Origin of the sequence: Sinomonas sp. ASV322 (assembly GCF_030908245.1) — a bacterium.
GTDB lineage: Bacteria > Actinomycetota > Actinomycetes > Actinomycetales > Micrococcaceae > Sinomonas.
Map to the genome: position 1 here is coordinate 1 of NZ_JAVFJJ010000006.1, position 56729 is coordinate 56729.

Genomic DNA, 56729 nt, shown 5'->3' on the forward strand with positions numbered 1-56729 from the left:
GCTCTGACGGATTGTAGGCGCACGGTTTCAGGTACTCTTTCACTCCCCTCCCGGGGTACTTTTCACCTTTCCCTCACGGTACTGGTCCGCTATCGGTCATCGGGTAGTATTCAGGCTTATCAGGTGGTCCTGACAGATTCACACGGGATTCCTCGGGACCCGTGCTACTCGGGGACACCCGCAAGGGCACGCAGATGGGCGTTGCGGCTACGGGACTCACACCCCCTCCGGCCGGCCGTTCAAGGCCGTTCGCCTACACCCACACGCACCCCGGCACGCCGGCAGGCGCACCAAGCAGGACCCCACAACCCCATGCGCGCAACCCCTGCCGGGTATCGCACGCGCACAGTTTGGCCCTCGTCCGCGTTCGCTCGCCACTACTGACGGAATCACTGTTGTTTTCTCTTCCTGCGGGTACTGAGATGTTTCACTTCCCCGCGTTCCCCCCACGCCGCCTATGCGTTCAGCGGCGGGTCACCGCACATGACATGCGGCAGGGTTTCCCCATTCGGACACCCTGGGATCACAGTCCGGTTATCGACTCCCCCAGGCTTATCGCAGATTCCCACGTCCTTCATCGGCTCCCGATGCCAAGGCATCCACCGTACGCCCTTGAAAACCTCACACCCACAACACGGGCGATGCGATCAAATCAAGGAAAAACCCCTCACCGCCCCACAAAGGGCGGCAAGAGACCATAGAAAAAATTGCACGGGACAGCACCACACCCCACAGCCCCGAAACGGGGCCGAAGGCGGGCACCATCCCTAGATGCTCGCGTCCACTGTACAGTTCTCAAACAACAACCCCCACACCCCCCCACAGCACCCCAAGACAGGGGCGCCCGGCAAGGGCGGCGGGAAACCAGGGACATTGTTGCCCCAGGACCCAACAGCGCACCAACCCCACACCCAGCACACACGCACCCACAAAAGGGCACGCGCCACCAGGCGCAGGGGACCCAGCCACCAGCCCCGCCACACCGTTTCCACCACCCCCACACCACCCCCCGGAAAACCCGGGAAGGCAGAAAAAGGGGCGCGTACTCCAAGCGCACAGGGCCAAAGGCCAGGCCATCCGATCGACGTTCCACCCACGAGCACCCGCCGCACGACGAACGCGCACGAAACGGGCTCCCAAATCCCCCACAGGACGCGGGCCGCCCACAGGGACCGAAACCGGCCCCCGGCAGCCCACCCCGCGGGGAGGGGCTCCTTAGAAAGGAGGTGATCCAGCCGCACCTTCCGGTACGGCTACCTTGTTACGACTTAGTCCCAATCGCCAGTCCCACCTTCGACGGCTCCCCCCACAAGGGTTGGGCCACCGGCTTCGGGTGTTACCGACTTTCGTGACTTGACGGGCGGTGTGTACAAGGCCCGGGAACGTATTCACCGCAGCGTTGCTGATCTGCGATTACTAGCGACTCCGACTTCATGGGGTCGAGTTGCAGACCCCAATCCGAACTGAGACCGGCTTTCTGGGATTGGCTCAGCCTCACAGCATCGCAACCCTTTGTACCGGCCATTGTAGCATGCGTGAAGCCCAAGGCATAAGGGGCATGATGATTTGACGTCGTCCCCACCTTCCTCCGAGTTGACCCCGGCAGTCTCCCATGAGTCCCCACCATCACGTGCTGGCAACATGGAACGAGGGTTGCGCTCGTTGCGGGACTTAACCCAACATCTCACGACACGAGCTGACGACAACCATGCACCACCTGTGAACCGGCCCCGAAGGGAGGACGCATCTCTGCGCCTGTCCGGCCCATGTCAAGCCTTGGTAAGGTTCTTCGCGTTGCATCGAATTAATCCGCATGCTCCGCCGCTTGTGCGGGCCCCCGTCAATTCCTTTGAGTTTTAGCCTTGCGGCCGTACTCCCCAGGCGGGGCACTTAATGCGTTAGCTGCGGCGCGGAGGACGTGGAATGCCCCCCACACCTAGTGCCCAACGTTTACGGCGTGGACTACCAGGGTATCTAATCCTGTTCGCTCCCCACGCTTTCGCTCCTCAGCGTCAGTTACAGCCCAGAGACCTGCCTTCGCCATCGGTGTTCCTCCTGATATCTGCGCATTTCACCGCTACACCAGGAATTCCAGTCTCCCCTACTGCACTCCAGCCTGCCCGTACCCACTGCAGACCCGGGGTTGAGCCCCGGGCTTTCACAGCAGACGCGACAAGCCGCCTACGAGCTCTTTACGCCCAATAATTCCGGATAACGCTCGCGCCCTACGTATTACCGCGGCTGCTGGCACGTAGTTAGCCGGCGCTTCTTCCGCAGGTACCCTCACCGCCGAAACGGCTTGTCCCCTGCCGAAAGGGGTTTACAACCCGAAGGCCGTCATCCCCCACGCGGCGTCGCTGCATCAGGCTTCCGCCCATTGTGCAATATTCCCCACTGCTGCCTCCCGTAGGAGTCTGGGCCGTGTCTCAGTCCCAGTGTGGCCGGTCACCCTCTCAGGCCGGCTACCCGTCGTCGCCTTGGTAGGCCATCACCCCACCAACAAGCTGATAGGCCGCGAGCCCATCCAAGACCGCACAAGGCTTTCCACCCCCCACCATGCGGCAGGAGGCACATATCCGGTATTAGACCCAGCTTCCCAGGCTTATCCCAGAGTCAAGGGCAGGTTGCTCACGTGTTACTCACCCGTTCGCCACTAATCCGCACCCGAAGGCACATCATCGTCCGACTTGCATGTGTTAAGCACGCCGCCAGCGTTCATCCTGAGCCAGGATCAAACTCTCCGTCAAAAACATGTGAAACAGAAGAAAACCAGGACCACCGCGGAAAAACGGGGCCCGGCAATCCGATCCCAGCCGAAAAAACCATCCCAACACACGGGGGTGCATCAGGACAGCAACAATCGGCCATCAAAAAAAATGGCATCGATCGAACATGGCACACTATTGAGTTCTCAAACAACAAGCCCCAACGGAATAACCAGAGTGAATTTCTCTTCTGGCATCGCCCCGCGGAACGAGGTTCTAATTTACCTTCCCAAACGCATCGGCGCAAATCCTCGGTTTGAACCGAGAAGGCCGAATTGGCTAATAGGGAGGATTTCCGTCCCCGCCCTTCGGCGGCGACTCGAAATACAGTACACGCCCAGGGGACAGACAGCAAATCCGCCCAGACTCCCGGGCGTGTCGCTCGGGAGCCTGGGCGGATGAGGTGCTAAGCCCGCCGGGTCAGCCCATGAGGACGGCAGTCGCGAGGCTCTTCTTGCCGCGGCGGACGAGGAAGTATCGGCCATGCAGCGCGAGCTCCGAATCCACCACGGCCTCGGGATCGGTGACCTTGATGTTGTTCACGTACGCGCCGCCCTCCCCCACGGTGCGCCGGGCCGCGGACTTGCTCTCGGACAAGCCCGTGGCGACCAGAAGGTCGACGATGCCGAGCTGATCGGGAGTGACCGCCGCCGTCGTCAATTCGGCGGTCGCCGCCTCAAGCGTGCCCTCGTCGAGGACGCCCAAGTCGCCATTGCCGAACAGGGCGGCCGACGCCGCGATGACCTTTTCTGTCGCATTGACCCCGTGGACCACCGACGTCACCTCGAACGCGAGCCTACGCTGCGCCTCGCGAGCGAAGGGCCGCTCCCTGACCGCGGTCTCGAGCTCCTCGATCTCGGCCCGCGTGAGGAACGTGAAGACTTTGAGCCGGTCGATCACGTCTGCGTCCGCGGTGTTGAGCCAGAACTGGTAGAACGCGTACGGCGAGCACATGGCCGGGTCAAGCCAGATGGCGTTGCCTTCGCTCTTGCCGAACTTCGTCCCGTCCGCATTCGTGATGAGCGGCGTTCCGAGGGCATGCACCACCTTGCCCTCGACCTTGCGGATGAGCTCCGTTCCGCTCGTGAGGTTGCCCCACTGGTCCGAGCCTCCCGTCTGGAGGACACAGCCATAGTCACGGTACAGCTCGAGGTAGTCCATGCCCTGGAGGATCTGGTAGCTGAACTCGGTGTACGAGATGCCCTCGTCCGACGCGAGCCGGGACGCGACCGCATCCTTGCGCAGCATCGTCCCGACGCGGAAGTGCTTGCCGACGTCGCGGAGGAAGTCAATCGCCGAAAGCGGCGCGGTCCAGTCGAGGTTGTTGACCATGCGCGCGGCGTTGTCCCCCTCGAAGCTCAGGAAGCGCTGCACCTGGGCCTTGAGGTAGCCGACCCACTCGGCAACGGTGTCCTTCGTGTTGAGGGTGCGCTCCGCCGTCGGCCGCGGGTCGCCGATGAGGCCCGTCGAACCGCCCACGAGCCCGAGCGGCTTGTGGCCCGCGAGCTGGAGACGGCGCAGGAGCAGGAGCTGGACGAGGTTGCCGAGGTGGAGGCTGGGCGCCGTGGGGTCGAAGCCGCAGTAATACGTGATCGGATCCCCGGCGAGGAGGGCCTCGAGCTCGGCCTCGTCGGTCGAGACGTGCACGAGGCCACGCCACACAAGCTCCTGCCAGATATTCGGGAAGCTCGGATCGTTCTTCTGCGTATCGAGTAGTGTCTGCGGCACGACTTCTACGGTATCAGTCACGCCACGGCCAATTCGGCCTCGATGCCGGCCGGGAGCGGCTCCGACGAAATGAGCCGGAGCCGCTGCGTCGGGCGGGTCATCGCAACGTACAGATCGCCGACACGGCCATGGTGCGAGTCCACGAGCCGGGAGGGCTCGAGGACCACGACGACGTCGAACTCGAGCCCCTTCGCCTCGCGCGGGTCGATCACGACGATGTCCTGGTCGAAGCTGCCCGCGCCTGCCCCGACACGCGCGCCGTACACGCCGCGGAGGGCCGTCCGCGCGGACTCGACGAGCCCGTCGGGCGCGATCACGGCGACGAGGCCGCCGTCGGCCGCTTCGAGCTCTCCCGGCATCGCGGCAACCAAGCGCTCGACGACCCCGCCCGGGGGGACCGTGTCCACGAGGGGCGGCCACTGCCCCTCGCGCACCGCCTTCGGCGCGGAGACCGTGAGGCCCGCCGCGGCGGCCATGCGGGCCGCCGCCTCCGCGATCTGGCTCGGCGTGCGGTAGTTGACCGTGAGCTCCTCGAGCTGCCAGCGATCGCCGAAGAACGGCGTGAGCGCGGCGCCCCACGACGACGCCCCCGCCGAGGCGCTCGTCTGTGCGATGTCGCCGACGATCGTGAACGACTTGAGCGGGCAGCGGCGCACGAGCAGCCGCCACTGCATGTACGAGAGCTCCTGGGCCTCGTCCACGATGATGTGCCCGTACGCCCACGTCCGGTCGCCGACCGCCCGCTCGGCTGCCGTGAGGCGCGCCTCGGGGGCCTGCTGGAAGTCGGCGAGGTCCTCGGCACTCACGACGCCGTCGATCCCCTGCTCACGCAAGGTGCTGTTGAGGTTCGCGAGCGTGCGCTCGGCGTTCTCGAGGTCGCGCCTGCGCTCGGCCTCGCGGCGCGCGGCCTCGGTTCCCCCGCTCGCGTCCGCCTCCCCGAGCAGTTCCGCCGCCTCGTCGAGCAGCGGGACATCGGCCTCGGTCCACGGGGCATCGACCGACCGCACGAGGAGTTCGCGCTCCTCGTCCGTGAGATTCGCCGCGACGGCATCCAGGATCGCCCGCTTCGAGAAGAGCTCCGAGACGAGCTTCTCCGACGTCATCGGCATCCAGCAGAGGTTGAGCGCAACCCTCACGTCCCGCGACTGCCGGACGTCCTCGGCGAGATACGCGCGATCCGCGTTGTTCCCGACGCTCGCGGCCTCGATCTTCGACTGGAGCTGCTCCGTGAGCTCGCGCAAGAGGATCTTGACAAACGTGTTCCGGGCCTCGTTGTACGGCTTGCCGGTCGCGCGCGCCTTGTCGCGCGCACGGCGCACCTGCCGCGGAGTGAGGAGCAGCTTCTGGCCGTCGACGTCGAGGATCCGGTCGCCCGCGGGAATGCGCTGCCGGTTGGCGACCGCGGCCGCGATGACCTCGACCATGCGCTTGCTCCCCTTGAGCTTCGCGATGCGGGCATCGTCTTCGGGCACCGCGCTGATGCCCGGCATGAGCCGGCCGAGGCTCGACATGACAACGCCGGTCTCGCCGAGGGAGGGCAGCACGCGCTCGATGTACTTCATGAAGGACGGCGAAGGGCCCACGAGGAGGACGCCCGCCGACTTGAGGCGGTCCCGATGGCTGTACAGGAGGTAGGCGGCGCGGTGGAGCGCGACGGCGGTCTTGCCCGTGCCGGGCCCGCCCTGCACGACGAGCGCTCCGGGCATGGGGGCCCGGATGATGCGGTCCTGCTCGGCCTGGATCGTGCTCACGATGTCCGCCATGCGACCCGTGCGCTTGGTGTTGAGGGCCGCAAGGAGCGCGCCCTCGCCCTGGTGGTGATGCGCGGCGTCCAGCATGTCGGAGTCGAGGATGTCGTCCTCGATGGCCTTGACATCGCGCCCCTGCAGGATGAGGTGTCGACGGCGTCGCACGCCCTGCCGGTCGAACGCCGTCGCCTGGTAGAAATGGCTCGCCTCGGGGGCCCGCCAATCGACCATGAGGCGCCGGAGGTCGTCCGTGCTGAGGCCAATGCGCCCGATGTACTGTGCTTCGCCGTCGTCCAGATCGAGCCGGCCGAACACGAGCCGGTCCTCGACCGCATCGAGCTGGGCGAGCCGGTCTTCATACATCGCCGCGAAGGCGTCCCGCTCCGAGATGTTCTGCACGGAGCCGATCGCGCCAGCCTTGCGCACCGCCGCGAGCTGACCGCGCTTCTCGTCCCGCAGCTCATCGAGCCGGCGGTAGAGACCCTTCACGTAGTCGCGTTCGTGAGCCAGATCGGCGTCGAGCATCGGCGCATTCCCCTTACTGCAATGACGGACCGTCCATTCTACAGCGATTTGGGTGAACGCGCCGGAAACCGGATTCCGCGGCCTCCTCTAGGTCTCGATGCGCTGGAGCGAGCGGACCCGGTGGCCCCCGAGCGCGGCCCGCCCGTGGAGGCCTGTGAGCTCCAGGACGACGCCGATGCCTGCCACGTGCGCGCCCGTTCGCTCCATGAGGCGCGTCGCCGCGGAGAGCGTGCCTCCGGTGGCTAGGACATCGTCAAGGAGGAGGACACGCGTTCCCCGGGGGATGTCCTCCTCGTGCACCTCGAGCGTCGCCGTCCCGTATTCGAGTGCGTAGTCCTCGGAGATCGTGCGTCGCGGGAGCTTCCCCTTCTTCCGCACTGTGATGACCCCGGTCCCCGTCGCGAACGCGGCGGCGGCCGCGAGGAGGAAGCCGCGGGCCTCGACGCCCGCGACGAGGTCGAACTGACCCGCGAACGGCTCCGTGAGGGCGCGCACGATCGTGTTGAAGCCCTCCGGGTCGGCGAACACCGGCGTGAGGTCCTTGAAGGTGATCCCGGGCTTCGGATAGTCCTCCACAGTGGCGCACAGCCGGTCGAGGATTTCGTCGACTGCAGCCGCTCGAGAGGCGGATTTCCGCGGATCCGAGGGGGTCGATGTGGGACGGGAAGGGGTACTCTCACGGGTCACCATTCCACGTTACCGAATGTTCATGTCCACATGGCCCCGAATCCCATTCCACGCGGGTCAGGCAGGTGCTTCAATATTCCGCATGCATCATACGGTTGCGCTCGCCGGGCACGGCGTCCGCCTGCTGCCGCTTGCACCTCTGCAGGCCGAGCAGCTCTTTCCGCTCATCGACGCCGAGCTCTGGTCAGGCATGGCCGCGCGGCGCCCCGAATGCGTCGAGGAGCTCGCCGGGCTCTTCGTCGCGCGGCTCGACGACCCGGCGGCACTCCCCTTCGCCGTCGCCGACGCGTACACGGGCTCGCTCGCAGGCACGACCGGTCTCTACGAGCTCAGCCCCCAGCATGGGCGAGCCGAGATCGGCGGGACCTTCTTCGGGCGGGCCTATTGGGGTGCGGGCATGAATCCCGCCTCGAAGCTCCTCCTGATGGGCCACGCCTTCGAGGACATCGGCGTGAGCCGCGTGGCCTTCCGCGTGGACACGCGCAACGGCCGCAGCGCGAAGGCGCTCCTCAACCTCGGCGCCGTCTACGAGGGGACACTTCGCGAATACCGCCCGGGCCACGATGGCGTGCGCGTCGACACCGCGATGTTCTCCGTCCTGGGCCACGAGTGGTCCGAGGTGAAGGCACGCTTGCTCGAGCGGCTCGCACCCCGCACCGAGGCTCCGCTCGACGCGGCGTAGACGGCGTCAGAACACAGGTCAGAGCGCAAGATTCGCAAGCACGAGGCACACCGCGGTTCCCGCGGCGATGCTCAGGACGGCGTTGCGCCGCCACACATGGAACGCGATGGTCACCATGACCCCCGCCCCTTCCGGGACTCCGTGCTGGCCGCCCGCGAAATCGATGGTCGCGAGGCCGTAGACGGCGAGGATCGTGACCGCCCCGAGCGGCATCCATCGGCCGAGGTCGTGGAGGAGGGCCGATTCCCTCACGAGCGCCTTCATGCCGAACGGGATCGCCCGCAGGGCAACCGTGATGGCGACGCCGATCGCGAGGGCGGCGGCAATGTAGCCGGCGTCAGGCATTGTGGGCCGCCCGGTTGGTGCCGCGGCAGTGACGGCTGCGGCGGTTCAGGCTGTGGCGGGCGACGAATGCGAGCGAGAGGGCGCTCAGCGCGACGAGAAGCATTGATCCTGGCGTGAGAGCGAGCGCGAGGAGCCCCGCGCCGCCCGCGAGCGCAGCGGTGAGCTTGTCCGGATTCTCACGGAAGGCGTCGATCGTCAGGACGACGAAGAGCGCGGTGAGCAGGAAGCCCATGCCTTTGAGGCCGCCCAGGAGAGTCGCGCCGACGAGGCCGCCCGCGAGTGCCCCGCTCGCCCATGAGGCATGCAGCCCGAGCTGGGTCCAGAGGATCCGCCCGCTCGTGAGGGTGTCGGGGTTCTTGCTGGCGATGAGGGCGAAGGCCTCGTCGCACAGGGCGAACACGCTGTAAGCCTTGCGGAGGCGCCCGCGGACGCGATGCAGCGGGAAGGACAGGCCGTAGAACAGGTGGCGGGCGTTGACGAGGAAGGTCGTCAGGGCGACGGCGGCGAGGGGCGCGCCGGCGGCGAGCATTCCCACGAGGATGAACTCGACCGACCCGGCGAACATCACCGCGGAGATGACGGGGGCGAGCCACCACGGGAACCCGTGGCTCGTGACCAGGACGCCGAATCCGATCCCGAGTGCGAACAGGCCAAGCCAGATGACTCCCGTTTCGCGAGCGGCCACGACCAGGTCCGAGCGCGCTTCGCCAGCTGAATCGTTCATGGAGCAATAATAGGAAAATCATTGAGCAATGGGATTGCTATTTGTTGCTCTTCCTATCCATCTTGAGCAATGATTTACCTATGGATTCGCTTGACCTCGCAATCATCGATCAGCTTCAGCAAGACGGTCGTCTCACCAACCAGGAGCTGGCGGCGAGGGTCGGTCTCACGCCCGCGCCGTGCCTTCGCCGCGTGCGGCGGCTCGAGGCCGAGGGAATCATCACGGGATACACGGCAACGGTCGACCCCGGGGCCCTCGGCCGAGGGTTCGAGGTGATCATCCATGCCGACCTCGTAGCGAAAGACCTCGCCACGGTCGAGGCTTTCGAAGGGCGGGTGGCCGCGATGAGCGAGGTGGCCGAGCTCAGGAGGATGTTCGGGATTCCCGACTACCTCCTCCGGGTCCAAGTGGCCGACGCCGAGGCCTACGAGCGCTGGCTCACGACCCAGATCCTCGGCGACCCCGCGATCGCGAGAGTCGACTCGCGCATCACGATGAAGCTCCTCAAGCTGCGTAGGTGACGGCGCAACCGAGGCGGCGGTCAGCGGACGACGGCGTCTCCCGCAGCCCGCGCCCGAGTCCTCGGCTTCGCGGCGCGGTAGGCGGAAACGCTGGGCTCGCCGGGAAGCCAGAAGCGCCACGGATACTCGGCCGAGCCGCCGGCACCGGCTACGCCCACGCGCGGCCCGTTCAGCACCGACGCGGCGCGCCGGGGCGGGGGCTCGAGCCGGAATTCTCCGCCGTCGAGCGCCGACCCGTTGTGCGCGCGCCCGATCGCGAGCGACTGCGCCAGGCGCGCGGGTCCCCGCGCGAGCTCGGCATCCCTCCGCGCAGAAGGCCGGCGCGAGCGTGCGAGCTCGAGGCCGTCCACGATTTCCCCCGCCCGCAGGAGACACCCGGACGAGCGGCCGGCCGGGCCGCACACCACGTTCGCGCAGAAGTGCATCCCGTAGGTGAAATAGACGTACAGATGACCGGGCGGCCCCCACATGACCTCGTTGCGCGCCGTGCGTCCGTTGTACGAATGCGAACCCGGATCGGCGTGCTCGGAATCTCGGTGGCCGCGGTAGGCCTCGACCTCGGTGAGCCGGACGCTCACGCTGCCCTCCGTCGTCGTATGCGTGAGCACCGCGCCGAGGAGCTCGGGCGCGACGGCGACGGGGTCGCGGAGGAGCCAGTGGACCAGATCAGTCTCATTCATGCGCCGGCGGCACCCGTCACGTGAACGCGAACGCGGACGGCCACGGCCCGATCTCAGGAAGCGCGATCGCCGCCCCCTCCCGTTCCGCGCGCACCGCACCGTGGCCCACGCGCCGTCCCGCGAGCCACGCCGCGACGTCCTCGAGCCGCCCTTCGAAGAGGACGACGTCGTTGCCGTCGCCGAGGCGGACCTCCCCGGCGTGGGTCTCGAACACGAACGTGCTCGACTCGGGCACCCGCGGCTCGAGGAAGTTCAGGAGATGGCGACAGAAATCGGCGCCCCATTCCTGCTGGGTGCAGCCCGTTCCCAAGTCGCTGTGGTGGATCACGAGTTCGCGCCACACGGCGAGGGCGACGTCGCGCACAGCTCCGTTGCGGAAGCGAACGGGCAGCTCCCACTGCTCGGGTTCGAGCGAGTCGAAATCGGCGAGGACCCGATTGAGGGCCGAGCCGACACGCTCACGGTGCTCGTCGGCCGAGGCGTCCGCTCGATCCTCGATCGCCCGGTCGCGGGCTGGCTGGCCGCCGTCATACAGGTCGACCTCCTCGCCCCGCCGCGCGGACTCGACCTGCCGCGCGAGCGCGTCAGCGATGCCCTCGAGATGGGCGAAGATGTGGCCGCGCGACCAGCCCGGAAGTTCGGACGGCTGGCGCACGGACTCATCGGTGAGGCGCTCGAGCTCCGCTCGGACGCCCACCGCTGCGGCGTGGATCTCGCCGAGGAGACGCTCATCGCTGAGGGCGGCTTCAGTTCCCATGCCATCAGGGTAGCCAGTCGCCGCCCTCAGCGATGAGGCGTCAGCCCGCGAAGCTTCGTGCGTCCGCGAGCTGGGCCTTGAGTGCCTCGAGCTGGCGCGCGACGGCCGACGGCGCGGTCCCGCCTTGGGCGCTCCGGCTCGCGAGCGATCCCTCCGTGCTGAGCACCGTGCGCACCTCGGGCGTGAGCGCGGGGCTGATGGCCGCATACTCCTCGTCCGTGAGATCCCAGAGCTCGACGCCTCGCCTTTCGGCCTGGCGCACGGCGGCACCTGAGAGCTCGTGCGCCTCGCGGAACGGCACGCCCTGACGGACGAGCCATTCGGCGATGTCGGTCGCGAGGGCAAAGCCCTGCGGCGCGAGCGACGCCATCCGCTCGGTGTTGAACGTGAGCGTCGCGATCATGCCGGACACGGCCGGGAGCAGGAGCTCGAGCGTGTCCGCCGCGTCGAAGACCGGCTCCTTGTCCTCCTGCAGGTCGCGGTTGTACGCGAGCGGGAGGCCCTTGAGGGTCGCGAGCAGCCCCGCAAGGTCGCCGATGAGGCGGCCCGCCTTGCCGCGCGCGAGCTCGGCCACGTCCGGGTTCTTCTTCTGCGGCATGATCGACGAGCCGGTCGAGAACGCGTCGTCGAGCGTGACGAAGGAGAACTCCTTCGTGGCCCACAGGATGACCTCCTCGCTGATCCGCGAGAGGTCCACGCCGATCATGGCGGAGACGAACGCGAACTCGGCGAAGACGTCACGCGAGGCGGTGCCGTCGATCGAATTGTGCACGGCCGAGGCGAAGCCGAGGTCCGCCGCGACGGCCTCGGGGTCGAGGCCGAGCGACGAGCCCGCGAGCGCGCCCGAGCCGTACGGCGAGACCGCCGCGCGCTTGTCCCAGTCGGCCAGGCGCTGGACGTCGCGCAGGAGGGCCCACGCGTGGGCGAGCAGGTGGTGGCTCAGCAGGACGGGCTGGGCGTGCTGGAGGTGCGTCCGGCCCGGCATGGCAGCGTCCGGGTGGGCCTCGGCCTGGGCCACGAGGGCGTCCACGGTGTCGAGGACGCCGCGCGCCACGAGCCGAGCGTGATCGCGCAGGAACATGCGGCCGAGAGTGGCCACCTGGTCGTTGCGCGAGCGGCCCGCCCGGAGCTTGCCGCCAAGGTGGGCGCCCGCACGCTCGATGAGCCCGCGCTCGAGCGAGCCGTGCACGTCCTCGTCCGTCTCGGCCGGCACATAGGCGCCGGACGCGACGTCCGCGTCGAGCCGGTCGAGGGCGTCGATCATGCCGGCGAGCTCGGCGTCGTCGAGCAGCCCCGCGCGGTGCAGGACCCGCGCGTGGGCGCGGGAGCCCGCGATGTCGTAGCGCGCGAGCCGCCAGTCGAAGTGCGTGGACTTGCTGAGCGCGGCGAGCGCGTCTGCCGGTCCCCCGGCGAAGCGCCCGCCCCACAGCGCGCCTACATTCGTACCTTGGGTCACCGAACCCTACTCCCCCGCGACCCGCTGGTCGCGGCCCGACGCGACCTTCGACGCCATGCCCCAGATGTCGATGAAGCCCTTCGCGCTCGACTGGTCGAACGTATCGCCCGTGTCGTACGTCGCGAGGCTGAAGTCGTAGAGCGACGTGTCCGAGCGGCGGCCGTTGACAATGGCCTGGCCGCCGTGGAGGGTCATGCGGATGTCGCCCGAGACATACTGCTGGCTGTCCTCGATGAAGCCGTCGAGCGCGCGCTTGAGCGGCGAGAACCACTGGCCGTCGTACACGAGCTCGGACCAGCGCTGGCCCACGGTCGCCTTGAAGCGCGCGTGCTCGCGCTCGATCGTGACGTCCTCGAGGTGCTTGTGCGCCGTGATGAGGGCCATCGCGCCGGGAGCCTCGTAGATCTCGCGGCTCTTGATGCCCACGAGCCGGTCCTCGACGACGTCGATGCGGCCCACGCCCTGCGCGCCCGCGCGGCGGTTGAGCTCCTGGATGACCTGGAGCGGGCTCAGCGCCACGCCGTCGAGCGCCGTCGGCACGCCCTGGACGAACGTGATCGTGACCTCATCCGGCGCCGGCGGGAACTCGGGGCTCGCCGTGTAGTCGTAGATGTCCTTCGTCGGCGCGTTCCAGATGTCCTCGAGGTAGCCCGTCTCGACGGCGCGGCCCCACACGTTCTGATCGATCGAGTAGGGGTTCTTCTTCGTCGTGACGATCGGGAGGTGCTTCTCCTCGGCGTACGCGATGGCCTTGTCGCGCGTAAGCGCGAGATCACGGACGGGAGCGATGCACTTGAGGTCCGGGCCGAGCGTCTGGATGCCGACCTCGAAGCGGACCTGGTCGTTGCCCTTGCCCGTGCAGCCGTGCGCCACGGTCGTCGCGCCGAACTCGCGCGCGGCCTTGACGAGGTGCTTGACGATGACGGGGCGAGAGATCGCCGAGACGAGCGGGTAGTGGCCCTGGTACAGGCCGTTTGCCTTGAGGGTCGGCACGCAGTACTCGTTCGCGAACTCGTCGCGCGCGTCCGCGACGTAGGCCTCGACGGCGCCGCAGCCGAGGGCGCGCTGGCGCACGGTCTCGAGGCTCTCCCCGCCCTGCCCGACGTCGACGGCGACGGCGATGACCTCGGCTCCGGTGGCGTCGGCGATCCAGCCGATCGCGACGGAGGTGTCGAGGCCGCCCGAGTAGGCGAGGACGATGCGATCCTTCACGGTGTTCTCCTTGCAGATGTCGTGGGAGGTGACGAATTGTTATTCAGAAGTCTACATAACTATGCAGCAGGTTTAGATCGCGGCTTCGCACGCGGTTCTCGCGACGCCAAGCTCGACGTCCCACCCCTCGCTGTTGCCGTCGAACGCCGCCCGGCGCTCCGCGTCGCTCCCGGGCAGCGACGCGAAGCCTGTCTCGACGACGCGGAGGGTCGTGCCGCCGTCGCGCGGATCGACGAAGAACTCCACCAGGGTCGTTCCCGCGCCCTCGCCGACCCACCTGAAGGCCGCGTGGCGCGGCGCGTCCAGCTCCACGGCCCGGAACCCGAAGTCGCCGTGGACCGGGTCCCGCACGAGGCTCACGTCGCCGTCGTGCGTGATCTCGTGGGAGCGGTAGGCGCCGTCGTTGATGAACCACCCGGGTTCCGAGACGAACTCCCAGACGCGGTCGGCGGGAGCGGCGATGTCGATGGACTTGTCGATGCGGTCAAAGGCAGACATGTCGGTAACAGCCATGTCCCCATCGTGCCGGTCGCTCATGCGCCTTGGGAAGCGAGCTCGAGGAAGCGCGCCGCGACCGCCTCGCCTCCGAAGGGGTCCCGCGTCACGATCATGACCGTGTCGTCGCCCGCGATCGTGCCGAGGATCGCCGGGATGACGGAGTGGTCGATCGCGAGCGCAAGGAAGTTCGCGGCGCCCGGCGGGGTGCGGAGGACGACGATGTTCGCGCTCGACTCGGCGGTCACGAGCAGTTCGGCGCACAGCTTCGCGAGCCGTGCGTCGAGCACCTCGGGGGCGAGCCCCGAACGGGGGCTCCGGTCGCCGCCCTCGCCGCGCACCGCGTACACGAGCCCGCCGTCCGTGCCGCGGACGCGGACCGCGCCGATCTCGACGAGGTCGCGGGAGAGCGTCGCCTGGGTGACCTGCACGCCGTCGTCCGCGAGCAGCGCCGCGAGCTCCGCCTGCGAGCGCACAGACTGCCCCGCGAGCAGCGCACGGACGCGCGCCTGGCGGGCGGCCTTCGTCTGCGGGGCGGGACCGGAAGCGACGCTCACGGCACTCAGCCCAGCCCGTCCACCACTGCCTGGCCCGACCGGTGCAGGAGCCACGCGAGGAGCGCCTTCTGGGCGTGCAGCCGGTTCTCGGCCTCGTCCCACACGATCGACTGCGGGCCGTCGATGACGTCGGCCGAGACCTCGTAGCCCCGATAGGCGGGGAGGCAATGGAGGAACACGGCGTCCGGCGCGGCCTTCGCCATCGCAGCCGCATCGACGCTGTAGTCGCGGAAGAGCGTGAGCCGTGCCGCCTTCTCGGACTCCTGGCCCATCGAGACCCACGTGTCCGTCGCGACGACGTCGGCGCCGGCGAGGGCGGCGGACGCGTCGGTCGTGACGAGCACGGATCCCCCGGTCTCCGCGGCGACCTTCTCGGCCTCCGCCACGATCTCCGCCGCAGGGAGGTAGCCATCCGGACCCGCGACGCGCACGTGCATGCCGGCGGTGACCCCCGCAAGGAGGTACGAGTTGGCCATGTTGTTCGCGGCGTCGCCGACGTACGCGAGCGAGAGCCCCGCCAGCTCGCCCTTGTGCTCGCGGACGGTGAGCAAGTCCGCGAGGAGCTGGCACGGGTGATAGTCGTCGCACAGCGCGTTGACGACGGGAACGCGCGAGTTCGCCGCCATGTCGACGAGCCCCTGATGGGCCCCCGTGCGCCACACGATCGCCGCGACCATGCGCTCGAGCACCTTGGCCGTGTCCTCGACGGACTCCTTGTGACCGATCTGAGCCTCGCCCGGGTTGATGATGAGCGGAGCGCCGCCCAAGTCCGAGATGCCGGTCGCGAACGAGACCCGCGTACGCGTCGACGTCTTGTCGAAGATGACGGCGACGGTCTTGCGCGCGGAGCCTTCTCCCGCGAGCGGCTGCGCCGAGTAGGGAGCCGCCTTGAGCCTGACCGCGAGGTCGAGGACCTCGGCCTGCTCGGCCGGGGTGAGATCGGTGTCCTTGAGGAAGTGCCGGACAGTCATGAATCCTCCTGGTGGGAGAGCTGCTGGGTGAGCGCGGCGGCGGCCCGGGAGACTAGCTCGGGAAGCGCGGCAAGGAAGGTGTCCGCCTGATCGGGAGTGAGGATGAGCGGCGGCGCGAGGCGGATCGTACGCGGGCCGGGCGCGTTGACGATGAAGCCGGCCGCGAGGCCAGCCTCGACGACGGCGGCCGCGAGATTCGCATCCCCGGGCACCCCGCCTGGGAGCGCCAGGTCGAAGCCGATGAGGAGACCGCGGCCGCGCACCTCCGCGACCTCGGGGAGCTTCGCGAGGGCCGAGCGCACATGGTCCCCCACAGCCCGCACGTTGGCGAGCACGCCCTGGCTCTCGATCACGTGCAGCGTCGCGAGGGCCGCCGCGGTCGCGACCGGGTTGCCTCCGAACGTCGTGCCGTGCTGACCGGCGGAGAGGAGCGCGCTGTTCTCGGGACCGAACGTGATGAGCGCGCCGATCGGGAATCCGCCGCCGAGGCCCTTCGCGAGGGACATCGCGTCCGGGACCACACCCGAATCCCCGATGGCAAACCACTCGCCCGTGCGCCCGACGCCCGTCTGGACCTCATCGACGATGAGGAGGGCGCCGACGTCGCGCGTGATGCGTCGCGCCTCGGCGAGGTAGCCCTCGGGAAGGGGCACGACGCCGGCCTCGCCCTGGATCGGTTCCAGGAAGAGGGCCTGCGTCGTCTCGTCGACTTCGGCGCGGAGGGCGTCGAGGTCGCCGAACGGGACATGGACGACGCCGGCAGGCAGCGGGGCGAACGGCTCGCGGTACGCCTTCTTGGCCGTGAGCGCGAGCGCCCCCATCGTGCGCCCGTGGAATGCGCCCTCCAGGGCGACGATCTTCGTGCGCCGCGCGCCGCCGTCGCCCGCGTTCCTGGTGTTCATCCGGGCCAGCTTGAACGCGGCCTCGTTCGCCTCGGTGCCCGAGTTCGCGAAGAACACCTTCGAGCCCGCAGGGGCGTTGGCGAGCTCGAGGAGCTTCTCCGCGAGCGCGACCTGGGTCGGGCTCGTGAAGAAGTTCGAGACGTGGCCGAGGGTCGCGAGCTGCGACGAGATGACACTCGTAACGAAAGGATGCGCGTGGCCGAGCGCGTTGACCGCGATTCCGCCGAGCAGGTCGAGGTACTGCTTGCCGTCCGCGTCCCACACGTAGCAGCCCTGCCCGCGCACGAGGACGCGCTGCGGGGTGCCGAACACGCCCATGAGCGAGTTCGAGTAGCGGGCGAGCCAGGACTCTCCCGTCGACGTGCCGACGAGGTCAGAGATCGGACGGACCGGACGGGTTTCGGGGGTGTTGGGGGTGCTCATAGTACTCCTTCTGCGTCGGGCACGACCTGCGTTCCGACGCCCGCATCGGTGAAGATCTCGAGGAGCATCGTGTGAGGGCTGCGCCCGTCGACGATCGCCGCGCGGTCCACGCCTTCCGAGACCGCCTTGAGGCAGGCCGCCATCTTGGGGATCATTCCCGATTCGAGGCTCGGAAGCATGTCCCGCAGCTCGGAGGCGGCGATCTGCGAGACGAGCGAATCCTTGTCCGGCCAGTTCCGGTAGAGCCCCTCGACGTCGGTGAGCACGACGAGGCGCGACGCGTTGAGGGCGACCGCGACGGCGGCCGCGGCCGTGTCCGCGTTGACGTTGAGGACCTGGCCCGTGGGCACATAGTGCTCGACGCCGTCGTCGCCCGCTGCCAGGGCGACCTCCGGCGCAACCGTCGAGATGACCGGGATGCGACCCGCCTCGAGGATGTCGTGCACCGCGCCCGGGTCGACGCCGACAACCTCGCCGACGAGCCCGATGTCCACCGGCTCGCCGTCAACGACGGCGCCGGTCCTGACCGCGCGCAGGAGCCCGGCGTCCTCGCCCGAGAGGCCGACAGCGTACGGGCCGTGCGAATTGATGAGCCCGACGAGCTCGCGCCCGACTTGGCCCGTGAGGACCATGCGGACGACGTCCATCGTCTCGGGCGTCGTCACGCGCAGGCCGCCCTTGAACTCGCTCTCGATCCCGACGCGCTTGAGCATCGCGTTGATCTGGGGGCCACCGCCGTGGACGACCACGGGGTGGATGCCCGCGTGGTGGAGGAACACGATGTCCTGGGCGAACGCGCGCCGGAGCTCGTCGTTGACCATCGCGTTGCCGCCGTACTTGACGACCATCGTGCTGCCCGCGAACTTCTGGATCCACGGGAGCGCCTCGATGAGCGTGGCCGCCTTGTCCATCGCGAGGCGGATGTTGTGGGGAGCCGTCTCAGCCTGGGTCATGGGGGCCTCAGCTCGAATACGCGCTGTTCTCATGCACGTAGTCGTGCGTGAGATCGTTCGTGAGGATCGTCGCCTCCGCGTCGCCGGCCTGGAGGTCGATCTCGACGAGCACATCGCGCGGCCCGAGGTCCACGAGCGAGCGGTCCTCGCCGATGCCGCCCTTCCGGCAGACCTCGACGCCGTTGATCGTGACGCTCAGCTCATCCGGCTCGAACACGGCGTCCGTCGTGCCCACGGCCGAGAGCACGCGGCCCCAGTTGGGGTCCTTGCCGAAGATCGCCGTCTTGAAGAGGTTGGAGCGGGCGACGGCACGCGCGACGACTTCGGCGTCGCTCTCGGACGCCGCGTTGAAGGCGCGGATCGCGATGTCGTGGCTCGCGCCCTCGGCGTCGGCGATGAGCTTGCGAGCGAGCTCGGCGCAGACCTGCGTGAGGCCCTCCGTGAAGTCGACGGCGTCCGGGACGGCGCCGGAGGCGCCCGACGACAGCAGCACGACGGTGTCGTTCGTGGACATGCAGCCGTCCGAATCCGCGCGGTTGAACGTCACGCGCACGGCGTCGCGCAGCGCGGCGTCGAGCATCTCCGAGTTCGTCACGGCGTCGGTCGTGAGGACGACGAGCATCGTCGCGAGGCCCGGCGCGAGCATGCCGGCGCCCTTCGCGATCCCTCCGATCGTGAACTCCGCGCCCTCCGAGTCCGTGCCCGTGAAGACCGCCTCCTTCGGCACCGTATCGGTCGTCATGATGGCGACGGCGGCGTCGTGCCCGCCGTCGGCCGCGAGCCCGGCGGATGCCGCGTCGACGCCCGCGAGGATCTTGTCCATGGGGAGCTGCTCGCCGATGAGGCCCGTCGAGCAGACGACGACGTCGCCCGCCGAGATCCCGAGCCGTTCCGCGGTCTTCTCCGCCGTCGTGTGCGCATTCTGGAAGCCCTGCGGGCCGGTGCATGCGTTCGCCCCGCCCGAGTTGAGGATGACGGCGTCCGCGCGGCCGTCGGAGATCGCCTGGCGGGACCAGTGGACGGGCGCGGCCGCGACGCGGTTCGAGGTGAACACCGCGGCGGCGTTCTTGTCTGGCCCGTCGTTGACGACGAGCGCGACGTCGGGCTTGCCCGAGGCCTTGATCCCGGCGGTGACGCCGGCGGCCCGGAAGCCCTTGGGTGCGGTGACGGTCACGGTGCAACTCCCAGCTGTGCGAGGCCGGCGCCCTCGGGAAGGCCCAGCGCGATGTTCATGGACTGCACCGCGCCGCCCGCGGTGCCCTTGGTCAGATTGTCGATGACGGAGCTCACGATGACGCGCCCCGCGTGCTCGTCGAACGCAAGCTGCATGGCGGCGTTGTTCGAACCGAGCACCATCTGGGTCGCGGGCCACTGGCCTTCGGGAAGAACGTGGACGAAGGCCTCGTCGCGGTAGGCCGTCTCCCAGGCCGCCCGCAGTGCGGCCTCGTTGACGCCCGGCTTGACCCGCGCCGTCGCCGTCGTCAGGATCCCGCGGCTCATGGGGGCCAGCGTCGGCGTGAACGAAATCCGCACCGACTCGCCGGCGGCGTTCGAGAGGCCCTGTTCGATCTCGGGCGTGTGGCGGTGGCCGCCGCCCACGCCGTACGGGCTCATGGAGCCCATGACCTCGGAGCCGAGAAGATGCGGCTTGACCGACTTGCCCGCGCCGGACGTGCCCGAAGCCGAGACAATCACCACGTCCTCGGGCTCGAGCAGCCCGGCGGCGAAGCCGGGAACGAGCGCGAGGAGTGCCGACGTCGGGTAGCAGCCGGGCACCGCGATGCGGCGGGCGCCGCGCAGCTTCTCGCGCTGCTTGTCTATCTCACCCGCCCCGCCACCCGAACCCACCCCACCACCCGAACCCGCCCCGCCACCCGAACCCGCCCCGCCACCCAAAAGAAGCTCAGGCAGGCCATACGGCCACGTCCCGGCGTGCTCCGAGCGGTAGAACTTGAACCACGCCTCGGGATCCTCGAGGCGGTGATCCGCGCCCGCGTCGATCACGAGCGTGTCCGCGGGGAGCTGGGCCGCGACCTCGGCGGACGCGCCGTGCGGAAGGGCCAGGAACACGACGTCGTGCCCTGCGAGGTTCTCGGCCGTCGTATCGACGATGACGCGGTCCGCGAGCGGCAGGAGGTGAGGCTGGAGCTCGCCGAGGCGGGCGCCCGCGCTGCTGTGCGCGGTGATCGCGCCGATCTCGATCTCGGGATGGTTGGCGAGCAGGCGGAGGACCTCTCCCCCGGCGTAGCCGCTGGCCCCGGACACTGCTGCGGTAATAGTCACCTGGCCACTATAGGCAAAGTTATGCAGAAGTATCAATATTTATGCATGAAAGAATCGGGGGTGCTGCCTCCTAGGATGGGGCACGGACGAGAACGCAAGAAAACTCAAGGAAGCATCGCTAGCAATAGGAGCGAACCCATGATCAACGCCATCGTCGCCACCGCGCCGGGAGGTCCCGAAGTCCTTGTGCCGACGGTCGTCGAAAAGCCCGAGGCGGGCCCGGGCCAGCTCCTCGTCAAGGTCGCCGCGACGGGCGTCAACTTCATCGAGACGTATCAGCGTCAGGGCATCTACAGCGTCCCGTTCCCGTTCATTCCCGGCGAGGAAGCTGCCGGAACGGTCGAGGAGGTCGGTGAGGGGATCGAGGGCTTCGCGGTCGGCGATCGCGTCGCGACAGCCGAGGGTTCCCGCGCCTATGCCGACTACCTGCTCGTGGAAGCAGACAAGGCCCTCCCCGTCCCCGAGGGACTCGACCTCGCGGCGGCCGCAGCCCTCCCCCTCCAGGGCATGACGGCCCACTACCTCATCAACTCGAGCTTCCGCGTCCAGCCGGGCCAGACGGCCCTCGTCCACGCGGGCGCGGGCGGCGTCGGGCTGCTCCTCATCCAGCTGCTCAAGGCCAAGGGCGCCCGGGTCATCACGACCGTATCGAGCGACGAGAAGGCCGAGCTCGCCGTCGGGGCTGGGGCAGACCACGCGATCCGCTACTCGAGCTTTGACCGGCAGGTCCTGGAGCTCACCTCGGGCGAGGGCGTCGACGTCGTGTACGACGGCGTGGGACGCGATACGTTCGATGGCTCCCTTGCGTCGCTGCGCGTCCGAGGCACGCTCGTGCTGTTCGGCGGGGCCTCGGGGCCGGTTCCTCCCGTCGATCCGCAGCGCCTCAACGCAGGAGGCTCGCTCTTCCTGACCCGCCCCACCCTCAAGCACCACCTCCTCAACCCGCAGGAACGCCTGTGGCGCTCGTCCGAAATCTTCGCGGCGGCCCTCGACGGCACCCTCTCTGTGCGCGTTGGCGCGACCTATCCGCTCGCAGCGGCCGCGGAGGCACATCGTGCCCTCGAGGGACGCGCCACGACGGGCAAGGTGCTCCTCGTCCCGTGAGCGATTCTCTGCCCCTTCCCGCCGACGCGGCAGCGCGGCCTCATCGGCCGCAGCTCCCAGCCTCTGAGCGGACCCCGCCGGCGAGGACGCTCGTCGACATCCTCGTCGCGACCGCGGAGGCGTTCCCCGAATCGCCCGCGCTCGACGACGGCACGCGGGCGCTGAGCTACGCCGAGTTGCTCGACGAGGTGCGTGCGACCGGCCGGAAGCTTCACGCGGCAGGCCTCGGTGCCGGCGACCGCATCGGCGTGCGCATCCCCTCGGGAACGAACGAGCTGTACATCGCCATCCTTGCGATCCTGCTCGTGGGCGCCGCCTACGTGCCCGTCGACGCCGACGACCCCGACGAACGCGCGAAGCTCGTCTTCAGCGAAGCCCACGTCGCCGGCATCATGCGCGGCGAAGGCTCGCTCGTCGTTGGCAAGGAGCGACCCGCTCCGCACCCGAGCCCGAGGACTCCCCAGCCCGAGGACGACTGCTGGATCATCTTCACGTCAGGCTCGACCGGGACGCCCAAGGGCGTCGCCGTCCAGCACCGCTCCGCGGCCGCGTTCGTCGACGCCGAGGCACGCCTGTTCCTGCAGCCCGAGCCGATCGGCCCCGAGGACCGGGTCCTCGCCGGCCTCTCGGTCGCGTTCGACGCCTCGTGCGAGGAGATGTGGCTCGCGTGGCGGCACGGCGCGTGCCTCGTCCCCGCGCCGCGCGCCCTCGTCCGGACGGGCATGGACCTCGGCCCGTGGCTCGTCCAACGCGGCATCACGGTCGTCTCGACCGTCCCGACCCTCGCGGCGCTCTGGCCGGGCGAGGCCCTCGAGAACGTCCGCCTGCTCATCTTCGGCGGCGAGGCGTGCCCGCCTGAGCTCGCCCAGCGTCTCGCGGTCGAAGGCCGCGAAGTCTGGAACACGTACGGGCCCACGGAGGCAACCGTCGTCGCGTGCGCGGCACAGCTCGGCGACGGAGGGCCCGTGCGGATCGGCCTCCCGCTCGACGGCTGGGACCTCGCGATCGTCGACCCCGAAGGCGTCCCGGTGTCCGAGGGCGGCGTCGGGGAGCTCATCATCGGCGGCGTCGGGCTCGCGAGATACCTCGACCCCGCGAAGGACTCCGAGAAGTACGCCCCCATGCCCTCCATCGGCTGGGATCGCGCGTACCGCTCGGGCGACCTCGTGACGTTCGAGCCGACCGGCCTCATCTTCCAGGGGCGCGCCGACGAGCAGGTCAAGCTCGGCGGGCGCCGGATCGAGCTCGGCGAGATCGACGCGGCCCTCCAAGCGCTTCCGGGCATCGCGGGCGCCGCCGCGGCCGTGCGGACGACGGCGGCCGGGAACCAGGTGCTCGTCGGGTACCTCGCGCCGTCGGACGGCGCCGAGCCGGATCTCGCAGCGTGTCGTGAGCGGCTCGCGCACGCGCTCCCGGCCGCGCTCGTGCCGCTCCTCGCCGTCGTCGACACGCTCCCGACCAAGACGAGCGGCAAGGTGGACCGCGGCGCGCTCCCGTGGCCGCTCCCGGGGGCCGACTCGACCTCGGCCGAAGCGCTCGAGCTTCCCGAGGATGCTGCGTGGGTCGTCGAGCAGTGGTCCGCCGTGCTCGGAACACAGGCGTCGAGCCTCGATGCCGACTTCTTCGCCCACGGCGGCGGCTCCCTCGCGGCCGCGCAGCTCGTCTCGGCGCTGCGCCGCCGCTACCCGACCGTCACGGTCGCGGACGTCTACGCCCATCCGCGCGTCGGCGCCCTCGTCGAAGCGATCACGGGGAGCGCGCGCTCCACGGCTGCTCCCGCCGTCGAACGCTCGGTCGAGCCCGCCTCGGCGCGGACCCAGCTCGCCCAGACCCTCCTCGGGGTGCCCCTGTTCATCCTCGTCGGGATGCGCTGGCTCACGTATCTCATGGCCGCGAACAACGTCCTCGCGGCCATCGCGGGCTTCTCGGCGGCGCCCACCGTCTCGTGGTGGTGGGTCGCGGCGTCGTGGCTTGTGTTCGTGAGCCCGCTCGGGCGCATGGCGATCTCGGTCGTCTCGGCCCGATTGCTCCTGCGGGGCCTGACGCCCGGCGTATACCCGCGTTCGGGCAGCGTGCATCTGCGGCTGTGGCTCGCCGAACAGATCGCGGATCTCGCGCAGGCCGTGAGCCTCGCGAGCGCGCCGTGGGTCCCGTACTACGCCCGGGCCCTCGGCGCGAAGATCGGCCGCGACGCCGTGCTGCACTCCGTTCCGCCCGTCACCGGCATGCTCGAGCTCGGGAAGGGCGCCTCCGTCGAGCCCGAGGTGGACCTCGCGGGGTGGTGGATCGACGGCGACTCGGTCTTCGTGGGGCCCGTGCGGATCGGCCCCGGAGCGACGATCGGCTCGCGCAGCACCCTGCTTCCGGGCGCGCAGATCGGCGCGAACGCCGTCGTCGAGCCTGGTTCGGCGGTCTCGGGGCGCGTCAAGGCCGGCCTGTTGGTCTCCGGCTCCCCCGCCGAACGGATCGGCAAGGCCAAGCACGACTGGCCCGAGGCCACACAACAGCGTTCGCGGCTCGCCGAGGCACTCTGGATCGCGGCCTTCGCGGCGGGTTCGTCCCTGCTCGCACTCATCCCGTACGCTGCGGGGGCCGCGGCCGCAGGAGTCCTCGTGTGGGCTGCCGCGGGGCACACGAGCCTGCACGATGCGCTCCCGTCCATCCTCGCCGCGTCACCGCTCGCAGCGGCCGCGTGGTTCGCCGCGAACCTGCTTCTCGTCGCGGGCTGCACGCGAGTGCTCGGCCTCGGGCTCCGCGAGGGCACCTACCCAATCCGCAGCCGCATGGGCTGGCAGGTGTGGGCGACCGAGCGCGTCCTCGATATGGCCCGGGATCTCCTGTTTCCCCTCTATGCGAGCCTGTTCACCCCCACGTGGCTCCGTCTGCTCGGCGCGACCGTGGGGAAGGACGTCGAGGCGTCGACAGTCCTGCTCGTGCCCAAGATGACGACGGTGGGCGACGGCGCATTCCTCGCCGACGACACGATGGTCGCCTCATACGAGCTCGGCGGCGGCTGGCTGCGGATCGCTCCGGCCAAGGTCGGCAAGCGCGCGTTCCTCGGGAACTCGGGCATGACGGCGCCGGGCCGATCGGTCCCGAAGAACGGGCTCGTCGCGGTCCTCTCGGCGACGCCCAAGAAGGCCAAGTCGGGATCGTCATGGCTCGGGAGCCCGCCCGTGCGGCTCCGCCGCACGTCGCTCGAGTCCGACACCGCGCGGACCTTCAGCCCGCCGTCGCGCCTCAAGGTGGCGCGAGCACTCTGGGAACTGTGCCGCGCGGTTCCTGTAGTGCTAACGGTGGCGATCGCCGCCGTCGTGCTCGTGGTGCTCGACTGGCTTGCCGCGCAGTGGGGCTACCTGCCCGCGGCGCTCGTGTGCGGCGCCGTGATGCTTGCGGCGGGCGCGCTTGCCGCGGGTTCCGCCGTCGTCGCGAAGTGGCTCCTCGTGGGCCGCATCCGCGCTGGAGAGCATCCGCTGTGGAGCTCGTTCGTGTGGCGCAACGAGGTCGTGGACGCGTTCGTCGAGATGGTCGCGGCGCCCTGGTTCGCACGAGCCGCGGCCGGCACGCCGGCCCTCGTGTGGTGGCTGCGCGCGCTCGGGGCGCGAATCGGCCGGGGCGCCTGGTGCGAGAGCTACTGGCTTCCTGAAGCGGACCTCGTGGAACTCGGCCCGAGCTCGACCGTGAATCGGGGCTGCGTGGTCCAGACCCACCTGTTCCACGACCGGATCATGAGCATCGGGACCGTCGCGATCGGCGAGGGAGCGACGATGGGGCCGCACGGCGTCGTCCTTCCGGGCGCGGCCATCGGCTCGGGCGCAACGGTCGGGCCGGCGTCGCTCGTCATGCGCGGCGAGGCCATCCCGGCTGGGACATATTGGCGGGGCAATCCCGTGGTTCCGTGGTCGAGGCCGAAGGGACCGACCCGGTGAGCCCCAAGAGCGGCGCCCGCCTTCCAGACCCCTACACGCCAGGGCACGGAACGGCCGCTTACCGCGTGCGGCGCTACGACCTCGACCTCGACGTGAGGCTCGCGAGCAACCGCCTGAGCGGGCAGGCACGGATCCGCGCGGAAGCCCGCGAGAAGCTCGACACCGTGTCACTGAGCCTCGCGGGACTCCGGGTGACGAAGGTCTTCGTCGACGGGGCGAAGCCGGCCAAGTCGGCGCAGCGCGGCGACCAGCTCGTCGTCACCCCGCGGAACCGCATTCCCAAGGGGCGTGCCTTCGACCTCGAGATCCGCTACGAAGGCAGCCCGCGCCCCATCGACGGCCGCTGGGGCGAAGTCGGGTGGGAGGAGCTCGACGACGGCGTGCTCGTCGCGGGGCAGCCCGTGGGCGCCCCGACGTGGTTCCCGTGCAACGACCACCCGAGCCAGAAGGCCGCCTTCCGCATCGCCGTGACGGCCGACGCGGGCTACCGCGTGGTCTCGAACGGGGTCCTCACGTCGCGCCGCACGCGGTCGAGCCGCGAGACCTGGGTCTACGACCAGCCCGAGCCGATGTCCCCGTACCTTGCGACAGTGCTCATCGGGCGCTATCGCGACCTCGAGCTCGGCCGCCTTCCCGACCGGGGTTCCGGCCGCGTCCGCGTCCTCGCGGCAGTGCCGCCCGAGCTGCGCGCCGAGGCGGCCACGGGCCTCAAGGACCAGGTCCGGATGGTCAAGCTCTTCTCGGAGCTCTTCGGGCCGTACCCCTTCCGCGACTACACGGTCGTGGTCACGGAAGACGAGCTCGAGATCCCGCTCGAGGCCCAGTCCCTCTCGATCGTGGGGCGCAACCACATCAAGCGCACGTGGGAGGCCCAGCGGCTCCTCGCCCACGAACTCGCGCACCAATGGTTCGGCAATTCGGTGACCGTGCGCTGCTGGGCGGACATCTGGCTGCACGAGGGCTTCGCGTGCTACGCCGAATGGCTCTGGAGCGAGGAGGCCGGGATCGCGCCGGTCAAGGAGCGGGCGGCCGCCGCCTGGAAGCTCCTCGCGACGAAGCCGCAGGATCTCCTGATTGGCGTGCCGGGCCCCGATCACATGTTCGACGACCGGGTCTACAAGCGCGGGGCCCTCGCCCTGCACGCCGTGCGCCGCGCCGTCGGCGACGACCGCTTCTTCCGCTCGCTCAGGGCCTTCGCGTCGGAGTATCGGCACGGCCTCGCCTCGACGGCCGATTTCGTCGAGATCTTGGACCGCGTGTGCGCCGGCGCGCGGAAGTTCGACGCCGCCGCCGTCCTCCGCCCGTGGCTCTACCAGCGCGCCCTGCCGGCGCCGCCGAAGTAGCGCGAGGGCCCGATCAGCGAGGGCCCGATCAGAGGAGGGCCGCTGCCGCGACAAAGCCTGTGGGGAGGCCTAGGTTGTGCGGGGCGACGTCGACGACGCGCGGATCGCCGAGGGTCTCGACAGTAGCCGGATCGGTGCGGAGTCCCGTTCCCAAAGCCTTAAGGAGGGCCTCCTTGCGCGCCCACAGGCGCGCGGCCTCGACCCGCGCGTCACGCGAGTCGGCGAGGCGCACGCGTTCCGAGGGCGAGAAGGCGGCTTCCGGGATCGTTGCGAAGTCGGCGGGACGCGCAAGGTCGACGCCGACGCGCACCGAAGCGGAGCCGCCGGCTGGCTCGACCGCGAGGAGCGCCCACCCCGCGGCACGCGACATGCTCGCGGCGACGGGAAGGCGTGCCGGACGCGGGACGTCGAGGCCGTCGTCGTCCGATGCCGCGAGCGCAAACCCGGGTGCGCCGTGCTCACCCGCGCCGCACGCAGGGCACCAGTAGAGCGGGACGATGGCTTCCGGCTCGGCGCCCACCGCCTCCGCGACGAAGCCGCGCAGGGCGAGGCGGCCGGCGAGGAACTCGTGCGCCTGCCGTGCGTCCGTGAAGGCGCGCGCGCGAAGGGCCTCCCCTTCCGTCGGCAGGCCGACCGGAAGAGGAGACCCTTGGTGCCCTAGCGGCACCGCGCGGAGCATCATGCGCAGCAGATCGCTGGAGGCGTCAGCGCTGGACCGCCCCAAAACGCTCGGCGGCGAGGGCGACGGCGGCAGCGCGGGCTTCCGAGGCCTCGTCCGACGTGAGCGTCCGGTCCGGGGCACGGAAACGGAGCCCGAACGCGAGCGACTTCCTGCCGTCCTCGATGCCCCTGCCGACGTAGACGTCGAACAGGTGCACCTCCTCGAGGAGCTCGCCCGCGCCCTCGCGCAAGGCGTCCTTGACGTCGTCGGCGGGGATCGCGGCATCGACGATGAGCGCGACGTCCTGAGTCGCGACCGGGAACGTCGAGATGTGCTTCGCGACGACGACGTCCGGCGAGGCGTCGAACAGGGCGTCCGCGTCGAGCTCGACGGCGACTGAGCGCGCGGGCATGTCGTGGGCCGCAAGCAGCTTGGGGTGAAGCTCGCCCGCGAAACCGACGACCTCGCCCGAACGCAGCGCGAGCTGAGCCGTGCGGCCCGGGTGGAACGCCTGGTGCGAGCCCTGGGTGACGACGAGGTCGACGCCCAGGAGGTCGCCCGCGAGCCGCGCGACGTCGATTGCGTCGGCCCAGTCCCACGCCCGGGGCGTGTGCTGGGCGGCGGCGGGCGAATCGTGGCCCGTCATGATCGCCCCGAGGTGGAGCGGCTGGCGCGGGAGCCCCGCGTCGAGCGCGTCGAGCACCTCGTCCGAGGGCAGGGCCCCGAGCGGCGGGATCGTCGCCGTGCCGATCTCCCCGCCTTCGGGCAGGAACACGAGGCCCGTCTCGAAGAGTGCGAGGTCGCGGAAGCCGCGCGAGTGGTTGCGCTTGGCCACGTCGATGAGGCCGGGCAGCACAGAGGTGCGCAGCCAGCCGAACTCCTCGCTCAGCGGGTTCGCGAGCTTGACCGCGGGGCGCGGCGCTCCTGCCTCCGCGACGCCGAACGTCTCGTTCGCTGCCTTGGTCACGAACGGGTACGCGAGCACCTCGGTGAGGCCCGCGTCGGCGAGCGCCTGCACGAGCCGGCGGCGCTGCTGCTGCGTGCGCGTGAAGCCGCGTCCCGGGGGTGCGACCGGGAGACGCGACGGGATCTTGTCGTAGCCGACAAGCCGCGCGATCTCCTCGGAAAGGTCTTCCTTCGTCTCGAGGTCGTTGCGCCAGCTCGGCGGAGTCACGAGGAAGTCGGAACCGCGCCGCTTGACCTGTGCGCCGAGGTCGCCGAGCGTGCGCGCGATGAGCTCCTCGGAGAACTCCATGCCGATCCGCTCGGACGCGAACTCTTCGGGGAGCACGATCGTGACGGGCTGCGGCTCGGTGCCGACATCGGTCCCCGTCTCGTCGGCCACGCCGCCCCCGAGTTCGACGAGGAGATCGACGACGCGCTGCGCGGCCTCGTCCGCGACCTGCCAGTCGACCCCGCGCTCGAAGCGCTTGGACGCCTCGGACGGGAGCTTGTGGCGACGGCGCGAGCGGCCAACGGTGACGGTGTCGAAGTGGGCCGCCTCGACGAGGACGTTGACGGTCGAGCCGGAGCACTCGGTCGACGCACCGCCCATGACGCCCGCGATGCCGATCGGGCCCGCCGCGTCCGCGATGAGCAGATCCTCGGGGTCGAGGTCGCGGATCTTCCCGTCGAGGGTCTCGATCTTCTCGCCGTCTTCGGCCCGACGGACCGTGATCGGGCCCTCGAGCTTGTCGAGGTCGTAGCAGTGCGTCGGCTGGCCGAGCTCGAACATCACGTAGTTCGAGATGTCGACGGGCAGCGAGACCGATCGCATGCCGGCGAGCCGCAGGCGCGAGACCATCCACTGCGGCGTGGGACGCGTCGGGTCGATGCCGCGGACGGTGCGTGCCACGAAGCGATCGCATCCGGGCACGCCGTAGACCGGGGCGCGGTCATCGAGCACGACGTCGAAGCCGCCGTCGAGCTTCTCCGGCACCTTGACCTGCGTGGCCGGGTCCTCGAACACCGTGCCCGTGGCATGCGCGAACTCGCGCGCAATCCCTCGGATCGAGAAGCAATAGCTGCGATCCGGCGTGACATTGATCTCGGCGGCCTCGTCGGTCAGGCCGAGGAGCTCTAGCGCATCCGTGCCGATCTCGGGGTCGAGGCCAAGGCGCGAGAGCACGATGATGCCGTCGTGGTCCTCGCCGACGCCGAGCTCGCGCGCGGACGCGATCATGCCCGCGGAGACGTGGCCGTAGGTCTTGCGCGCCGCGATGTGGAAGTCGCCCGGGAGGGTCGCACCCGGAAGCGTCACAACAACCTTGTCGCCCTCGACGAAGTTGTGCGCGCCGCACACGATGCCCTGGACGCCGGATGGGTCGATTCCCTTCCCCGTGAGGGTCTGCTCGTGGCCCTCGGGGACCACGCGGACCTGGCACCAGTTGATCGTCTTGCCGTTGGACTGCGGCTCCTTGACGAGGCTCAGCACCTGGCCGACGACGACCGGGCCCTTGATGGAGTCGGCGGGCCGGTGGACGGCCTCCTCTTCGAGCCCGACCGCGACAAGGTCTGCCATGACATCCTCGGCGGTCGCGCCGGCGGGGAGCTGCGTGTACTCGCGCAGCCATGAAAGGGGGATTCGCATGGTGCTTAGATCTCCATCCCGAAGTGCTCGCTGAACCGGAGGTCGCCCTCGATCATGTCGCGCATGTCAACGACGTCGTTGCGGAACATGAGGGTCCGCTCGATGCCCATGCCGAACGCGAAGCCCGAGTAGACGTCGGGGTCGATGCCCGCCGCGCGCAGAACGTTGGGGTTGACCATGCCACAGCCGCCCCACTCGATCCAGCGGGGCCCGCCCTTCGCACCCGGGTGCCAGATGTCGAGCTCGGCGCTCGGCTCAGTGAACGGGAAGAAGTTCGGGCGGAGCCGGATCTGGGCCTCCTGGCCGAACATCTGGCGCGCGAAGTGCTCGAGCGTTCCGCGCAGGTCTGCCATGCTCAGGCCCTTGTCGATCGCGAGGCCCTCGAACTGGTGGAAGACCGGCGTGTGTGTCGCGTCGAGCTCGTCCGTGCGGAACACCTTGCCCGGGCACAGCACGTAGATCGGCACCTCGCGCTCAAGCATCGAGCGAACCTGGACGGGCGAGGTGTGCGTGCGCATGAGCACGTGCCGCTCGACGGGCTCGACGAAGAACGTGTCCTGCATCTCGCGGGCCGGGTGGTCCGGCTTGAAGTTGAGCGCGTCGAAGTTGAACCACTCGGACTCGACCTCGGGGCCTTCGGCGATTTCCCAGCCCATGCCGACGAAGATCTCGCACACGCGGTCCTGCAGCGTCGAGAGGGGGTGGCGCGCGCCCGCACGACGGCGGCGCGGCGCGGCGGTGACATCGACCGTCTCCTCGACGAGGATCCGCGCGTCGTTCTCCACCTCAAGCACCTCAGCGCGCGCCGCGATGGCCTGATTCACGCGTCCGCGTGCCGAGCCCACAATCTTCCCCGCCGCCGCCTTGGACTCCTTGCCGAGCGAACCGATCGCACGGTTGGCCAGCGCGAGCGGCGACTTCTCCCCCGTGTGGGCGATGCGGACGGCCTTGAGCTCGTCCAGGGTGGGCGCGCCCGAGATCTCCTCGAGGGCGCGTTCGACGGCGGCGGTGACAGCGGCCTCGTCCAGGGGATCCGGGACGGCGACGCCGGGCAATGTATCAGTCATGGACCGTTCTTACGCGTGCGGGTTGGTCGGCAGGGAGCCAGCCGCGGGCACGCCGCGCCGTTCGGCTCCCTGCCCAGTCTAGCGTTGCCCTCCGAGCGCGATCGCCCGCCCACGTCGCCCGCACTCGACAAGGAGGACCACCGCGGCTGCCGCAGACAGGATCAAGACCGGCAGGTCCGCCTCCTCGCCGCGCTGCAGGGGCCAGGCCCACCAGGCAGGCAATCCGCCGCTGGTCCGTCCGAAGATTGACGACGCGAGGAGGTATCCGGTGGGGACCGTGGCCGAGTAGCGGCCGAGTGCGAGCGTACGCCCGACGACGAGGAGCGCGAGGCAGCCGGCGGTGTCCCGCAGCAGGAGCCACGCGTGCTCGACCGGGACGCCCAGGGGAAGCGCCATCGCACTGGTCAAGCCGACGACGGCAAACGCGCCGAAGAGATAGGCCGCATTGAGGGCGTGCGCATTGCGCGCTGCAGCTCGCACGATGGCCTCGTCGCCCGACGACAGGCCGGCCGCGACGATGACTGTCGCCAGCGTCGCGAGGACCGCAACAAGCGGAACCGGTGCGAACGGCATGGACCCGGAAAGCGCGGGAAGGGCCAGATTGAGGCGCGCTGTCGCGAGCGCAGTCGCGCTCGTCCCAAAGACGAGTACGAGGACGACGAGCGCCTTATGCGCAGCCAGCCACCACCTCATGGTGCGTCATCCGGCGAAACCGCCTCGCATCGTTTGAGCGATTCGAGCGCACTCCGAATCCACTCGCGCTGCTCCCCCAAGGGCCGGGCCTGCAAGTGATCGAGATCGTCCAATGTGTCGCGCGCAACCCCCGCCCTAACGCGTTCCGGCGCGACAACCCCCTTCGAGGCTTCCAGTTCAAGCCACGCCGACAGAATCCCGTAAGCCCGCAGCCATGGCCGGTAGTCAGTCGCTCCGCAGTCGATCCCCGTCAGGGGCGCCGTGTAGGCCGAAGCCGCCGCATGAATCAGTTCTGCCTCGCTCGATCTGATTCCGACGGCGACCACGGCGATGGCATCGGTTGGGTTGGAATCGCCCACTCCTGCATTCACTGCCATGAATAAGGGCATCCCGGCGGCCTCCAACCGCGAGAAGGCAGCCGCAAGGACGGGGCGAGGGTCCGAGCTGGCAAGCTGTTCTGGAAAGAGGCAAATCCGAGGTCGCTGACCGCTGCATTCAAGCTCGGACTCGGGGCGGTCCTGATAGGCAAAGGCCCCCACGTTGCGCGCAAGGAAGAGTGAACACGCCGTCACCACGGCGAGACAGGCGACAAGGCCGGAGGCGACGGCCATCGCTGCGCGAGCGCGTCGCCGGCCGACCCTTGCACGCTCCGCTCTGCCGACGGGTGGGTTGAGCGCAACGAGGGCGAGCAGAAGGACTCCGGCCGGAATGCTGAAGGCGATGGGGGCCCAGACCGCGAGGGGGTTGAGTTCGCTCGCAGGTCCGCAACAGCTGGCGAGCGCGGGCCCCGCCAGATGCCTGAGCGGGAAGTAGGGCACGGACCATGTGAACCCGAGCCAGCCGTAGGAAGACAGCATGCTCAGGGGAATCGCCGCGATAGCCGGAAGGAATCTCCCGAGCGCATATCCGAGCGATGCGTGAAAGAACACGATGGCGACATAGGCAACCGGGAGTTCCCACGGCGGACGTCCTGGTGCGCCGAAGGCGGCGGATGCGAGAAAGAGTGTTCCAACAGTCTGAACTGTGGCGCCGGCGAGCAGCGAGGGCCACAGCCGCTGTGCCGCAATGTGCCACGATGAACGCACGACGGCCAGATCGCCCAGCTTCCCCGAACGATCCCGCGATCCCTCAATCGCTGCGGAAAGCGCCGCGAGCCCGCACGAGAACAGCAGGAACAGCGCGGCGTTGCTCATAGCGGCGACCCAATGTCCTCGGATGGCTGCGTCACTGATGTAAAGCGCCGCGTAGACCCACACCAGGATCAGGCCGGGGAAGACAAGCCAAAGGGCAGGGCGGGAAGGAAGAGGGAGCACGCTCATTCCTCCCCCACGACGTAGCGGGAATAAGCCTGCCGGACCCTGTCCCGGAGGTCGATTCCGTCGGACGCCACGGAGACGAAATCTTTTACCGTCCCGTGGAACCGCAAGACACCCCGATCGAGGATCGCGACGTACCCATACGAGTCATGAACATCCTCGGTCTGATGCGTTGAGACCACCACGACCTTCTGGGGTTCAATCCGCCGGAGAAGCGCGGCGAACCTCTCGCGCTGCAACGGGTCGAGGCCCGCGGTCGGCTCGTCGAGCAGAATCACGTCGGCGTCATGGACCAGCGCACCGGCCAGTCCCATTCTCCGGCGCTGTCCGCCGGACAGCTGCTTCACAGGACGATCGCCCAGTGAGGAAAGGTCCACCGCCTCGAGGGCCGCGCCGGTGCTCGCCCGGGCATCCCCCGCGCTCATCCCCTTGAGCCAGCCGCAGTATGCAACATGCTCGGCCACCGTGAGCCCCGGGAACGGGCAGAAGTCCTGCGGCAGCCAGGCCACCTGACGCCTGTATCGGCGGCGTTGCCTCGAATCTGTGCGCCTGCCCCGTTCGGGCTCCACGAAAGTGGAGCCCGAACGGGGCATCAGGACGCTGGCCGCTATCCCTAAAAGGGTGGACTTCCCCGCGCCATTCGGCCCCAACAACACAGTTCTTCCCGAAGGGATCTCAAGTGAGAATCCGTCGAACACCGGCGTCGCAGAATAAGAAAATCCAATATTGTCAAGTCTCAGATTCAAGTCCCCCCACATTCATGATCTAGACACTGAACGGAGCGAGATCAGTAGTATTGGCTGATGCCGGCAATGCTGATCGAATTGCCCCAAGATCCGCCGTTGATCGCAGAGATTGTCCAGTGATAGCTGTCTGGGCGGGTCATGACACCCCAATTGTGAGCACCGCACGCACTCGTCCTGGTGCCGACGTTATAGTCGGGAAACCATCCGAACTCGTCGTAGAGATCGAGGCTCACGGACGAGAAGCCCGCGGGGACTGAGCACCCCGACAAGTAGGTCACCGTTGATGCAGAGTCGAGATGATTGTCTTGCCACGAGCGCGAGCTGAAGCCGATCACCGCCCCGTAGACGGAGGAATACCAAGAACCCTCCGCTACGGCCGGCGCGGCCAACATGAACAAGGATGCCACAACAGACGCAATGAGCGCAGCGAAACGCCTCCGAGACTGACGTGTTCGCATGTTATCCCCCAGATGTCCTAGTTTATAGCTTACTGGCCACCGCGGGTCGATTGCCGACGGTAAAGACAATCTAAGCCCAGCCTCCAAATTTTCAGGAGGGTCGAAGAAGGCCAGTTTCACCACGTGACGGCCGCACCAGACATCCGCACGTTCTCGAATGCACGAATGTCACCACTTAGACGGCTCTCCCGCGGATTCCCGCGGATCGGTACATCCCCCGGCGCCGCATCTAGGTACTGGGCGCGAAATATTTGTCCAGATTCCGTGGTGCTAACCCTTGAATCTCCGTGGATACTTCGAGATAAAATTCGCCGAGCTCATTCCTAGGCCGATCGAACGCTCCGGGGATACCGTGGGAGGACCGTCGAGGAGGCCAGCATGGGCAGAATGCACGACACCGTGACCGTCACTGGGACTGGAACGGCGCGCGCCACACCGGACGTCGCCGTCCTCCGCCTCTCCGTCGAGGTTCGGGCCGCCATCCTGGCGGAGGCCTACGAGGGAGCGGCGGCCACGGCCAAGAAGGTCGTCGACGCCGCGCTCGAGGCCGGAATCCCGCGTTCCGACCTCGCGACGAGCGGCCTGTACGTCCGACCGGAGATGGACTGGCAGTACCGTTCCGGAAAGATCGTGGGCTACTTCGCGGGCGAGGGGTTCACGGTCAAGTCCCGCGACCTCGGCCGCACGCCCGAGCTGCTCGACGCCGTCGTCCGCGCCGCAGGCGATGCGCTGCGGATCCACGGACTCGCGCTCGAGGTGGACGACCCGGCCGCGGCGCTCGCGGCCGCCCAGGAGGCCGCGTTCGACGACGCGCGGGCGGCGGCCGAGCGGCTGGCCCGCCGGGCGGGCCGCTCCCTTGGCCCCGCCATCCGGATCGACGTCGCGGGGCCCTTGGCGCCGGGCATGCCGGTCCCGTTTGTCCGCGCCGCCGCGGTGGCGAGCTCTGCCGAGCAGATGCCGATCGAGGCGGGCGAGGCCGAGCTGCGGGCCACCGTCACGGTCGCGTGGCGGCTCGCCGAGCCCGACGACGCCTCCTTGACATGACTTCGAACATGTATTCGAATAGTCTGCATGCGATGGAACACGCAGACGGCGCAGTCCGAATCCGCTGACGGCGGGACGGACAGCGTTCCGCTCATTCCGCTCGCGGGGCTGCTGCGCGCCGTCCGGACGCCGGAGTTCCACGGCATCACATTCCACGAGGTCGCCGCGAAATCGGCGCTCAACAAGGTGCCGCCGGCGTCCTCCATGCCGTTCCGGTGGACGATCAATCCCTACCGGGGGTGCAGCCACGCGTGCGTCTATTGCTTCGCGCGCGGAACGCACCAGTACCTCGACCTCGACTCAGGCCTTGACTTCGACCGGCAGCTGGTGGTCAAGGTGAACGTTGTCGAGGTCCTGCGGGCCGAGCTCGCGCGGCCCTCGTGGTCGCGCGAGCACGTAGCCCTCGGCACCAGCACCGATCCCTATCAGCGGGCTGAGGGCCGTTACGCGCTCATGCCGGGCATTATCCGAGCGCTTGCGGACTCGGGGACGCCGTTCTCGATCCTCACGAAAGGGACGCTCCTCGCGCGCGACCTGCCGCTGCTCAAGGCTGCGGCCGCCCACGTCACCGTCGGTACGGCGATCTCGCTCGCGGTCCTGGATCAGTCGCTTCAATCCGTGCTCGAGCCCGGGACGCCTACACCTTCTGCGCGGCTAGCGCTCATCCGCAAGCTGCGCGACGCCGGGCTCCCCTGTGGCGTCATGGCCATGCCGATCCTCCCCTGGCTCACGGACGGCGAGGAGCATCTCGACGGTCTGTTCGCCGCGCTCGCCGAGGCCGGGGCCAGCGAGGTGACCGCAGGGGCGCTCCATCTGAGGCCAGCGACGAAGGAATGGTTCATGCAATGGCTTGCGCGCGAGCATCCCCAGCTCGTTGGCCGCTACCGACGGCTCTACGGCCAAGGCTCCTACGCGCCCAAGGACTACCGGATGTGGCTCGGCCGCCGCGTCGCGCAGGCCAAAGCGCGCCACGGCTTCGGAGGTCGCGACACCGTGGGCCACCGCATGCTGGACCCCGCTCCGCGCGCCGCGCGAGACCACCTTGAGGAGACGACGGCGCCTCACCGCGCCGCGCGAAAGCCGACCGACCAAGGAGTGCTGTTCTGAGCCCGGACCCCTACCACATACGGCGCGAGAGTCGCTCGGCTTCCACTCGGACGGCTTCGACGATCGGGTAGTCTGCGGGGATCCAGGGAAGGCCCGTGAGGCGGTCTTCCGACTCTCGAGCGAGCGGAACCCAGCGGAGCTCGTCGTGGTCTTCGAGCGCAACGGGCGAGCCCTCGATGATTTCAGCGAACCACACCCTCATCGCCGCCTTCGCGTTGAGGCGCCAGCCGTCGCGCCCCGGCCCGGCGATCTCGGAACCGAGCCGGACGGCAACCCCGAGCTCTTCGCGGAGTTCCCGGCGGAGCGCATCCTCGTGCTCCTCGCCCGGTTCGACCTTGCCGCCCGGGAACTCCCACATCCCTGCGAACTGGGGCGGCGCGGTGCGGCGTGCGGCGAGAAGCGCCGTGGGCCGCGCGAGCGAATCGACAATCGCCCCTCCCACGACGTGCACGATCGTCTCGATTCCTTCCACGCCCACAGTCTAGGGCGGTGGAATGAGCCGACAGCGAATAGAGTTGAAGGACCCGAGGGCCGATGCTGCCCCTCCCCCGCGCGGCCACGCCGGCGGGCCCTTTCGACGACAGCACCGACCCCCAAGGATCAGCATGACGACGCCCCCTGCCCAAAGCACTAAGGGCACCGCCTCGCCCCCAGAGCTCACCCACAGCCGCAGCGGCCGCGCACCTCTTGCACCGAGGCCTCTCTTCTGGGCCATGCTCTCGCTCGCGATCGGCGGATTCGGCATCGGCACGGTCGAGTTCACGACGATGGGACTGCTCAAGGAGATCGAACGCGGCCTCGCCGTCTCGACCCCGCAGGCGGGCCAGCTCATCTCCGCGTACGCGCTCGGCGTCGTCGTCGGCGCACCCATCCTCGCGGCCGTCGGCGCACGGCTCCCGCGCAAGTGGCTCGTCATGGCGCTCGCCGCGTTCATCGGACTCGCCAACCTCTCCTCGGCGTTCGCCGGCGACTTCGGCTCGATGATGGTCTCGCGCTTCGCGTCGGGCCTCCCCCACGGCGCGTACTTCGGAGCGGCAGCCGTCCTCGCGGGAACCCTCGTCGCCCCGACGAAGCGGGGATGGGCCATCGCAACCGTCATGTCCGGCCTCACGATCGCGAACGTGCTCGGCGTGCCGTTCGCAACGTGGCTGGGCCAGGCTTTCGGCTGGAGGCTCCTCTTCGTCGTCACGGCCGTCATCGCTCTCGCCGCCGTCGCCATGATCTGGCGCTTCGTGCCATTCGAGCCGGCTCACCCGGAGGCCAGCATTCGGCGCGAACTCGGCGCCCTCACCCGGGTCCAGATGTGGCTCGCCCTGCTCATCGGAATCGTCGGCTTCGGCGGCTTCTTCGCGACCTACACCTACATCGCCCACACGATGACGAGCGTCGCCGGGCTTCCCGAGAACCTCATGCCCCTCGTCGTGGGGCTCTATGGCCTGGGCATGGTCGCGGGCAACATCATCGGCGGGCGGCTCGCCGACCGCTCGGTCATGGGCGCGATCTACCGAGGGCTCGCGGTCGTCGCAGTGGTCATGGTGCTGTACGGCCTCGCCGCGCACTGGTGGCCGACGGCGCTCCTCATGGTTTTCGTCGTCGGCGGCTCCGGCTCCACGATGATCCCGGCGCTCCAGACGAGGCTCCTCGATTCGGCCCCGAAGGCCCCGACACTCGCCTCCTCGCTCAATCACTCCGCGCTCAACGTCGCGAACGCCCTCGGGGCGTTCGTCGGGGGCCTCGTGATCGGCTGGGGCTGGGGCTTCACGGCCCCGGCGTACGTCGGTGCTGTCCTCGCCGTTCTCGGGCTCGCGATCGCGGCCCTGAGCGGGTGGCTTGAGCGGCGCACGCCTCTCGGCTGATGCTCCTATGGTGAACGTGGGGCAGCCGTACTACCCGCCGTCTTACCCGCCAGCGCGGTCCTCGCGCCGCTGCGCCCGGGCGCTCGCGTAGAGGCACACGGTGGCAGCCGTCCCCACATTGAGGCTCTCCGCCTCGCCGTACACGGGGACCGCCACGCGTGCGTCCGCGAGGGCAAGCTCGGCGTCCGAGAGGCCCTGGGCCTCGTTGCCGAAGAGCCAGACCGTGGGCGCCTCGAGCGCGGGACCGGCGGCAACGGACGACGGCGCGTCCCCGCCGTCGTGCTGGTCCTCGCTGCGCTGTTCCCCCTCGCGCGCACCGAGGCGCCGAGCCGCGCTCTCGTCTTGGAGGACGTCGAGGTCCACGGTTCCGTAGCCGTCGGCCGCGAGGACGCCCAGGCCGGCGGCTCGCGCCCTGCGCACAAGCTCGTCGACGTCCACGCCGACGACGACGGGCACGTGGAAGAGGGAGCCTGCGGTGCTGCGCACGGCCTTGGGGTTGTAGATGTCGACGCTGCCGTCGGTCAGGACAACGGCGTCGGCGCCGGCCGCGTCCGCCGCGCGCAGGATCGTTCCGGCGTTGCCCGGATCCTGGACCCGGCACAGCACGGCGAGCAGCCTCGGCGATTGTGCGAGCACCTCATCGAGGCCAGCATCGAGCTGTCTGCACACGGCCACAATGCCCTGCGGGTTGACCGTGTCTGCCATTGCGGCCAGAACTTCATCGGTCGCGAGCCGGAGGGCTCCGGTCGCGTGGGCCAGGTCGTCGAGCTCGGGATACCGCTCGAGACAGGCCTCGCTCGCGTACACCTCGGCGACCGCGGTCGAGCCAAGCCTGAGCGCCTCGCGCACAGCCTGCGGTCCCTCGGCGAGGAACAGCCCCCGCCTCGCCCGGGCAGAGCGCTGGGCGAGCTTGGCCACGTCGCGCACGCGATCTGCCTTCGGATTGGTCATCGGTTCGGCCGGATGCGGGCCGCGCTGCGAAGAGGTCACTGACCTACATTAGTCCGAAGCAGCACAGCGCTTATCCGAAGAGGCACAGCGTTAGTCCGAAGAGGCACAGGCGAACGCCCGCGCAGCCACAGGGCTGCGCGGGCGTTCGGAAAGGTGTTGGCGAAGCCTACTTCGCGGCGACCGGAGCGTTGACGTCCGACGGGAGGGCCTTCTTGGCGACCTCGACGAGTGCCGCGAACGCAGCAGCGTCGGAGACGGCGAGCTCGGCGAGCATGCGGCGGTCGACCTCGACCTCGGCGGCCTTGAGGCCCTGGATGAGGCGGTTGTAGGTCAGGCCGTTCGCACGGGCTGCAGCGTTGATGCGCTGGATCCAGAGACGGCGGAAGTCGCCCTTGCGCTTGTGGCGGTCCTGGTAGCTGTAGACGAACGAGTGGAGCAGCTGCTCCTTCGCCTTGCGGTAGAGACGCGAGCGCTGGCCCCGGTAGCCGGACGCGCGGTCAAGGACGGTGCGGCGCTTCTTGTGGGCGTTGACCGCCCGCTTCACACGTGCCATGTGTGTACTCCTTCAAAAATCCTGGCTGGGAACTGACTCAGATGCCGAGCATCCGCTTGATGACCTTGGCGTCACCCGTCGCCACGATCTTGTCCGCGTGGAGGCGGCGCGTGAGCGTGGTCGGCTTGTGCTCAAGGTAGTGGCGGCGGTTAGCCTGCTGCCGCTTGAGCTTGCCCGAGCCAGTCAGCTTGAAGCGCTTCTTGGCGCCACTGTGGGTCTTCATCTTCGGCATAGGAACCGATCTCCTTCGCTTCCCGCGGCACGAGGCCGCGGCTTCTCTGGCGGACCGCTTTCGCGGGCCGACTCGTGGTACCGCTGGCCGCTGACGACCTCATCGGTCTTCAGCGGCCCCGGTGGGCTAGCTGCCCCGGCGGCCGGACGGCCGAGGGGCTGATGGCTTGGGCGCCGAGGGCCGAGGGGCACCCGGCTTCGGGGCCTGCGGGCGCGGCGCCGACGGCTTGGGAGCAGCCGGCTTCGTCGCCTCGCCGGGCTTGGGGGCCTGGGGACGCGGCGCAGGCTTCACGGTGGCCGACTCCGCGGCCGGCTGCTTCTGGGCGGCCGGTTGCTTCGGGGCGACCGGCTGCTTCGGGGCGACCTGCTGCTTCGGGGCGACCTGCTTCGGAGCCGGCTGCTCCGCGACAGGCCGCTCTTGGGCGGGCTGCTCTTCAGAGGGCTGCTCTTCAGAGGGCTGCTCTTCGGAGGGCTGCTCTTCGGCGGGCGCGGGCGCCGCCTCGGGAGCCTCCAGTTCCTCCGCGATCTCGGTCACTTCCGCAACCTCGGGAGTCTCCAAGACCTCAACGGCCTCGAGCATGCCCTCGGCGTCCGCGACCTCGTCGGCCTCGGCTGCGGCCAGCAGAAGCTCAGCGGGCAGCGCATCGCCAAGCGACTGCGTCATGGGCGCCTTGTCGGCTGTGATGCCGGCAGCCTTGGCCGCCTCAGCCTTGGCCTTGTCAGCCGCACGCTGGGCAGCGCGACGAGCCTCCGCCTTGGCCTCGGCCTTGTTCTTGAGCGGGCCGATCACCATGACCATGTTGCGCCCATCGATGCGCGGAGCGGACTCGACCGCGCCGACCTCGGCGACGTCGTCCGCGAAGCGCTGGAGCAGGCGGATGCCCATCTCCGGACGCTGCTGCTCGCGACCGCGGAACTGGATCATGGCCTTGACCTTGTCCCCGGCGCCGAGGAAGCGGAGCGCGTGGCCCTTCTTCGTCTCGTAGTCGTGGGTATCGATCTTGAGCCGGAACCGGATCTCCTTGAGAACCGTGTTCGTCTGGTTCTTGCGCGCCTCACGGGCCTTGACCGCGGCCTCGTACTTGTACTTGCCGAAGTCCATCAGCTTGCACACCGGCGGCTTGGCCTGGGGTGCTACTTCAACGAGATCGAGGTCTGCCTCCGCGGCAAGACGCAACGCATCCTCGATGCGCACAATGCCGACCTGCTCGCCTGCAGGCCCGACGAGGCGCACCTCGGGAACGCGGATTCGCTCATTGATGCGTGGATCGCTAATGTTCAAGCTCCTCAAGTAGTCAAGGACTGGCCCGGCAACGAGGAAGGCCCCCGATTGCCGGCGCAATCGGAGGCCTCAGAAGGTGCGCGCCGTCGGGGGCGCGGTGCCCTGCCATGGTGGTTTCCGTGGCGAGCCAACCTGAGTACCCGGCAGCAATGCGATACGCACGCCGACGCGGGTGGGAGAAATCTCCGCTTGCAAACTGTCAATCAAGTATACAGGGTCCCCTGCCCACGACTGACCACCGTGGGTGGACACGCTGAAATAACGACATCCAGTCGGTCTGTGCCAAGCTTATCAGCATGACCCCGACTGATCAGAGCTCCACTTCCGACGACCAGCTGAGCCAGGACAGCCGTGCCGATGTGGGCACCCAGGTACGCGACATCGCCGAAGTGCCGGCGGTCGAGGTGATCACGACGACGGCGGTGCACCTCATGAGTGCCGCAGCGGTCAAGGTGGGGCTCGCTGAAGGACCCGAAGGCGAGGCCCTCAAGGATCTCGACGAGGCGCGCAAGCTCATCACGGCACTGGCCGGACTCGTGACGGCTGCCGCTCCCGAAATCGGCTCGCAGCACGCGGCGCCCCTGCGGGACGGCCTTCGGTCCCTTCAGCTCGCCTTCCGGGAGTCGTCCCTCATCCCGGACGAGCCCGGCAAGGGCCCCGGCGAGAAGTACACCGGCCCCGTCAACTGACGGCGCCGCCATCGAAGTCAACTGACGGCACCGCCGTCGAACGGCGGGGCGGGCTAGTTGACGGCTGCGCGGCGCCGCCGTCGAACGGCCTGCGCAACGAGCCCCGCGACGCAGAGCAGCACCCCCAGCGCACCAATCCCCGCGAATCCGGCCCAGGGCCCCGCCGTGTCGATCATGACGCCCGTGAGGGGCGAGCCGAGCGCGGTACCCGCCGTGAGCGCCGAGCCGTACCAGCCCATCGCCTCGCCGCGCTTGCCCTCGTCGACGAGCGCTGCGATGGCCTCGGACGCTGCCGAGAGCGTCGGCGCGCAGAGGAGACCCCCCGGGATGGAGAGCAGGCTCAGGCTCCAGACGTCGCTCGCGAAGCCCATCGGGATGGTGAGCGCGGCCATGGCAAGGAGCAGCACGAGGGGCGGAATGCGCCGCGTCATCGCGCCGTAGATGAGGCCGCCCACAAGCGACGCAAGGCACCACGCGAGGAACACGAAGCCAAGCTCCTGGCCCTGGCCGTGGCCGCGCAGCACAGCAACGATCCCGACATCCGTGCCGGAGAGCACGATGCCCGAGCCGGCGGCGACCACGAGAACGACGACGACCGACACCGTGAGCCATGCGAACCCGCGGCGCAGGCCGCGCGGCGCGCGCCGAAGCAGTCGCCGGAGCCCCGACGCCCCGTCCGCCTGGCCGGCCGCGACCTCGGCGGGTGCCGCGCTCTCGGCCGATTCGAGAGACGACGCCACGTCGTCGTCCTCGTCCGCGGCGAAACCGTCCCTGGCTTGGGCGGCCCCGACCCGATCGGAACGCGTCGGCGGGTTGAACCAGACGAGTGCGAGACCCGCGAGGGCGGCGGAAATTCCGACGCCCGTGAGGCCGACGACGGTCGAGAGCTGCACGGCGACGAGGGCCGCCAGGGCCGGGCCCACCATGAACGTGATCTCGGTGCAGATCGAATCGAGGGCGAACGCCGTGCGGCGTTCCGCGGACGCGGTCATGGCACCGAGCGACTGCCGGACGACGGAGAAAATCGGCAGCGAGAACACCCCGCCCACGAGCGCGGCCGCGAGAAGGCCCGGGTAGCCGAGGTGCGGCGCCACTGACCACACAACCGCTTCGGCGATGATCGAGGGGATGAGCGCGATCCGAAGTCCCACGGTATCGACGCGCCGGCCGCGCCACGGCGCCCCGACGGCGATTCCGATCGTGAGGAGCGCCGCGACAGTTCCCGCCGCGCCGTAGCCGAGGCCGAGGGTCTGCACGACGTGGAGCGTGAGAAGGACGCCCGCTGCCGAATGCGGAAGCCTCGCCACCATCGCGACGAGGAGCAGATTCCGCACCGGTCGGCGTCGCCACAGCCGCCTGTACAGGCCGAAGTCCATTGATCCCCCCCTTTTTCTCACCCACCCCGCCGCCCACCCACCCCGCCGCCCACCCACCCCGCCGCCCACCCACCCCGCCACCCACGCGCTAGACAAAGCCGGTGGGCTCAGGCGGGTCAGATCCCGGCGGCGCGGAGGGAGATCTCGATCGAGTCCACGGCCTCCGCGAAACGCTCGCTAGCGGCAAGTCGGCCGTTCAGCTCTGTCACGATGCCACGCACGGCGTCGGCAGGCAAACCGGGCTCAAGCTCGAGCACGATCCGCAACTCTGGCCCGGCTCCTCCCCCGGCCAGAATGCGCCCCGAGCGATCGCGGGTTGGGACGCCCTTGCCTGGTTCGAGCCGGGCCGCGCGGATCGGAGCGATGTCCGCGATGGCCGCTCCGACGACGCCAGCCAGAGCCTCATCCTTGTACGACGGCGTCCACGGCTTCTGCTGCGCAAGCGCCCAGACCGCGGGGCGGCGCAGCACGAACGTCACCTCGGCGCCCGGATCGACGACGATGAGCTCGGCGCCCTCGGAGACGGCGGAGAGCGCCGCGCGCGGAGCGAACACCGCGACCGGCCGGGCCTCCGCATGCCATGCCTCGAGCCGAGCGACGGACGTGAAGGCCGGGAGGGCCTTGCGTCCGTCTGGGGCGCTCAGTGTCACGAGCGCCATGTCGGCTTCCTTGTCCTCGGCGAAGCCGTGGGCGCCGAGGCCCCCCTCGGCGAGCGAAGCCACAACGGGGACAAAGACGCGCGCCGTGGCGAGGGCCTCCACGACGGCCTCTTCGGGCCCGCCCGTCGCGAGTGCCGCGATGGCGGCCTCGACGCCCGGGTCGGCGGCGCCGTCGTCCGCGTCGAAGCGGTGCAGGGGGTTCCCCGCTCCGCCAAGGTCGCGCCCGGCCCATGGCCGACCTGCCGAGTCGGTCGCCTCGCCGGCCCGCGCGAGCGCGGCGGCGATGTGCCCCGGGAGGTGGCGCTCCGGCTGGCTTTGCGAGTTCACGTCAGCGGCGGCCGGCGACGTCGAGCGCCTCTGGGAGTGTGAACTTGCCCGCGTAGAGCGCCTTGCCGACGATCGCACCCTCGACGCCGAGCGGGACGAGCTCGCGCAGCACCCGCAGGTCGTCGAGGCTCGAGATGCCGCCAGAGGCCACGACGGGCTTGTCGGTGCGCTCGCACATCTGCTTGAGGAGCTCGACATTCGGGCCGCGGAGCGTGCCGTCCTTCGTCACGTCCGTCACGACGTAGCGGGCGCAGCCAGCGTCCTCGAGGCGCGCGAGGACCTCCCAGAGATCGCCGCCCTCCTTGGTCCAGCCGCGGGCGGCAAGCGTCGTTCCGCGCACGTCGAGGCCGACAGCGATCTTGTCGCCATAGCGCTCGATCGCACGCGCGGTCCACTCCGGATCCTCGAGCGCCGCGGTGCCGAGGTTGACGCGGGCAGCGCCGAGTTCGAGCGCGGCGTCGAGCGATGCGTCGTCGCGGATTCCGCCGGACAGCTCGACCTTGATGGTGAGCTGGCGCACAACGTCGGCGAGCAGCTCGCGATTGCTGCCGCGTCCAAACGCCGCGTCGAGGTCCACGAGATGGACCCACTCGGCGCCGGCGTTCTGCCACGCGAGCGCAGCCTCGAGCGGTGCGCCGTAGCTCGTCTCGCTCCCCGCCTCGCCCTGGACCAAGCGGACGGCCTGCCCATCGGCGACGTCGACGGCGGGCAGGAGCTCGAGGATAGGCTCCCCAGCGGTCATAGATGATCTCCTTGCGGTGCGATGTGCTGTGCGAATTGATGTGCTGTGCGAATTACTGTGCGCCGGCCGTCAGGCCGACAAGGTCAACAAATAGGCCGCGACCAGAGCGGCGGCCGCGAGGATGCCGAACGAGATCCACGTCCAGTTCGGCAGCCTCTGCTTGCGGAACGAGACGACCCCGCCCACGAGCAGGCCGGCGAGGCCGAACAGCAGGACGGACCACATCTAGCGGGAGGTCTTCGGCTTGAGCGAAGCGACCCAGTTCCGGAGGAGCCGCGCTCCCGCGTCACCGGACTTCTCAGGATGGAACTGCGTCGCGCACAGCGGACCGTTTTCGACCGCGGCGACGAACGGTGCCCCGTGCTCGGACCACGTGACGAGCGGCGCCGCCATGCGCGGCTGGCTCACGTCGAACTCCCACTCCTGGACGCCGTACGAATGCACGAAGTAGAACCGCTCATCCTCGATGCCCTCAAACAGCTTCGACCCCTCGGCGACCTTCACGGTGTTCCACCCCATGTGGGGCACCACCGGCGCCGGCAGGAGCTCGACCGTTCCGGGCCACTCGCCCAGGCCCTCCGACTCGACACCGTGCTCGACGCCACGTTCGAACATCACCTGGAGTCCCACGCAGATCGCGAGCACCGGGCGGCCCCCGGCCACGCGGCGCCCGATGATGCGCAGCCCGTCCACTGACTTGAGCTCGTCCATGACGGTCGCGAAAGCGCCCACGCCGGGCACCACGAGCCCGTCCGCATTGAGCGCGTCTTCCGGCTTCGCGCTGAGCGTCACGGCGGCGCCGGCCCGTTCGAGCGCGCGCACCGCCGAGCGCACGTTGCCCGAGCCGTAATCGAGCACGACGACGGTGGGTCGCCCCTCCGGATCCGGCGCCGGCCCGCCGAGATTGCGCGCGTCCACCGCCACGCCGTCACGCGGCTGAGGCGTGGCGGGCTCGCTCACAGCGCGCCCTTCGTCGACGGGATCGCGTCGCCGATGCGCGGATCGGCTTCGACGGCCGCCCGCAGGGCACGGGCGAACGCCTTGAACTGCGCCTCGACGATGTGGTGGGGATCGCGCCCCGCGAGAACCGTCATGTGGAGGCAGATCCCGGCGTGCAGCGTGATCGCCTCGAACACGTGCCGCGTGAGGGAGCCCGTGAAGTGGCCGCCGATGAGGTGGTATTCCTGTCCCGCGGGCTCGCCCGAGTGCACGAGGTACGGACGGCCGGACACGTCGACGACGGCGTTCGCGAGGGCTTCGTCGAGCGGGATGGTGGCCTCACCGTAGCGGCGGATGCCCGCCTTCGTCCCGAGGGCCTGCTTGAGCACCTCGCCGAACGTGATCGCGATGTCCTCGACGGTGTGGTGGACGTCGATGTGGGTGTCCCCCGTCGCCTTGACCGTGAGGTCGATGAGCGAGTGCTTCGCGAGCGCCGTGAGCATGTGGTCGTAGAACGGGACGCTGCTGGAGATGTCGGACCGGCCCGTGCCGTCGAGGTTGATCTCAACGAGGACGGAGGACTCGGACGTCGTGCGCTCCATCCGCGCGGTGCGCGACAGGCGCTGCGCGGTCTGCAGCTCGATGCTCATGGATGTATGCCCTTCATTCGAGGCGATCGCTGGGGATGAACCTATTCTAGGTGGGCGTTCCAGATGGGCGCGGCCTAAGACTCGTCGGCGAGGAGCTCCTCGAGCCGCGTGAGGAACGCCGTCGTCTCGAGTTCGGTGCCCGCCGTCACCCGCAGGCTTCCAGGGATGCCGACGTCCCGTACGAGGATGCCGGCCTCAAGAAGGCCGCGCCAGATGCGCCGCGGATCGCGGAGTCCCGTGAAGAACACGAAGTTCGAATCCGACGACGCCGGCTCGAGCCCGAGGCGATCGAGTTCTTTGACGATCCTGTCGCGCTGGTGCTTGATCTCCTCGACCTCGGACATGAGCGACGCACGGTGCCTGAGCGCGGCCAGGGCCGTCGCCTGCGTGACCGCCGAGAGGTGGTACGGAAGGCGCACGAGCCGCAGCGCGTCGATGACCTCGGGCGCGGCCGCAAGGTAACCGAGGCGCGCCCCCGCAAGGGCGAAGGCCTTGCTCATCGTGCGTGTCACGACAAGGCGCGGGCGGCCCGGGAGGAGAGTGAGCGCGCTCTCGGTGCCGAGCTGGGCAAACTCGGCGTACGCCTCGTCGACGATCACGATGGCCTGGCTCGCCTCCCCCGCCTCGTACACGGCTTCGACGACGTCGAGTCCGAGGGCCGTCCCGGTCGGATTGTTCGGCGAGCAGAGGAAGACGAGATTGGGAGCGAGATCGCGCACCTGGCGCGCGGCGGATTCGGCATCGAGCGAGTAGTCTCCGGCGCGCACGCCTTTGAGGTAGGCCGTGCCGGTTCCCGCGGCGAGCAGCGGATACATCGAGTACGTCGGAGGAAAGCCCATCGCCGTACGACCGGGGCCGCCGAACGCCTGGAGAAGCTGCTGGAGCACTTCGTTCGAGCCGTTCGCGGCCCACAGCTGCTCGGCGGCAAGCCCATGCCCGAGGTACTCGGCAAGGGCCTCGCGCAGCTCCGTGAACTCACGGTCCGGATAGCGGTTGAGCCCTCCCACGGCCTCGCGAACCGCCTCCGTGATCGCCTCCTGGACGTCGGCGGGGACGCCGTAGGTATTCTCGTTGACGTTGAGCATGATCGGCACATCGAGCTGAGGCGCGCCGTAGGGGTGCTGTCCACGCAGATCGTCACGGAGCGGAAGGCGGGCGAGGCGCTCCTCCGGAGTGAGATCGTCCGGCTGCACGAGACCGGACGCAGGTTGTTGGACAGTCTGCTCGTTCACCGGTCCAGCCTACGCCCGCTATGGGCGGCGCCCCGCATTCATGACTTGGGCACCATGAGCTGCTGGCCCGGCTGCACCCGGGTCGAATCGAGCCCATTGAGGTCGACAATCTCGCTGATGACCACCCGGGGATCGCGGTCCGGAGCGTACTGCGCCGCGACCGACCAGAGCGACTGTCCCTGCTGCACGGTCACCTGGACCGCGTCGATGCGTGCGGGCGCCGTATCCCCCGCGTGGGCCGGCGACATGAACGCCGCAAGGCCCACGAGAAGGAGCACCGAGACAATGAACATCGGCATCGCGATGAGCACGAAGCGGCCCCGCCGCGTCAGGCGCAGCTTGGACTGCGCACCCGCGCGCCGCGCAGGCTCCTCATACGCTTCGGCCCGCTCCCCCAACAGGGCATCTAGCAGGCTCACGGGCTCTCCTCCGAGCGGTGCTGCGAATGCGTGTGCCACGGTTCTTCCTCCTGAGCAATTCGTTCGAATGTGTCTTCGAATCACCTAGGAACTTTTTAGCACCTCTCAACGAATCGTGTCCAGACTCGATAGAACAAATGTTTGAAAGGAGCCGCTTCGTCCCCTACGGTGGGATCAGGATGCCGAAGGGGTCCGACAAAATAAGCACGGTCTCGAAAGCACGGTCTCGAAAGAAGGAGCACGGCATGGCAGGAGCGACCCGCGCAGCCAAGGGTCTGACGGTGCGCCAGCGGAAGATCCTCGAGACGATCCAGCGTTCTGTCCAGACCAATGGCTATCCGCCGTCGATGCGGGAGATCGGCGACACGGTCGGCCTCGCGAGCCTCTCAAGCGTCACCCATCAGCTCGCCCAGCTCGAGAAGCTCGGGTATCTCCGGCGCGACCCCAAGCGCCCGCGGGCGATGGAAGTCCTCATGCCGCTGAGCCTCGATGAGGGCCCGCTCACGATCGAAACGGAGCGGAGCGCTCCGGTGCTCGGAGTGGGCGGCATCAGCGTCGACGAGATGGCGAGCGCGGCAGATACCGCCATGGTGCCGCTCGTGGGCCGCATCGCGGCGGGCGGCCCCATCCTCGCCGACCAGGTCGTCGAGGACGTCATGCCCCTTCCGCGGCAGCTCGTGGGCTACGGCGAGCTGTTCATGCTCAAGGTCAAGGGCGATTCGATGATCGATGCCGCAATCTGCGACGGCGATTGGGTCGTCGTCAGGCGCCAGAACAACGCGGAGAACGGAGACATCGTCGCGGCGCTCCTCGACGACGAGGCGACGGTCAAGACGTTCCGTCAGCGCGACGGCCACACGTGGCTGCTTCCGCAGAACACGCGCTACGAGCCGATCCTCGGCGACCACGCCACGATCATGGGCCGTGTGGTCTCCGTCATGCGCTCTGTCTAATCTGGCCTATCTGGTCTAGCCCGTCTGACCTAGCCCGTGCTCTCCTGGGGCCCAGCCGACGCGAGCCGTTCGAGGGCCTTGAGGACGATGGCACGGTCGGTTGTCCCCCACATCGGTGGAAGAGCCGAACGCAGGAACGCGCCGTAGCGCTCGGTCGCGAGGCGCGAGTCGAGCACGGCAACGACGCCGCGATCCTGGGTGGAGCGGATGAGGCGCCCCGCTCCCTGCGCCAGCCGGACCGCTGCGTGGGAAGCCGATACGCTCATGAAGCCGTTGCCGCCGGCTTGAGCCACGGCACGCGAACGAGCGGTCGTCATGGGGTCATCGGGGCGCGGGAACGGGATGCGGTCGATCACAACGAGCCTGCATGAATGGCCGGGAACGTCGACGCCCTGCCAGAGGGACATGGTGCCGAAGAGGCAGGTGTCCGGTTCATCGGCGAACTGGCGCACGAGCGCGCTCATGGACGACTCGCCCTGGCACAGGATCTCCAGGTCGAGCCGCGTGCGGAGTTCGTCGGCGGCTTCCTCCGCCGCGCGCCGCGACGAGAAGAGGCACAGTGCCCCGCCCGACGAGGCGCGGATGAGGGCCTCGAGCTCGTCGAGCGCCTCGGGCGCAAGCCCGCGGCCGGGCTTCGGCAGATGCCTCGCAACGTACAGCATGCCCTGCTTCGGATAATCGAACGGCGAGCCGACGTCGATGCCCGTCCAGCTCGGCGCACCGTTCCCGAGGAGCCCGAGGCCACCCGCAACGGGCTCGAACGCGGCACCGATCGCAAGAGTGGCCGAGGTCAGGATGACCGTGTGATCGGCGAACAGCCCGTCGCGGAGCTTGCCGCCGACGTTGAGGGGCGCGATGCTCAGGGTCGCCGGGGCGTCGTCGGCGGGCGCGGAGTAGCCCGTCGACGGGTCGAAGCTTCCCGTGCGCGAGACCCACACGACCTCGCCGTTCGCCTGGGCATCGAGCAGCCGCTCGCAGCACTCGAGGATCGCGAGGAGACGCGAGCGCGCAACCTGCCGCCCGCCGTCGGCCGCTCCCTGCCTGTCGCCCGACCCCTCGCCCGCCTTCGCATCGGAGAGGGCAGCACGGCTCGCGTCGCGGAGGAGTTCGATCCCCTGCGCTAGCTCCTCCGTGAGCCCCCGGGCGAGGAGTCCCGTGGGCACGGACGCCAGCGCGAGCTCAAGCTGGGAGGCCGAGGACTGGAGCGCCTCGGCCGAGATCCCGAAGTTCCGCCGCGCGCTCGTTGCGGCGGCCGTGACCATCGACACGGAGAGCTGGGCGCTCACGGCCCCAGTCACGCGGTCCTGTAGCTCGTGCGCCTCGTCGACCACGACGACGTCGTACTCAGGGAGCACGCTGAGCCCCTCGAACGCGTTGATGGCGAGCATCGCGTGGTTCGTCACGACGATATCCGCCTCGTTGCCGCGCTGCCGCGCGAGCTCGCTGAAGCACTCCGCCGCGAGCGGACACTTCTGGGCTCCGAGACACTCGAGTGCCGTGACGGAGACGTGCCGCCACGCGCGATCCGATACCCCCGGCACGAGATCGTCACGGTCGCCTGTCTCGGTCTCCTCGGCCCACTCGCGAAGGCGCTTGACCTCCCGGCCGAGCTGGGTCGCCGGTCCGGCCCCACCCGGGGTGGCAGCCGGATGGACGACGGCGGTGTCCTCCCCGAGCGCGAAGAGCGCGCCGTCGGATCCGTCCTCGCTCGCGAAGCCGCCTGAGATCTTGTGCTTGCACAAATAGTTCGAGCGGCCCTTGATGAGGGCGACGTCAAGCGGGTGGTCCAGTTCGGGCGCGACCGCTTCGAGCAGCCGAGGAAGGTCGCGGCCCACGATCTGGGCCTGGAGCGCGAGCGTCGCGGTGGCGACGACGGCGGGACGCGACCCCGCGCTGACCGAATGCGCCTCTCGCGCCCGCGCGATGAGCGGCACGAGATACGCGAGCGACTTGCCCGTGCCGGTGCCCGCTTGGACGAGAAGGTGGGTCCCCTCTTCGATGGCCCGGGCGACGTGACGCGCCATCTCGTGCTGCCCCTCGCGCTGCTGGCCGCCCATTGCGGCCACGGCGACGTCGAGGAGCGCGAGAGCGGCCTCCTCAGCTTCCTTACTCATGGACGGCTTCACCCATCGACCGCGAACGGCTCCAGTTCCGCCACGAACTCGTCCCGCACGACGACATGGGCCAGAGTTCCGTCCGCCGTGTGTTCGAGCGAGCGGATCTCCGAGCTGCTCTCGTGCAGTCGGCTCAGGAGATCGCCACGGCTGTACGGGATGAGGATCGTGAGCGCGACGTGGGGACGCGGGATCGACTCGCTGATGAGCGCTCGGAGTGCGTCCATCCCGAGCCCTGTTCGGGCCGAGACGACGACGTGCCTCGGCTCGCGCTGCCGCAGTCGTTCGAGGACGAAGGGATCCGCCGCGTCCGCCTTGTTGAGCACGATGATCTCGGGGATCTTCCGCGCGTCGACCTCGGCGAGCACTTCGCGCACCGCCGCGATCTGCCCTTCGGGATCAGGATGCGAGGCATCGACGACGTGCAGGACGAGGTCCGCGTCGGCGACCTCCTCGAGAGTCGAGCGGAATGCCTCGACGAGCTGCGTCGGGAGCGAGCGCACGAAGCCGACCGTGTCCGCGAGCGTGTATGGAAGCCCGTCCGGCGTCTCCGCGCGGCGCACGGTGGGATCGAGGGTCGCGAAGAGGGCGTTCTGGACCAGCACACCCGCATCAGTGAGGCGGTTGAGCAGCGAGGACTTCCCCGCGTTGGTGTAGCCCGCGATCGCGACAGAGGGCACCTCGTTCCGCTTGCGGTTGGCCCGCTTGGTCTCGCGCGCGGGCTTCATCCCCGCGATCTCGCGCCGCAGCTTGGCCATGCGAGTGCGGATGCGGCGGCGGTCGAGTTCGATCTTGGTCTCACCGGGGCCACGAGAGCCGATCCCGCCGCCAGCAGCACCCACGCGGCCACCGGCCTGCCGGGACATCGACTCGCCCCAGCCGCGGAGACGCGGAAGCAGGTACTCGAGCTGCGCGAGTTCAACCTGTGCCTTGCCCTCGCGGCTCTTGGCGTGCTGGGCGAAGATGTCGAGGATGAGCGCCGTCCGGTCGATGACCTTGACCTTGACGATGTCCTCAAGCCCTCGCCGTTGGGACGGTGAGAGCTCGGAGTCCACGATCACGGTGTCCGCCCCCGTCGCTGCGACGATGTCCTTGAGCTCCTGAGCCTTGCCCGAGCCGAGGAACGTCCCGGCATCCGGCTTGAGCCGCCGCTGCACGACGCCGTCGAGCACTTCCGAGCCTGCCGTCTCTGCCAGCGCAGCGAGCTCGTGCAGGGAGTTCTCGGCGTCCTCGAGCGTCCCCTCGCTCCACAGGCCAGCCAAAACGACACGCTCAAGTCGGAGCTGCCGGTACTCGACCTCGGTGACGTCTTCGAGTTCAGTCGAGAGGCCGCCGACGCGCCGCAGAGCGCGGCGCTCCTCAAGGTCGCGCTGCTCGCCGTCGAACTCACTGTGCTCCTCGGCGAGCTCAGAAATCGCAAGCGCCTTGCCTCCCGCCACGGTGCCGCGGCCGGCCGACTGGGCGGTGTCGCCGTCGTCCGCCTGGCTCTGGTCCCGCGCGCTCGACCCGCTGCTCGCCCCCTTCGCCGCGGCAGCCTCCTCCTTCGCGAGGATCCGGTCGATGACGGCCTGAATGTCCTGCGCGCTGAGGTCCTGGGCGCTGTGCTCATTGCCCTTCGCGTGATTGGTCCTGGGCTGGTTGGTCATGTTCTCCTTCGTGCGAGGTGCATTTCCAGAATAGTTCTCAGGGGTGACAGAAGAGAGGTCACGCGTCATGAGGGTCTCCAAACGGGGTGTCCTGTTTTGCCCGGCCGGACAATGCTCAACGGCATGAGCTCAGTGCTCGATGGCGTGAGGTCGACGGCGGGGCGGGGCCAAGGGCTGTGTCGGCTCAACTTCTGAGTCGGCTCTACTTGAACAGGCGCATGGATCTATCCTACTGGACGATGGAATCTGCTCATTACTTCAACGCACAGCCCGGCGTGCCCGATGTTCGCAAGCCGCTCACGGTCGTCCTCGACGGCGTCGAGCGCCGTCTCGAAACCTCGGCCGGCATTTTCAGCCCAGACGGCGTGGACAAGGGCACGGCCGTGCTCCTCGACGAGGTTCCCGACCCCGCCACCGAGGGCGAGCTCCTCGACATCGGCTGCGGCTGGGGCCCCATCGCGCTCACCATGGCGCTCCGCTCCCCCAACGCGACCGTATACGCGGTCGACGTCAACGAACGCAGCCTCTCGCTCACGGCTGCGAACGCCCAGCGCCTCGGGCTCCCCAACGTCCGAACATCGCTTCCCGACGGCGTTCCCGCGGAGACGCGCTTTGCGACGATCTGGTCCAACCCGCCGATCCGCATCGGGAAACAGGCGCTCCACGAGCTCCTCCTGCGGTGGCTCCCCCGCCTCCAGGCGGGCGGCGAGGCATGGCTCGTCGTGCAGAAGAACCTCGGCGCGGATTCCCTGCTCCGCTGGATCGCCGACGAACTCGGCGACAGCTACGATGTCTCGCGCGAGTCGACCTCCAAGGGCTTCCGCATCCTGCGTGTCATGCGTCGAGCGGACTGATCCCAAGGTTCTCGACGCGAAGGGTCCCGCCGCGTGCCAGCGGACGGGCATAGTGGTGATATGGCCAGAGAGCTCAACAACATCGCGATCCCGGTCACCGACATCGACGGCGCGAAGGCCGTCTACACCGCGCTGCTCGGCGAGCCGTTCTCGGATACGCCGTACTACATCGGGTACATGGCGGACGGTGTCCAGATCGGCCTCGACCCGCACGGCCACCGGCACGGTCACACTGGGCCGATCGCGTACTGGAAGACGCGGGACATCGCGGCGGAGATCGAGACACTCACGGGAGCCGGAGCCCAGGTGCTCGACGAGCCCAAGGACGTCGGAGGCGGCATGCTCGTCGCCGTGCTCAAGGACGCCGACGGCAACTTCATCGGACTCGCACAGACCTGAGCCCGCTGCGAACCAGACCTCGGTCAGCCGAGGGTGCCGTGGGCGACGATGACGGCGGGGCCGCTCAGCTCGACGCGCTCCGCCCCGCTGGCACCACCGACGAATGCGACGCCGACGGTGCCCCCGGGAACGCGGACGTTCCAGCGATCAGGCGCCCCCGCGCCGGCCCAGTGCCGGATCGCGACGGCGGCGGCGCAGGCGCCCGTGCCGCACGATTGCGTCTCGCCCACGCCACGCTCATGCACGCGCATGGAAACGGTCCCCACGCCGTCTTGGACGAGCGGCTCGGCCGGGACCACGAACTCGACGTTGGTCCCGTGGGGTGGAATCGGCTCGACGCTCGGCGCCTCGAAGAGCCGCAGCTGGGTGAGTTCGGCGTCCGCTGCGAGCGCGACGACAGTGTGGGGGTTGCCCATGCTCACGCTCAGCGCCGGACGCGCGACGTCGAGTCCGTCGGCCGTGACGAGGGAATCACCCGCGTCGGCCTCGGCCCGCGCGGGGAAGATGAATTCCCACGGCCCCATGTCCACGGCGAAGCCTTCCTCGCGCCGTTCGACCCGCTTGATCCCAGCCCGGGTGCCGACGGGCAGGGTCTGCCCCGGCTCAAGCACAACGAGACCCTGGTCGAGGAGGAACGCAACAAAGACGCGCACGCCGTTGCCGCACATTTCCGACACCGATCCGTCCGCATTGCGGTAGTCCATGAACCACTCGGCGCTGCCGTCCTCGGCGAGGATGGCCCGCCCCTCGGGCACTAGCTCGGAACGGACGGCTCGGATGAGTCCATCGGCGCCGATGCCGAGGTGCCGGTCGCAGAGGGCTGCCGACTGTGCCGCGCTGATGTCGAGCGCGCCGTCGGGGTCCGCGACGAGGACGAAGTCATTGCCCGTGCCGTGGCCCTTCGCGAACGCGAGGCCTGCGAGCTGGGCGAGCGGGCTGTCGGCAATGGCAATCACGGGCAGGGTCATGCCTCAAGGATACCGAGCGCGGCACCGACGACGTCGGGGCGCAGCGCGTCGAGCCAGTGGACGCGGGGATCGGCGCGGAACCAGGTCACCTGCCGACGCGCGAACTGGCGCGTCGCGACGATCGTCTCGTCACCCGCCTGCTCGACGGTGGACTCCCCGTCGAGCACACGGAGGAACTGGGAGTAGCCCAAGGCCCGTGAGGCTGTCCTTCCTTCGCGCAATCCCTCGCCGTCCAGTCGCCGCACCTCGTCGACCAGGCCGGCATCGACCATGCGATGCACTCGCCGTTCGAGCCGCGCGTGAAGCGCCGCGCGCTCCATGTCGAGGCCGATCTGGACGGCTGGCTCGACATACTCGCGCCGCGGCATGAAGGCGCTAAACGGGCGCCCAGTGACCTCGAGGACTTCAAGGGCCCTGATCACACGCCGCGCGTCGTGAACCTTCGAGGCCGACGCGGGGTCCGCCTCGGCAAGCCTCCGGGCCAGCACGCCGATCCCGTCGCGCTCGGCCTCGGCCTCGAGTCTCGAGCGAACCACAGGGTCCGTGCCGGGGAACTCGAGGACATCGAGGGCGGCGCGGACGTAGAGCCCCGATCCACCCGCGAGAATCGGGCGGCGGCCCCGAGCGCGGATGTCCGCGATGGCCTCGCGCGCCGCCGTCTGGAAGGCGGAGACGCTTGCCTCCTCACGCACGTCGAGGATGTCGAGCAGGTGATGGGGCACGCCTCGGCGCTCGTCGGGCGTGAGCTTCGCCGTGCCGACGTCCATGCCCCGATAGAACTGCATCGAATCGGTGTTGACGATCTCGCCGTCGAGGGCGAGCGCCAGTTCGACCGCAAGATCCGATTTGCCCGTGCCGGTGGGACCGACGACGGCGATCACGGGCAATGCGTCCAAGGTCAGCCCGCGCGGACCGGCAGCGCCGGCATCCCGAGGTTCACCGCGCCCTTCGAGGGCGCGTCGCTGCCCGGGGAGGGCACCCCACAGGACTCGGCCTGGGCACGGTCCCACGCGTCGCCGGCCCGCGAACGGCGCACCGAGTACTCGGCGGGACGCGCCGGATCCGCGATGAGGTGATGCGGGGCGGCATCCGTCACGGTCAGCGTCACGAGGTCACCAGGGCGTGGCTCCTCCGCGCCGGCGGGAACGCTGAAGTGCACGAGGCGGTGGTCCTTCGCGCGGCCGGAAAGCCGATGGGTCTCCCCCGCCTTGCGGCCGCTCTGGGCTGTCACGAGCAGCTCGACCTCGCGACCGACCTGGCGGGCGTTCTCCTCAGCGGAAATCCGCTCCTGGAGCGCGATGAGGCGCTCGTAGCGCTCCTGCACGACCTCCTTGGGGAGCTGGTCGGGCATGTCGGCAGCCGGCGTGCCCGGGCGCTTCGAGTACTGGAACGTGAAGGCGCTCGAGAAGCGGGCGCG

Annotated in this window: 53 protein-coding genes and 2 rRNA genes (1 of these 55 running past the window's edge); 12 read left to right on the plus strand and 43 right to left on the minus strand. The window is 69.2% G+C overall.

Features of this window, described 5'->3' with window-relative positions; all coding sequences use genetic code 11:
• The 5 genes from RBS12_RS09905 to RBS12_RS09925 form a co-directional block, all read right to left on the minus strand.
• A 23S ribosomal RNA gene (locus RBS12_RS09905) occupies positions 1-626 on the minus strand; the annotation flags it as partial.
• A 593-nt stretch (positions 627-1219) separates the two neighbouring features.
• Positions 1220-2747: ribosomal RNA gene (locus RBS12_RS09910) — 16S ribosomal RNA — on the minus strand.
• A 438-nt stretch (positions 2748-3185) separates the two neighbouring features.
• Positions 3186-4493, minus strand: a complete 1308-nt coding sequence (gene tyrS / locus RBS12_RS09915) for a tyrosine--tRNA ligase (RefSeq protein WP_307965933.1) — start codon at positions 4491-4493, stop codon at positions 3186-3188.
• 17 nt (positions 4494-4510) lie between these two features.
• A complete protein-coding gene (locus RBS12_RS09920) occupies positions 4511-6766 on the minus strand; it encodes a UvrD-helicase domain-containing protein (RefSeq protein ID WP_307965934.1) in 2256 nt (751 codons plus the stop codon).
• A gap of 87 nt (positions 6767-6853) precedes the next feature.
• Complete coding sequence (locus RBS12_RS09925) at positions 6854-7366, minus strand: adenine phosphoribosyltransferase (RefSeq protein ID WP_373886507.1); 513 nt, start codon at positions 7364-7366, stop codon at positions 6854-6856.
• Positions 7367-7535: 169 nt separating this feature from the next.
• On the opposite strand from RBS12_RS09925, the gene RBS12_RS09930 reads away from it, so the two are divergent.
• Positions 7536-8135, plus strand: a complete 600-nt coding sequence (locus tag RBS12_RS09930; protein WP_307965936.1) for a GNAT family protein — start codon at positions 7536-7538, stop codon at positions 8133-8135.
• An 18-nt stretch (positions 8136-8153) separates the two neighbouring features.
• Here RBS12_RS09930 and RBS12_RS09935 read toward each other — a convergent pair whose 3' ends face one another.
• Together RBS12_RS09935 and RBS12_RS09940 are read right to left on the minus strand one after the other, a co-directional pair.
• Complete coding sequence (locus RBS12_RS09935) at positions 8154-8480, minus strand: AzlD domain-containing protein (RefSeq protein WP_307965938.1); 327 nt, start codon at positions 8478-8480, stop codon at positions 8154-8156.
• Positions 8473-9204 carry an AzlC family ABC transporter permease gene (locus RBS12_RS09940; RefSeq protein WP_307965939.1) on the minus strand — a complete coding sequence of 244 codons (732 nt, stop codon included), beginning with the start codon at positions 9202-9204 and terminating at the stop codon, positions 8473-8475. Before RBS12_RS09940 ends, RBS12_RS09935 begins: the two co-directional genes overlap by 8 nt.
• A gap of 80 nt (positions 9205-9284) precedes the next feature.
• On the opposite strand from RBS12_RS09940, the gene RBS12_RS09945 reads away from it, so the two are divergent.
• Entirely contained in the window at positions 9285-9725 is a 441-nt protein-coding gene (locus RBS12_RS09945) for an Lrp/AsnC family transcriptional regulator (RefSeq protein ID WP_307965941.1), read from the plus strand.
• 20 nt (positions 9726-9745) lie between these two features.
• Here RBS12_RS09945 and RBS12_RS09950 read toward each other — a convergent pair whose 3' ends face one another.
• The 11 genes from RBS12_RS09950 to argC form a co-directional block, all read right to left on the minus strand.
• On the minus strand, positions 9746-10405 hold the full coding sequence (locus tag RBS12_RS09950) for a DNA-3-methyladenine glycosylase (RefSeq protein ID WP_307965942.1): 660 nt from the start codon (positions 10403-10405) through the stop codon (positions 9746-9748).
• A gap of 16 nt (positions 10406-10421) precedes the next feature.
• Positions 10422-11162: a maleylpyruvate isomerase family mycothiol-dependent enzyme gene (locus RBS12_RS09955; RefSeq protein ID WP_307965943.1), complete on the minus strand. Its 741-nt coding sequence runs from the start codon at positions 11160-11162 to the stop codon at positions 10422-10424.
• Positions 11163-11202: 40 nt separating this feature from the next.
• A complete protein-coding gene (argH, locus tag RBS12_RS09960) occupies positions 11203-12618 on the minus strand; it encodes an argininosuccinate lyase (protein ID WP_307965944.1) in 1416 nt (471 codons plus the stop codon).
• 6 nt (positions 12619-12624) lie between these two features.
• Positions 12625-13830, minus strand: coding sequence for an argininosuccinate synthase (locus RBS12_RS09965; RefSeq protein WP_307965945.1), 1206 nt, complete (start codon positions 13828-13830; stop codon positions 12625-12627).
• Between the two features lie 72 nt (positions 13831-13902).
• Positions 13903-14343, minus strand: coding sequence for an SRPBCC family protein (locus RBS12_RS09970; RefSeq protein ID WP_307965946.1), 441 nt, complete (start codon positions 14341-14343; stop codon positions 13903-13905).
• 20 nt (positions 14344-14363) lie between these two features.
• Positions 14364-14891 (minus strand): arginine repressor, encoded by a 528-nt coding sequence (locus tag RBS12_RS09975; protein WP_307966142.1) that lies wholly within the window; start codon positions 14889-14891, stop codon positions 14364-14366.
• On the minus strand, positions 14888-15853 hold the full coding sequence (gene argF / locus RBS12_RS09980) for an ornithine carbamoyltransferase (RefSeq protein ID WP_307965948.1): 966 nt from the start codon (positions 15851-15853) through the stop codon (positions 14888-14890). Before argF ends, RBS12_RS09975 begins: the two co-directional genes overlap by 4 nt.
• Positions 15850-17178, minus strand: coding sequence for an acetylornithine transaminase (locus RBS12_RS09985; protein WP_307965949.1), 1329 nt, complete (start codon positions 17176-17178; stop codon positions 15850-15852). Before RBS12_RS09985 ends, argF begins: the two co-directional genes overlap by 4 nt.
• Positions 17175-18131 carry an acetylglutamate kinase gene (gene argB, locus RBS12_RS09990; RefSeq protein WP_307965950.1) on the minus strand — a complete coding sequence of 319 codons (957 nt, stop codon included), beginning with the start codon at positions 18129-18131 and terminating at the stop codon, positions 17175-17177. Before argB ends, RBS12_RS09985 begins: the two co-directional genes overlap by 4 nt.
• Before the next feature lie 7 nt (positions 18132-18138).
• The gene (gene argJ, locus RBS12_RS09995; protein ID WP_307965951.1) at positions 18139-19305 is read right to left on the minus strand and encodes a bifunctional glutamate N-acetyltransferase/amino-acid acetyltransferase ArgJ; all 1167 of its coding nucleotides are present in this window, start codon (positions 19303-19305) and stop codon (positions 18139-18141) included.
• Positions 19302-20414, minus strand: a complete 1113-nt coding sequence (gene argC / locus RBS12_RS10000; RefSeq protein ID WP_307965952.1) for an N-acetyl-gamma-glutamyl-phosphate reductase — start codon at positions 20412-20414, stop codon at positions 19302-19304. Before argC ends, argJ begins: the two co-directional genes overlap by 4 nt.
• A 138-nt stretch (positions 20415-20552) precedes the next feature.
• Between argC and RBS12_RS10005 the strand changes: the two genes are divergently transcribed.
• The 3 genes from RBS12_RS10005 to RBS12_RS10015 are packed head-to-tail and all read left to right on the plus strand — an operon-like array spanning position 20553 to position 26790.
• Positions 20553-21518 (plus strand): quinone oxidoreductase, encoded by a 966-nt coding sequence (locus RBS12_RS10005; protein ID WP_307965953.1) that lies wholly within the window; start codon positions 20553-20555, stop codon positions 21516-21518.
• Positions 21515-25447 (plus strand): Pls/PosA family non-ribosomal peptide synthetase, encoded by a 3933-nt coding sequence (locus RBS12_RS10010; protein ID WP_307965954.1) that lies wholly within the window; start codon positions 21515-21517, stop codon positions 25445-25447. Before RBS12_RS10005 ends, RBS12_RS10010 begins: the two co-directional genes overlap by 4 nt.
• On the plus strand, positions 25417-26790 hold the full coding sequence (locus RBS12_RS10015) for a M1 family metallopeptidase (RefSeq protein ID WP_307965955.1): 1374 nt from the start codon (positions 25417-25419) through the stop codon (positions 26788-26790). The genes RBS12_RS10010 and RBS12_RS10015 overlap by 31 nt, the downstream gene beginning before the upstream one ends.
• Before the next feature lie 28 nt (positions 26791-26818).
• Here the strand turns inward: RBS12_RS10015 and RBS12_RS10020 are convergent, their stop codons facing one another.
• The 7 genes from RBS12_RS10020 to RBS12_RS10050 form a co-directional block, all read right to left on the minus strand.
• Positions 26819-27472: a 4'-phosphopantetheinyl transferase superfamily protein gene (locus tag RBS12_RS10020; RefSeq protein ID WP_307965956.1), complete on the minus strand. Its 654-nt coding sequence runs from the start codon at positions 27470-27472 to the stop codon at positions 26819-26821.
• 22 nt (positions 27473-27494) lie between these two features.
• A complete protein-coding gene (pheT, locus tag RBS12_RS10025) occupies positions 27495-30041 on the minus strand; it encodes a phenylalanine--tRNA ligase subunit beta (protein ID WP_307965957.1) in 2547 nt (848 codons plus the stop codon).
• 5 nt (positions 30042-30046) lie between these two features.
• A complete protein-coding gene (pheS, locus tag RBS12_RS10030) occupies positions 30047-31108 on the minus strand; it encodes a phenylalanine--tRNA ligase subunit alpha (protein WP_307965958.1) in 1062 nt (353 codons plus the stop codon).
• 78 nt (positions 31109-31186) lie between these two features.
• Positions 31187-31801, minus strand: a complete 615-nt coding sequence (locus RBS12_RS10035) for a hypothetical protein (RefSeq protein WP_307965959.1) — start codon at positions 31799-31801, stop codon at positions 31187-31189.
• Entirely contained in the window at positions 31798-33120 is a 1323-nt protein-coding gene (locus tag RBS12_RS10040) for a hypothetical protein (RefSeq protein WP_307965960.1), read from the minus strand. The genes RBS12_RS10035 and RBS12_RS10040 overlap by 4 nt, the downstream gene beginning before the upstream one ends.
• Positions 33117-33875 carry an ATP-binding cassette domain-containing protein gene (locus tag RBS12_RS10045; protein WP_307965961.1) on the minus strand — a complete coding sequence of 253 codons (759 nt, stop codon included), beginning with the start codon at positions 33873-33875 and terminating at the stop codon, positions 33117-33119. The genes RBS12_RS10040 and RBS12_RS10045 overlap by 4 nt, the downstream gene beginning before the upstream one ends.
• 29 nt (positions 33876-33904) lie before the next feature.
• Positions 33905-34096 (minus strand): hypothetical protein, encoded by a 192-nt coding sequence (locus tag RBS12_RS10050; RefSeq protein WP_307965962.1) that lies wholly within the window; start codon positions 34094-34096, stop codon positions 33905-33907.
• A 603-nt stretch (positions 34097-34699) separates the two neighbouring features.
• Between RBS12_RS10050 and RBS12_RS10055 the strand changes: the two genes are divergently transcribed.
• On the plus strand, positions 34700-35365 hold the full coding sequence (locus tag RBS12_RS10055; protein WP_307965963.1) for an SIMPL domain-containing protein: 666 nt from the start codon (positions 34700-34702) through the stop codon (positions 35363-35365).
• 27 nt (positions 35366-35392) lie between these two features.
• A complete protein-coding gene (locus tag RBS12_RS10060; RefSeq protein ID WP_307965964.1) occupies positions 35393-36472 on the plus strand; it encodes an Rv2578c family radical SAM protein in 1080 nt (359 codons plus the stop codon).
• Positions 36473-36482: 10 nt separating this feature from the next.
• Here the strand turns inward: RBS12_RS10060 and RBS12_RS10065 are convergent, their stop codons facing one another.
• Entirely contained in the window at positions 36483-36935 is a 453-nt protein-coding gene (locus RBS12_RS10065; RefSeq protein WP_307966143.1) for a (deoxy)nucleoside triphosphate pyrophosphohydrolase, read from the minus strand.
• A gap of 142 nt (positions 36936-37077) precedes the next feature.
• On the opposite strand from RBS12_RS10065, the gene RBS12_RS10070 reads away from it, so the two are divergent.
• Positions 37078-38328 (plus strand): MFS transporter, encoded by a 1251-nt coding sequence (locus RBS12_RS10070; RefSeq protein WP_373886504.1) that lies wholly within the window; start codon positions 37078-37080, stop codon positions 38326-38328.
• 42 nt (positions 38329-38370) lie between these two features.
• Here RBS12_RS10070 and RBS12_RS10075 read toward each other — a convergent pair whose 3' ends face one another.
• From RBS12_RS10075 to infC, 4 genes are all read right to left on the minus strand, one after another.
• Positions 38371-39279, minus strand: a complete 909-nt coding sequence (locus RBS12_RS10075) for an RNA methyltransferase (protein WP_307966145.1) — start codon at positions 39277-39279, stop codon at positions 38371-38373.
• Between the two features lie 166 nt (positions 39280-39445).
• On the minus strand, positions 39446-39832 hold the full coding sequence (gene rplT / locus RBS12_RS10080) for a 50S ribosomal protein L20 (protein WP_136609838.1): 387 nt from the start codon (positions 39830-39832) through the stop codon (positions 39446-39448).
• Positions 39833-39869: 37 nt separating this feature from the next.
• Positions 39870-40064, minus strand: a complete 195-nt coding sequence (rpmI, locus tag RBS12_RS10085) for a 50S ribosomal protein L35 (RefSeq protein WP_307965965.1) — start codon at positions 40062-40064, stop codon at positions 39870-39872.
• Positions 40065-40190: 126 nt separating this feature from the next.
• Positions 40191-41345, minus strand: a complete 1155-nt coding sequence (gene infC / locus RBS12_RS10090) for a translation initiation factor IF-3 (protein WP_307965966.1) — start codon at positions 41343-41345, stop codon at positions 40191-40193.
• 296 nt (positions 41346-41641) lie between these two features.
• Between infC and RBS12_RS10095 the strand changes: the two genes are divergently transcribed.
• Positions 41642-42034: a DUF1844 domain-containing protein gene (locus RBS12_RS10095; protein ID WP_307965967.1), complete on the plus strand. Its 393-nt coding sequence runs from the start codon at positions 41642-41644 to the stop codon at positions 42032-42034.
• A gap of 53 nt (positions 42035-42087) precedes the next feature.
• On the opposite strand, the gene RBS12_RS10100 is transcribed toward RBS12_RS10095, so the two are convergent.
• The 8 genes from RBS12_RS10100 to RBS12_RS10135 all read right to left on the minus strand — a co-directional run bounded on the left by RBS12_RS10100 (position 42088) and on the right by RBS12_RS10135 (position 48417).
• Entirely contained in the window at positions 42088-43410 is a 1323-nt protein-coding gene (locus RBS12_RS10100) for an MFS transporter (protein WP_307965968.1), read from the minus strand.
• Positions 43411-43526: 116 nt separating this feature from the next.
• Positions 43527-44396, minus strand: a complete 870-nt coding sequence (locus tag RBS12_RS10105) for an SseB family protein (RefSeq protein ID WP_307965969.1) — start codon at positions 44394-44396, stop codon at positions 43527-43529.
• Position 44397: 1 nt separating this feature from the next.
• Positions 44398-45138: a bifunctional 1-(5-phosphoribosyl)-5-((5-phosphoribosylamino)methylideneamino)imidazole-4-carboxamide isomerase/phosphoribosylanthranilate isomerase PriA gene (gene priA / locus RBS12_RS10110; RefSeq protein ID WP_307965970.1), complete on the minus strand. Its 741-nt coding sequence runs from the start codon at positions 45136-45138 to the stop codon at positions 44398-44400.
• 69 nt (positions 45139-45207) lie between these two features.
• Positions 45208-45363 (minus strand): hypothetical protein, encoded by a 156-nt coding sequence (locus RBS12_RS10115; protein ID WP_307965971.1) that lies wholly within the window; start codon positions 45361-45363, stop codon positions 45208-45210.
• Complete coding sequence (hisH, locus tag RBS12_RS10120) at positions 45364-46062, minus strand: imidazole glycerol phosphate synthase subunit HisH (RefSeq protein WP_307966146.1); 699 nt, start codon at positions 46060-46062, stop codon at positions 45364-45366. It abuts the gene before it with no gap.
• A 32-nt stretch (positions 46063-46094) separates the two neighbouring features.
• The gene (gene hisB / locus RBS12_RS10125) at positions 46095-46727 is read right to left on the minus strand and encodes an imidazoleglycerol-phosphate dehydratase HisB (protein WP_307965972.1); all 633 of its coding nucleotides are present in this window, start codon (positions 46725-46727) and stop codon (positions 46095-46097) included.
• Positions 46728-46801: 74 nt separating this feature from the next.
• Positions 46802-47920 (minus strand): histidinol-phosphate transaminase, encoded by a 1119-nt coding sequence (locus tag RBS12_RS10130; RefSeq protein WP_307966147.1) that lies wholly within the window; start codon positions 47918-47920, stop codon positions 46802-46804.
• A gap of 77 nt (positions 47921-47997) precedes the next feature.
• On the minus strand, positions 47998-48417 hold the full coding sequence (locus RBS12_RS10135) for a LysM peptidoglycan-binding domain-containing protein (protein WP_307965973.1): 420 nt from the start codon (positions 48415-48417) through the stop codon (positions 47998-48000).
• A 206-nt stretch (positions 48418-48623) separates the two neighbouring features.
• Here RBS12_RS10135 and lexA point away from each other — a divergent pair, with 206 nt between their 5' ends.
• Complete coding sequence (gene lexA, locus RBS12_RS10140) at positions 48624-49331, plus strand: transcriptional repressor LexA (protein WP_307965974.1); 708 nt, start codon at positions 48624-48626, stop codon at positions 49329-49331.
• Positions 49332-49360: 29 nt separating this feature from the next.
• Here the strand turns inward: lexA and RBS12_RS10145 are convergent, their stop codons facing one another.
• A complete protein-coding gene (locus RBS12_RS10145; RefSeq protein WP_307965975.1) occupies positions 49361-51445 on the minus strand; it encodes an ATP-dependent DNA helicase in 2085 nt (694 codons plus the stop codon).
• Between the two features lie 8 nt (positions 51446-51453).
• Positions 51454-53091 carry a GTPase HflX gene (gene hflX, locus RBS12_RS10150; protein WP_307965976.1) on the minus strand — a complete coding sequence of 546 codons (1638 nt, stop codon included), beginning with the start codon at positions 53089-53091 and terminating at the stop codon, positions 51454-51456.
• 239 nt (positions 53092-53330) lie between these two features.
• Between hflX and RBS12_RS10155 the strand changes: the two genes are divergently transcribed.
• Positions 53331-53945, plus strand: coding sequence for a methyltransferase (locus RBS12_RS10155; RefSeq protein ID WP_307965977.1), 615 nt, complete (start codon positions 53331-53333; stop codon positions 53943-53945).
• Between the two features lie 60 nt (positions 53946-54005).
• A complete protein-coding gene (locus tag RBS12_RS10160) occupies positions 54006-54344 on the plus strand; it encodes a VOC family protein (RefSeq protein ID WP_307965978.1) in 339 nt (112 codons plus the stop codon).
• A 23-nt stretch (positions 54345-54367) separates the two neighbouring features.
• Here RBS12_RS10160 and dapF read toward each other — a convergent pair whose 3' ends face one another.
• The 3 genes in view from dapF to miaB are tightly spaced (at most 11 nt apart) and all read right to left on the minus strand, a layout consistent with a single transcriptional unit that may run on beyond the window.
• Positions 54368-55312, minus strand: coding sequence for a diaminopimelate epimerase (dapF, locus tag RBS12_RS10165; protein ID WP_307965979.1), 945 nt, complete (start codon positions 55310-55312; stop codon positions 54368-54370).
• Positions 55309-56199, minus strand: coding sequence for a tRNA (adenosine(37)-N6)-dimethylallyltransferase MiaA (gene miaA, locus RBS12_RS10170; protein ID WP_373886508.1), 891 nt, complete (start codon positions 56197-56199; stop codon positions 55309-55311). The genes dapF and miaA overlap by 4 nt, the downstream gene beginning before the upstream one ends.
• An 11-nt stretch (positions 56200-56210) precedes the next feature.
• On the minus strand, positions 56211-56729 hold the 3' end of the coding sequence (gene miaB, locus RBS12_RS10175) for a tRNA (N6-isopentenyl adenosine(37)-C2)-methylthiotransferase MiaB (protein WP_307965981.1). It continues 987 nt past the right edge of the window; 519 of the gene's 1506 nt are visible here — the last part of the coding sequence; the start codon falls outside the window, past its right edge; the stop codon is at positions 56211-56213.

Excerpts from the sequence above, each read along its gene's own strand:
- RBS12_RS09920 (WP_307965934.1), bottom strand. The coding sequence starts at position 6,766 with ATGCTCGACGCCGATCTGGCTCACGAACGCGACTACGTGAAGGGTCTC.
- RBS12_RS09930 (WP_307965936.1), top strand. The coding sequence starts at position 7,536 with ATGCATCATACGGTTGCGCTCGCCGGGCACGGCGTCCGCCTGCTGCCG.
- RBS12_RS09935 (WP_307965938.1), bottom strand. The coding sequence starts at position 8,480 with ATGCCTGACGCCGGCTACATTGCCGCCGCCCTCGCGATCGGCGTCGCC.
- RBS12_RS09940 (WP_307965939.1), bottom strand. The coding sequence starts at position 9,204 with ATGAACGATTCAGCTGGCGAAGCGCGCTCGGACCTGGTCGTGGCCGCT.
- RBS12_RS09945 (WP_307965941.1), top strand. The coding sequence starts at position 9,285 with ATGGATTCGCTTGACCTCGCAATCATCGATCAGCTTCAGCAAGACGGT.
- RBS12_RS09950 (WP_307965942.1), bottom strand. The coding sequence starts at position 10,405 with ATGAATGAGACTGATCTGGTCCACTGGCTCCTCCGCGACCCCGTCGCC.
- RBS12_RS09955 (WP_307965943.1), bottom strand. The coding sequence starts at position 11,162 with ATGGGAACTGAAGCCGCCCTCAGCGATGAGCGTCTCCTCGGCGAGATC.
- RBS12_RS09970 (WP_307965946.1), bottom strand. The coding sequence starts at position 14,343 with ATGGCTGTTACCGACATGTCTGCCTTTGACCGCATCGACAAGTCCATC.
- argF (WP_307965948.1), bottom strand. The coding sequence starts at position 15,853 with ATGACTGTCCGGCACTTCCTCAAGGACACCGATCTCACCCCGGCCGAG.
- RBS12_RS09985 (WP_307965949.1), bottom strand. The coding sequence starts at position 17,178 with ATGAGCACCCCCAACACCCCCGAAACCCGTCCGGTCCGTCCGATCTCT.
- argB (WP_307965950.1), bottom strand. The coding sequence starts at position 18,131 with ATGACCCAGGCTGAGACGGCTCCCCACAACATCCGCCTCGCGATGGAC.
- RBS12_RS10005 (WP_307965953.1), top strand. The coding sequence starts at position 20,553 with ATGATCAACGCCATCGTCGCCACCGCGCCGGGAGGTCCCGAAGTCCTT.
- RBS12_RS10020 (WP_307965956.1), bottom strand. The coding sequence starts at position 27,472 with ATGATGCTCCGCGCGGTGCCGCTAGGGCACCAAGGGTCTCCTCTTCCG.
- pheT (WP_307965957.1), bottom strand. The coding sequence starts at position 30,041 with ATGCGAATCCCCCTTTCATGGCTGCGCGAGTACACGCAGCTCCCCGCC.
- pheS (WP_307965958.1), bottom strand. The coding sequence starts at position 31,108 with ATGACTGATACATTGCCCGGCGTCGCCGTCCCGGATCCCCTGGACGAG.
- RBS12_RS10035 (WP_307965959.1), bottom strand. The coding sequence starts at position 31,801 with ATGAGGTGGTGGCTGGCTGCGCATAAGGCGCTCGTCGTCCTCGTACTC.
- RBS12_RS10040 (WP_307965960.1), bottom strand. The coding sequence starts at position 33,120 with ATGAGCGTGCTCCCTCTTCCTTCCCGCCCTGCCCTTTGGCTTGTCTTC.
- RBS12_RS10045 (WP_307965961.1), bottom strand. The coding sequence starts at position 33,875 with ATGTGGGGGGACTTGAATCTGAGACTTGACAATATTGGATTTTCTTAT.
- RBS12_RS10055 (WP_307965963.1), top strand. The coding sequence starts at position 34,700 with ATGGGCAGAATGCACGACACCGTGACCGTCACTGGGACTGGAACGGCG.
- RBS12_RS10060 (WP_307965964.1), top strand. The coding sequence starts at position 35,393 with ATGCGATGGAACACGCAGACGGCGCAGTCCGAATCCGCTGACGGCGGG.
- RBS12_RS10070 (WP_373886504.1), top strand. The coding sequence starts at position 37,078 with ATGACGACGCCCCCTGCCCAAAGCACTAAGGGCACCGCCTCGCCCCCA.
- RBS12_RS10075 (WP_307966145.1), bottom strand. The coding sequence starts at position 39,279 with ATGACCAATCCGAAGGCAGATCGCGTGCGCGACGTGGCCAAGCTCGCC.
- rplT (WP_136609838.1), bottom strand. The coding sequence starts at position 39,832 with ATGGCACGTGTGAAGCGGGCGGTCAACGCCCACAAGAAGCGCCGCACC.
- rpmI (WP_307965965.1), bottom strand. The coding sequence starts at position 40,064 with ATGCCGAAGATGAAGACCCACAGTGGCGCCAAGAAGCGCTTCAAGCTG.
- RBS12_RS10095 (WP_307965967.1), top strand. The coding sequence starts at position 41,642 with ATGACCCCGACTGATCAGAGCTCCACTTCCGACGACCAGCTGAGCCAG.
- RBS12_RS10100 (WP_307965968.1), bottom strand. The coding sequence starts at position 43,410 with ATGGACTTCGGCCTGTACAGGCGGCTGTGGCGACGCCGACCGGTGCGG.
- priA (WP_307965970.1), bottom strand. The coding sequence starts at position 45,138 with ATGACCGCTGGGGAGCCTATCCTCGAGCTCCTGCCCGCCGTCGACGTC.
- RBS12_RS10115 (WP_307965971.1), bottom strand. The coding sequence starts at position 45,363 with ATGTGGTCCGTCCTGCTGTTCGGCCTCGCCGGCCTGCTCGTGGGCGGG.
- hisB (WP_307965972.1), bottom strand. The coding sequence starts at position 46,727 with ATGAGCATCGAGCTGCAGACCGCGCAGCGCCTGTCGCGCACCGCGCGG.
- lexA (WP_307965974.1), top strand. The coding sequence starts at position 48,624 with ATGGCAGGAGCGACCCGCGCAGCCAAGGGTCTGACGGTGCGCCAGCGG.
- RBS12_RS10145 (WP_307965975.1), bottom strand. The coding sequence starts at position 51,445 with ATGAGTAAGGAAGCTGAGGAGGCCGCTCTCGCGCTCCTCGACGTCGCC.
- hflX (WP_307965976.1), bottom strand. The coding sequence starts at position 53,091 with ATGACCAACCAGCCCAGGACCAATCACGCGAAGGGCAATGAGCACAGC.
- RBS12_RS10155 (WP_307965977.1), top strand. The coding sequence starts at position 53,331 with ATGGAATCTGCTCATTACTTCAACGCACAGCCCGGCGTGCCCGATGTT.
- RBS12_RS10160 (WP_307965978.1), top strand. The coding sequence starts at position 54,006 with ATGGCCAGAGAGCTCAACAACATCGCGATCCCGGTCACCGACATCGAC.
- dapF (WP_307965979.1), bottom strand. The coding sequence starts at position 55,312 with ATGACCCTGCCCGTGATTGCCATTGCCGACAGCCCGCTCGCCCAGCTC.